The organism is Proteus sp. PR00224, assembly GCF_016238105.1.
Taxonomy (GTDB): Bacteria; Pseudomonadota; Gammaproteobacteria; order Enterobacterales; family Enterobacteriaceae; genus Proteus.
Map to the genome: position 1 here is coordinate 57672 of NZ_JAEHQU010000002.1, position 57671 is coordinate 115342.

The window sequence follows — 57671 nt, forward strand, 5'->3', positions numbered from 1 at the left end:
AAAAATTACTGCCTCATATCGATTTATCTAAGATCCGCCAAATGGCAGTTGAGCACAATGGCTTAATTCAAACGGCTATCAACAACGAAATTTATGAAATAAGAACAAGTAATAATAACAATATTGACAATACCTCATTATTCATATTTCTGAATAAAGATAACGAAGCGCTAATCAATAAAAAATTACAACTTGCACAGCAAGAATATGAGAAAAATACCATCGCACGACGCAAGATCTTATCTAATATGTCATTAGAATTAATGCGTCCTATCAAAGATATAAATGAGATGGTTTATCAATTTAAAGAATTATTACCCGAAGACACTCATCAACAATTGCTTAGCTTATTATTAGAGAAAACAAATTACATTTCTGAATGGATAGAAAACATTACATTAATTAATAAGTTAGAAAACCAAGAATGGAAAATTCATAAGGATGAATTTGAACTATCAACATTAGTTGAATCTATTCTGATAACAGCATCACCTTTTATGATAAGAAAAGGCCTAACACTTTATTTCCACAATAATATAAGACCTGGATTACTTTTAATTAACGATGGTCCCGCTTTAAGTAAGATTATTTTATCATTGATTAATTATGCCATTAGCACGACTAATTATGGAAAGATAACCGTTAATCTGAATTTAGTTAAAAATAAAGATAAAGAAGAAATACTTATAGATATTATTGACAGTGGAAGCGGGCTTACCCCTCAAGATATTGCTAATATAAAATACCCATTCTTAGGACAAGCAATGGGAGACAAATATTATTCTAATTCAGGTATCATTTTTTATTTATGCCATTTGCTATGCAACAAAATACAAGGAGAATTAACGATTAAGAGCCAAGAAAGTATTGGTTCTCATTTCCAAATTGCACTCCCATACCAGCATATAGATACTGAAGAACGAACATTTAACGTATTATTAGAGGGAGTAAACGCAAAACTCGCTATAAAAAATCCTGAAATAGAAAAAATTATCTGTCAACAGCTTGATAAATATGGCGCCACATACTTTGATAAAAATAGAGAGAATCTTTATCCTGAATACGATATCATACTTAAGGATACGCCGAATGATAACCCTGAATCTCCAACAATATTATTAATGAGTTCTATTGTTGGATTTGAAAAAATATCAAAAGATTTAATAAAGTGTAACTATAACTTCGGTGATCCGTTAATAGAGGCTATTACTTATTTAATTGAAGAAAATGAGTCATTTTCCCTAGATACAACTGAAGAGAGTATTTGGGATGAAAATAATAACCTTGATAAATACGAAGTAATTCTTAATAATTATAGGAAGAAGTTGAATGGTAGTGATTATAAGGAACTATTTATCAGTACTGTTCCTATTGATGTTGAAAAACTACACTTAGAAGCAACAAATAAAGACTTTTATTCTCTAGCCCAGACAGCTCACCGTCTAAAAGGGGTTTTTGCCATGTTAGATTTAGAATATCTCAGAGAAAGCTGTGAATATTTAGAGCATGACATAAAAAATCATAATGAATTAGAGATCAAAGAACGTATCACTCAACTGGATAAATGGATTCAACAGTTGCTGCAGCAAGGTAACAATTAAACATGAATAACCTTAATATTATTATTGCCGATGATCACCCAATCGTTTTATTCGGTATTCGTAAATCTTTAGAACAAATTGAATGGGTCAATGTTGTAGGTGAATTTGAAGATTCGACTTCACTTATCAATAACTTACCTAAGTTAAATGTGGATGCTTTAATTACTGACTTGTCTATGCCTGGCGATAAGTATGGTGATGGTATTACACTCATTAAGTACATTAAAAGACATTATCCTAATTTGTCGATTATTGTACTCACAATGAATAACAACCCAGCTATTTTGAGCGCAGTTCTTGATCTTGAAATTGAAGGTATTGTGCTTAAGCAAGGTGCTCCGACTGATCTACCAAAAGCATTGGCTGCACTACAAAAAGGCAAGAAATTTATGCCTGAAAGCGTTGCGAAGCTACTTGAAAAAGTAAATGCAAATGGTTATGGCGATAAACGTTTATCACCAAAAGAAAGTGAAGTGCTGAGATTATTTGCTGAAGGCTTTCTTGTGACTGAAATCGCGAAAAAACTTAATCGTAGTATTAAAACGATTAGTAGTCAGAAAAAATCAGCCATGATGAAATTAGGTGTCGATAACGATATCGCATTACTTAATTACTTGTCATCAGTGACTATTGATAAGGAAATTAACGGCCCAGATTAATTTCACCGTAGTTACCTTAGTCGCACCGATAAAATCAGGAAGCTCATCCCTTTGTGGGAGCTTCTCTGCTTTTTAATTTTTACTCTTTATCTCTCATTCTCTTTGGGTTTGCCTTTCTCTTTTCTTGCAAATATTTCCTGTTCAGAAGCACCTTATAAGCTGCATGGCTTATATCATACCTTTACTAGTTTTTTCGCTTATAGGCTGTTACAGAGACTCCCTCACTCTCCTTTTAATCGGCTTGTCTTATTATGGCTGTACTTTGTTTCATTTTATCTATCAAAATACTTTGTAATTACGTCATTTTTACCTTATTTTGACTTAAAAAAAACCAAGGCTAATAAATTAGCCTTGGTTTTTTTACTCGTTTTATTGTTCACGATCTAGAATTATTCTTTAGGTATATACTTCACCAACACTTCTCTTAAAATAGAAAGCGAAACAGGTTTAGATACACAATCATTCATTCCTGCATCAATACAGCGTTGTTTCTCTTCTGCAATCGCATTCGCCGTCACACCAATCACAGGCATATTACTGCCTATTTCTCTTATATGTGTTGCCAGCTGATAACCATTCATGTTTGGCATATTGACATCCGTCAGAACGATATCAACATGATTTTTAGCTAAATACGTTAATGCGTCACAGCCATCTTCTGCTGTTACTGTATTAAAACCGATTTTTTTCAGTTGATCAGTCAACAATAAGCGGTTTATTGGGTGATCATCGACAATAAGAATCGTTAAGGTTTGTAAGCTACAATCAGTATCTTGCTCCACCATATCCACACAATTTGCTTCCACTTTATTTTGTGGCAATTGCAGGATTATTTTTGTTAACTCGTTTAATTTATAAGTACTGCAGACCCATACGTTTCCAGCTGTTTTCTTCGACGGCTCAAAATAATGCTCGTTGATCCTAATAAATTGGCAGTTATCTTTTCTTGGTATATCGTAATCTGTGATAATAAAATCGGTTGAAGATAACACCACTTCTTCAGTAAGTAATTCGCAACTCAAGCCAAAATAACGAAGGTATCGACCAATAAAGCCTTCTAAATAGAGATTTTTAATATCAATAAAACAGCGAACATTACTTTCTTTATAAATATTCTGTTTAGAAGAAGGCTCAACGCCTTCTAAAGCACCATAAAGAGGTATACGAACTGTAAAGCGGCTACCAATATTTTCTTGGGAAACAACGCTGATATCCCCATCCATTAAGTTAATTAGTTTTTCACAAATAGCTAAACCTAATCCTGTCCCTTCTGATGCACTTTCTGTATTTTGAGACACTTGGAAGAATGGTTCAAAAAGCTCATGCAATGCTTTGTCGCTGATCCCTCGCCCTGTATCGTGAATATCGAAATAGAGATAATAATCATCTTTATAAAGATGCAAGGTAATACACCCTGTCGTAGTGAATTTAATACTGTTATTCAATAAATTAGAGATAACTTGTTGCACACGAACTGGATCACTATTTACAATTTTAGGTACATCAGGTTCGATAAAACAGTAAATAGCTAAGTCTTTTTTCGCAATCAAAGGTAAATAGTTAGAGATAACAAAAGAGAGCACTTGGCGACAATTAAATGGCTTAATATCAATTTTTAACTGTTTAGATTCAATTTTCGAGAAATCGAGGATATCACTAATAATTTTTAGTAATAACGATGAGGAGTTATCCATCGTTTTTAATAATCGAGCAGCATCATCGCTTTGTGTAAGAGATTGTAATAACTCTAAATTACCAATAATGCCATAAAGTGGCGTTCGTAATTCATGGCTGACAGTTGCCAAGAACATCGATTTAGCTTGGTTAGCTTGCTCCGCAGCTGTCGCCATGTTTTGTAATGAGCGCTCCATTTTAACCCGTGCGCTAATATCCACTAAAACACAGATGGCCACATCTTCATTTTGATAACGTGAATTAACAAAGCTAATTTGCAGATGATTACGATTGTTGGTCACTACATCGACCATATTGCTACTTTTCTCAGCAATAATAGAGAGGATATTTTGTTTATCGCTATGGCTAAGTAAACGAAAATAGTTATGAGCGAGTTCGTTACTTAAAATGATCATGCCATCACGTATTCTAAGAATACTAATCCCAACTGGCGCTGATGCTACAATCTTATGGTTAAACTGCTCGTGTTCTTCCAGTCGAGAGGCATTGTTTTCAGCTGGGGAGAATATTTTTCGCTCAAAGATCCATACGAAGATAAAAATCATAATGGCTGAAATAATATTTAAGATCAGCGCATTAAAAATCGTAAATTTAAATTCATTTAAAATTTGTTTGAGTGGTAATGAATACACCACACTAAAAGATGAAGGCAATAATTTACGCTTAGCAACTAAGTCACTAAAGTCTTCATCAAAACCAAAATAAGGGGCACTAACATCAGGAACTTGTTTAACGGCATGATAGTTATTTTCTGCTGGATAGCTTAAAACAGTGGTATTTCTACTATTAAGAAGGTGAATTGAAATCACTCTGTCTTTGGCGGGAGAAAAATATTCAAGGCGAATTGCCCTTTCAATACCGATCAAGCCAATAAATTTACCTGAGGCATAAACTGGCGACATAACATATAAAATGCCGCTATCTCCTTTTGCATCTGGCACTATCCAATATTGGTTAACCTCTTTACCTTGTGCGCGTTGATTGATGTAGTTACGTGTATTTTCGTAAACCATCTTTTTCAACATTTCAGTATCAACAGGGGATGCGCGCAAAGGGAAGTTAATCATACACATGCTATGGGAGCCAACCATAAAGACTTGGTTTATTCCTTGCAGGGCGGGTGTATTATCTTTCCAATAATATAAGATGCTGTTAAATGAGCGAAAATAGCTATTTGTTTGTCCTTTAAACAATTCACAATCCGCAGTGTCATTAAGTTTATGAAGTGAAAAAGGTCCTTCATAAAATAATGAATTTTTCATGCTCGGATTTAAATTGATCTGTTCTTGATGTCGTTCTGCGAGGTATTGTAAATCACGGATGGTGCCAGAAGTTTGCCTAAAGAAGCCAAGGAGATTGGTGTAGTTATTACTATACTCTTGCCGAATATCTGACTTTGTATCATTGAAAATATTGATGAGGTAAAACATGGTTAACAATGCACCCATCGCCCACAACATGATACCTAATACACGAAAAAGGTAGCGGGAAATTTTTAACGATGTTTTAAAGGACGAGAGATATCTCAAACAACCACCCTAATCAATAATGCCTACCGCATAAGAAACTTATTCTATTCTAGCAGAAGTTACTGTATGTCTGAATGATATGATCTTTATCATCAAGATAATTTTTTCTGATGATGAACTGATCCTACCATATAAAAAAAGCAGGCAATTATGCCTGCTTTCTTTTATTTATACATCACAATAATGATAAATATTATTCTTCGTCTGCATCATCCGCTAAATCTGAATCAGGTGCTTCTGATGACTCTTCGTTAATAACTTCATTAACTTCATCGTCATCTAATGCATCATCTTCATCTTCAACACGTTGCAAGCCAACGACCAACTCACCTTCGGTTGTACGAATTAAGGTAACACCTTGTGTATTACGTCCAACAATGCTGACTTCAGAAACTCGTGTACGAACTAATGTACCCGCATTCGTGATCATCATAATCTGGTCAGTTTCTTCAACTTGAATTGCACCAACAACTTTACCGTTACGCTCACTGACTTTAATAGAGATAACGCCTTGTGTTGCACGATTCTTCGTTGGGTATTCGCTTTGAGCAGTACGTTTACCATAACCATTTTCAGTTACGGTTAAGATATCACCTTCACCACGAGGGATGATAAGTGAAACCACTTTATCGTCATCGCTCAGTTTCATACCACGAACACCTGTCGCAGTACGTCCCATTGGGCGAACACAATCTTCTGCAAAGCGAACCACTTTACCATCCGCAGAGAACAACATAACTTCGTTAGTGCTGTCGGTTAAATCAACACCGATTAACTCATCACCTTCATTTAAGTTGACGGCAATAATACCTGCACTACGAGGACGGCTGAAATCTTGCAGAGGTGTTTTCTTCACCGTGCCGCTTGCTGTTGCCATAAAGACAAACTTACCTTCTTCATACTCTCTCACTGGCAAAATAGCCGTAATACGTTCATTTTGCTCAAGAGGTAATAAGTTGATAATTGGGCGACCACGAGCACCGCGACTTGCTTCTGGTAATTGGTAAACTTTCATCCAGTAGAGACGACCACGGCTTGAGAAGCACAGAATGGTGTCATGGGTGTTAGCTACCAACAGACGATCTATAAAATCTTCTTCTTTAATTCTTGCTGCTGATTTACCTTTACCGCCACGACGCTGTGCTTCGTAATCGGTAAGTGGCTGATATTTAACGTAACCTTGATGAGAAAGTGTCACAACAACATTTTCTTCATTGATCAAGTCTTCGATATTAATATCTGCTGTATTTTCAGTGATTTCAGTACGACGAGGATCGTTATATTGATCTTTAATCGCATTTAGCTCTTCACGAATGACTTCCATCAGACGCTCTGGGCTTCTTAAGATATGTAATAGCTCAGCAATTTGGAGCAATAACTCACGATATTCATCTAACAGTTTTTCATGTTCAAGGCCGGTCAGTTTCTGCAAACGCAGATCCAAAATAGCCTGAGCTTGTTGCTCTGTTAGATAGTACTTACCGTCATGCACACCATATTGTGGCTCTAACCATTCAGGACGAGCAACATTGCTGTCACCAGCACGCTCTAACATGGTAGAAACGCTACCTAAATCCCAAGGTTGTGCAATTAACGCCGCTTTTGCTTCTGCTGGATTTGGTGCTTGACGGATCATTTCAATAACTGGGTCAATGTTCGCCAAGGCAACAGCCAGTGCTTCTAAGATATGGGCGCGGTCGCGTGCTTTACGTAATTCGAAAATAGTACGACGAGTAACAACTTCACGACGATGACGAATAAAGGCAGAGATAATTTCTTTTAAATTTAATAATTTTGGCTGGCCTTGGTGAAGCGCAACCATATTAATACCAAAAGAAACCTGCATTTGTGTTTGTGAGAATAAGTGATTTAATACCACTTCACCCACAGCATCACGTTTGATTTCAACGACAATACGCATACCGTCTTTATCAGACTCATCACGTAAGCCGCTAATACCTTCAATACGCTTATCTTTAACAAGCTCTGCAATTTTTTCAATTAAGCGAGCTTTATTCACCTGATAAGGAATTTCTGTCACGATAATAGTTTCGCGACCTGTCTTCTCATCAGTTTCGATATCAGCCTGAGCACGGATATAAATTTTTCCGCGACCAGTACGGTAAGCATCTAAAATTCCTCTGCGACCATTAATAATAGCGGCAGTCGGGAAATCAGGCCCCGTAATATGTTCCATCAACTCTTCAATCGTGATGTCTTCGTTATCAACGTAAGCAAGACAGCCGTCGATAACTTCGCCTAGGTTATGTGGAGGAATGTTTGTTGCCATCCCTACCGCAATCCCTGAAGAACCATTGACTAACAAGTTTGGAATACGGGTTGGCATTACAGCCGGAATATGTTCTGTTCCATCATAGTTAGGAACAAAATCAACCGTTTCTTTTTCCAAATCCGCCAGCAGTTCATGGGCGATTTTCGCCATACGAACTTCGGTATAACGCATCGCAGCCGCCGAGTCACCATCAACTGACCCGAAGTTACCCTGCCCGTCAACCAACATGTAACGCATAGAAAAAGGCTGTGCTAAACGAACAATCGTTTCATAAACAGCACTGTCACCGTGCGGGTGATATTTACCGATAACATCCCCAACAACACGGGCTGATTTTTTATAAGGTTTATTCCAATCGTTTCCTAGTACATTCATCGCGAAAAGCACTCGGCGGTGTACTGGCTTCAGTCCGTCTCGAACATCGGGTAATGCGCGTCCTACAATAACAGACATCGCATAATCCAAATATGAGCTTTTCAGCTCTTCTTCGATATTAACTGGTGTGATTTCTCTGGCAATGTCGCTCATGGAGCCACTGTCCCTCATACTACGGATTCAAAGGTTTAGAACTATACCACAAATCGCCAATTTTTGGAAAAAGGAAACAACTAAATTAATGATCCTTTCGCTATTCTCTTCGATTTCACCGTCTAACGTTGGTAGAATCATGGCAATATGAAAATAGGAGTAATACTTTCTGATGAATGATAAAACAACCTCTTTACATGCTAACGTGGATCAGCATGAAATCGACAAGTTTGAAAGCGTCGCATCACGGTGGTGGGATCTTGAAGGTGAATTTAAGCCATTACACCGCATCAACCCACTAAGACTCAACTATATTCAAGAACGCGCAGACGGCCTATTTGGAAAAAAAGTCCTAGATGTCGGTTGTGGTGGCGGTATTTTGTCTGAAAGTATGGCATGTGCTGGAGCTGAAGTAACTGGACTTGATATGGGTACAGAGCCATTACAAGTTGCACGTTTACACTCACTGGAATCGGGTATACCTGTCACTTACATTCAAGATACCGTTGAAAACCACGCGAATGACAACCCACAAACTTACGACATCGTTACCTGTATGGAGATGTTAGAGCACGTTCCTGATCCATCTTCTGTGGTAAGAGCCTGTGCAAAACTGGTAAAACCTGGTGGAAATGTTTTCTTCTCAACCATCAATCGTAATAAAAAAGCGTGGCTAATGCTGGTCGTAGGTGCGGAGTATATTCTGAATATGGTACCTAAAGGCACACATGATGCTAATAAGTTTATTCGCCCATCAGAATTGCTTAGTTGGGTCGATGAAACCGATTTACGTAGCAAAAATATGATTGGTTTACATTATAACCCAATCACTGACAAATTCCGATTAGCGCCAAATGTCGATGTGAATTATATGGTGCACACACAATCGACACATAACTCGAATTCATGAAACTGAAAGTTTGATTTGGTTTAATAAAACATCAAACGATCACATTTTTTAAAATTGACTTTACATCGTTGTCACTTGAATTTGTGTTTCTTACTGCCTGTATTTATGCAGGGTACAGGCAGTTATTAAAAAATTTATCCCCTATTTATCCACAGAAACAATCAGATTTGTACACTTGATCAATCTCTCAATTACCTTTATCTTGTTATCACCATTTGAACCAACCCCTATATATTGTGTTTCCTTAAATTTCACACCACAAGACTCCTTGACACAAATTGTCATCGGGAGCGTTTTTTTGCGGTATAAAATTTCAGGTAACACTAATGCAAGAAAGGTGCATCGCTCATGAATCACAGCCTGCTAGTCACAAAACGTGATGGTCATAAAGAACGCATTGACTTAGACAAAATTCACCGTGTTATCGCCTGGGCCGCTGAAGGTCTAGAAAATGTCTCTGTATCTCAAGTTGAATTACGTTCTCAGATTCAGTTTTATGATGGTATCAAAACTGCTGATATCCATGAAACACTGGTAAAAGCTGCTGCAGACTTAATCTCTGCTGAAACGCCTGATTATCAGTATCTCGCTGCCCGTCTTGCCGTATTTAATCTACGTAAAAAAGCGTATGGCCAATTTGAGCCACCAGCACTGTATGATCACGTTAAAAAATTAGTCGATTTAGGCAAATACGATCGCCATCTTCTCGAAGATTACACGCAAGAAGAGTTCGAACAGATGAATAACTTTATTGTTCATCAACGTGATATGAATTTCTCCTACGCTGCGGTTAAACAATTAGAAGGCAAATACTTCGTTCAAAACCGTATTACAGGTGAAATTTACGAAAGTGCGCAATTTTTATACGTTCTAGTCGCTGCTTGCTTGTTTTCTCGTTATCCACAAGCAACTCGTATGGACTATATCGAACGCTTCTATAATGCGATTTCAACCTTTAAAATTTCATTACCAACGCCAATCATGGCGGGTGTAAGAACACCAACTCGTCAATTTAGCTCTTGCGTTTTAATTGAGTGCGACGACAGCCTTGATTCTATCAATGCGACATCAAGTGCTATTGTGAAATACGTTTCTCAACGTGCGGGTATTGGTATCAATGCAGGTCGTATTCGTGCATTAGGTAGCGCTATTCGTAATGGTGAAGCATTCCACACAGGCTGTATCCCTTTCTATAAACACTTCCAAACTGCGGTGAAATCTTGCTCGCAAGGTGGTGTTCGTGGTGGTGCGGCAACCTTATTCTACCCATTATGGCATTTAGAAGTTGAAAGCCTGCTGGTACTGAAAAATAACCGTGGTGTTGAAGATAACCGTGTTCGTCATTTAGATTATGGCGTGCAATTAAACAAATTAATGTATGAGCGTTTAATCAAAGGTCAGGATATTACTTTATTCAGCCCTTCTGATGTTCCTGGTTTATACGATGCATTCTTTGCAGACCAAGACGAATTTGAACGCTTATATGTACAATATGAGAAAGACAAAAGTATCCGCCAAAAACAAGTTAAAGCGGTTGAGTTATTCTCATTAATGATGCAAGAACGTGCCTCAACTGGCCGCATTTACATTCAGAACGTTGACCATTGTAATACACATAGCCCATTTGATCCGGCTGTTGCACCAATTCGCCAATCAAACTTATGCTTAGAAATTGCACTGCCAACTAAACCATTAAATGATATTAAAGATCCTAATGGTGAAATTGCACTGTGTACGTTATCTGCATTTAACTTAGGTGCAATTGAAAATCTTGATGATTTAGAAGAACTTGCTCGTTTAGCCGTTCGTTCACTTGACGCCTTGTTAGATTATCAAGACTATCCAATCTTGGCTGCTCAAAAAGGGGCAATGGGTCGTCGTACTTTAGGTATTGGTGTTATTAACTTTGCTTATTATTTAGCAAAACACGGTGTCCGCTACTCTGATGGTAGTGCAAATAACTTAACCCATCGTGCATTTGAAGCTATTCAATACTATTTATTAAAAGCATCTAATGAATTAGCGAAAGAACAAGGCGCATGCCCATGGTTTAATGAAACCACTTACGCTGAAGGTATTTTACCTATTGATACCTATAAAAAATCATTAGATGTACTGACCAATGAACCACTGCATTACGATTGGGAAGGCTTACGCAAAGACATTAAAGAGTACGGTTTACGTAACTCAACACTATCCGCGCTGATGCCATCAGAAACCTCTTCACAGATTTCGAATGCGACAAATGGTATCGAGCCACCGCGTGGTTATATCAGTATTAAAGCCTCTAAAGACGGTATTTTACGTCAAGTGGTTCCTGAGTATGAGCGTTTGAAAGGCGCTTATGAATTACTGTGGCAAATGCCAAGTATTGAAGGTTACTTGCAGTTAGTCGGTATTATGCAAAAATTCGTTGACCAAGCGATTTCTGCAAACACTAACTACGATCCTACTCGTTTCCCTAGCGGTAAGGTTCCAATGAACCAACTGCTGAAAGATTTGCTGCTCGCTTACAAATATGGTGTGAAAACACTTTATTATCACAATACCCGTGACGGTGCAGACGATGTACAGGGTGATCTGGAAGAAGTCGTTGAGACGGAAGATTCAGATTGTGAAGGCGGCGCGTGTAAAATTTAATTGAGGAAGCTATGTCTTATACTACTTTTTCACAAGTTAAAAATGATCAACTTCAGGAGCCCATGTTTTTTGGGCAACCTGTTAACGTAGCGCGTTATGATCAGCAAAAATATCCTATTTTTGAAAAGCTAATTGAAAAACAGCTCTCCTTCTTCTGGCGTCCAGAAGAAGTGGACGTTTCTCGTGATCGTATTGACTATAATGCATTACCTGATCATGAAAAACATATTTTTATTAGTAACTTAAAATATCAAACGTTGTTGGATTCGATTCAAGGAAGAAGCCCTAACGTGGCATTCTTACCTTTAATCTCAATCCCAGAGTTAGAGACGTGGGTTGAAACATGGTCATTCTCTGAAACCATCCACTCACGCTCTTATACTCATATTATTCGTAATATTGTTAACGATCCGTCAGTTGTGTTTGATGATATCGTTGAAAATGAAGAAATTTTAAAACGTGCACGTGATATTTCTTCTTACTACGATGAACTGATCAGACTCACTAATCTTTACCATATGTTTGGTGAAGGTGATCATGAAGTCAAAGGCGAGATGGTACACGTTACACTGCGTAAACTGAAAAAACAGCTTTACCTGTGCTTAATGAGCGTCAATGCATTAGAAGCGATTCGTTTCTACGTTAGCTTTGCCTGTTCATTTGCCTTTGCGGAACGTGAATTAATGGAAGGTAATGCTAAAATCATTCGATTAATTGCCCGTGATGAAGCGTTGCATTTAACAGGAACACAGCACATGCTGAATTTACTGCGTTCAGGTCAAGATGATCCTGAAATGGCAGAAATTGCGGCTGAATGTGAGCAAGAGTGTTATGACCTGTTTGTTGAAGCGGCAGAGCAAGAAAAAGAGTGGGCGGAATACCTGTTCTCTGAAGGCTCTATGATTGGTTTAAATAAAGATATCCTTTGCCAATATGTTGAATATATTACCAATATTCGCATGCAAGCAGTGGGTCTTAAATTACCATTTAAAGCACGTTCTAACCCTATTCCATGGATCAATGCATGGTTAGTGTCTGACAACGTTCAAGTTGCACCTCAAGAAGTTGAAGTCAGTTCTTACCTCGTGGGTCAAATCGATTCACAAGTTGATACTGATGACTTAAGTAACTTTGAACTGTAATACTGAGAAATAACACCGATACGTTATGGCATCTCATAAAGTGACCCTGCATCAGCAGGGTCTTTCAACACCTTTAGAATTTCATACTGACACCCATCCTTCTTTGCTTGATGCATTAGAGCATGGGAAAGTCCAAGTCGAATACCAATGTCGTGAAGGCTATTGTGGCTCTTGTCGTCTACGCTTAGTGAAAGGCAAAGTGTGTTATCGCAATGAGCCTTTAGCGTTTATCCAAGCCGATGAAATACTCCCCTGTAGTTGCCATCCCATTAGTGATATCGAAATAGAAATTTGCTCTGAGTAATTTGAATTATCTTAATTTTGGCTTTTTCCTAACACTCTTGTTCATCTTTGACTAAAGTTACAAATAACATTGATAAAAAAGGAAAAATATTATGAAATTAAGTTCTATTTTCTCCGCTGTTGCTATTTCCACATCAATTCTGCTCGTCGCGGGCTGTTCAAGTCCACAAAAAATAGAAACAGTGAATGGGGAAACAATTTTAACGACAGATAAACCCCAAGAAGATGAAGCAACTGGATTAATTACCTACAAAGATTCAGAAACAGGACAAATTAAACAAATTAATCGTGATCAAATAAGACGAATGGTAGAGCTTGACGATTAACGCTCCTATAAATATCTCTCTTAAAGCGCCAATTCATATTTATAATTGGCGTTTTTTTATTCACAAAATCCTTTTTGTAAACCAATCATTACAGCACACGTAATTAAAATTTGACAGAAATTTACCATTCTTATACCCTGCTTTTTAAATAAATAAAATAGTTTAGAGAACAGAGGATTTTGTGAAGAATCGCACTATAGGCAGTGTTTTTATTGTTGCAGGAACAACAATTGGGGCAGGTATGCTGGCAATGCCACTGGCTGCCGTGGGTATTGGTTTTAGCACCATGATGCTATTGCTTGTTGGCTTATGGTTATTGATGAGCTATACCGCGTTACTGCTGGTGGAAGTTTATCAATACAATGATCCTCATACTGGTCTTGGCTCTATTGCAAAGCGCTATCTTGGTGTTGGTGGTCAAGTGATCACAGGACTTGCACTATTACTATTAATGTATGCGCTAACAACTGCTTATATTAGTGGTGCAGGTGAACTACTCTCATCCACACTCTCGTCTTGGATTGGTCATGAGCTTTCTATCACACAAGGTATCATTATCTTTACAGTGATTGGTGGAGCGGTGGTAGGAATTGGTACAACATCGGTTGATATGATTAACCGCCTATTGTTTACCGCAAAAGTTTTCTTCCTCATATTTATGCTGATTGTTATGTTACCTCACGTTGAATCAGTAAACTTAACCTCAATGCCTGTGGCGTATGGGCTTATTCTTTCTGCTATTCCTGTTATTTTTACCTCATTTGGTTTCCACGGTAGTGTGCCAAGTATTGTAAGTTACATGAACGGCGATATTAAAAAGCTACGTATTATCTTTATTATTGGTAGTGCTATTCCGCTTGTTGCTTATATTTTATGGCAAATTGCGACATTAGGTGCCATCCCAACAAATACTTTTATGGGAATTATGGCGCAACAATCTGGATTAAATGGTCTGCTTACTGCTATCCGTGATGTCGTTGCTACACCTCGCGTGAATATTGCAGTTAACCTATTTGCGGCATTAGCTTTAGCAACCTCATTCCTTGGTGTTGCATTAGGTCTATTTGATTATCTTGCTGACCTATTCAAACGCAGTAATCGTGCAACTGGGCGTATGCAATCAAGCCTATTAACATTTGTGCCTCCTTTACTATGCGCGCTTTATTTCCCTAACTTTGTACAAGCATTAGCCTATGCCGCTATTGCCCTGTCAATCTTAGCGTTGCTTCTACCTGCTTTATTAGTATGGAAAGTTAGACAAGAACAAAACGGTGCAGATAAATACAAAGTTAAAGGCGGGAAAGGTGCATTAGGTATTGTGTTTATTTGTGGTCTGGTGGTTATTGGTATTCAAATCGCTATCACTTTTGGTTTATTACCACAAGTCGGCTAAATACTCACTTATACCAACAACAAAAAAAGCAGGTGCTGATTTTTCAACACCTGCTTTTTATTTGATCTTATCTGCTTTTTCTAAATTAGAAGCTTAAACCAGCTCCAACATAGAAACCATCAGCAATTTTATTATTACTTCTATTATGTGAGTTTTCGATTTCAATCACACGGTAACCTGCATTAACGTGCAGTGGTTTAAATACTGTTAATTGAGCACCCACATCGGCTTCATAATAAGATTTGCTGCCAGAGGTTAATCCTTCAGGAGAAGCATAAGCTTCACCATAAACATTCAATGAAGGGAATACATTCCAGTTTAAACCTACACCACCCGCTAGTGCAGCACCATCATCACCATTTTTTGGTGATAAGTAGAGTGCTTTACCTCCAACACTCGCTGAGAAAGGTCCTAATGGTAATGCGAATTTTGCACCTAGGCTACCCGTCTGACCATCATGATCACTACGTGCCCAGTTACCATTAAAAGATAGCCCTGCGTTAGGATCACCTAAACCCGCTCGAACATCAGTGTAATGCTTGCCCGCTTGAATATTCATTGATACTGCATTTGCATTACCAGCCATAAATAACGCACTTACAGCGCTGACCAATAAATATTTTTTCATTGTTATTACTCCAGCAAATAATTGTCCTAACTTATAATTATACAACAAATTTATTAAACAACTTTAGCTAAAATTGAAAGCTAATCTGTAGAATTTTCAATCTATGTAAATAAGTTACGTCTATCAATGTTATTGGTCTAATTGGTTTTATTAATGAGTTTATTATTGCTAAAGTGGAATTACAGTCAATATTAACCATAATAAGTATAAGGCTGTTCGCTTCGTTTTATTCACACATGCTATTTTTTAGAACGTTCATTATTTCATAAACTGGAGATATGTGATGGAAAAGAAAAAGCTAACAACGGCATCTGGTGCGCCGGTTGTAGACAATAACAACTCGATGACAGCAGGCCCTCGCGGCCCAATGTTACTTCAAGATGTCTGGTTTCTAGAAAAACTTGCTCACTTCGATCGTGAAGTTATTCCTGAAAGACGTATGCACGCAAAAGGCTCTGGTGCTTTTGGTACATTTAAAGTGACTCACGACATTACGAAATATACTCGTGCTAAAATATTCTCTAAAGTGGGCAAAAAAACAGACATGTTTGCTCGCTTTTCTACTGTTGCAGGTGAAAGAGGTGCAGCGGACGCCGAACGTGATATTCGTGGCTTTGCATTAAAATTTTATACCGAAGAAGGTAACTGGGATATGGTGGGTAATAACACGCCCGTTTTCTATCTTCGTGATGCCTTGAAATTCCCTGACTTAAACCACGTTGTAAAACGTGACCCTAAAACTAATCTGCGTAATTTAGCTTACAAATGGGATTTTTTCTCTCATTTACCTGAAGCATTACACCAGTTAACCATTGATATGAGCGACCGCGGTTTACCAAGAAGTTATCGCTTTATTCATGGTTTTGGTAGTCACACTTATAGCTTTATTAATAAAGATAACGAGCGTTTTTGGGTTAAGTTTCATTTCCGTTGCCAACAAGGCATTAAAAATCTGATGGATGATGAAGCGCAAATGCTAGTAGGTCAAGACAGAGAAAGCTCACAACGTGACTTATTTGATGCTATTGAGCGCGGTGATTTCCCACGTTGGAATTTACAAATTCAAGTAATGCCCGAGAAAGAAGCCTCGAAAGTTCCTTATAACCCTTTTGATTTAACTAAAGTTTGGCCTCATGCGGATTATCCATTAATCGATGTGGGTTATTTTGAATTAAACCGTAATCCTGAAAACTATTTCTCTGATGTAGAGCAAGCAGCATTTAGCCCAGCCAACATCGTTCCTGGTATTGGTTTTTCACCAGATAAAATGCTACAAGGTCGCCTATTCTCTTATGGTGATGCACATCGCTATCGTTTAGGTGTTAATCATCATCAGATCCCTGTTAATGCTCCTAAATGCCCATTCCACAATTATCATCGTGATGGTGCAATGCGTGTTGATGGTAATAGTGGCAGCGGTATTACCTATGAGCCAAATAATGGCGGTATGTTCCAAGAACAGCCTAATTTCAAAGAGCCACCATTATCTATCGAAGGCGCGGCGGATCACTGGAACCATCGTGAAGATGAAGATTACTTCAGTCAACCTCGTGCACTGTATGAATTACTGAGTGATGAAGAGCACCAACGTATGTTTGCTCGCATCGCAGGCGAATTAATTCAAGCAAGTAAAGATACACAAAAACGCCAAATTGCCCTATTTAAGAAAGTCCATCCTGAATATGGTGCTGGTGTTGAAAAAGCAATGAAAGCATTAGCAAAAAAAGACGCTAAATAACCCTATAATAAGAAGCCCTGTGAGCAACTCGGCAAAAACAAACCTCCTAGTTATTAATATATTGGTAATTAGGAGGTTTTATTTATCGCTAAACTAATTATTTTCTTGTTAACAAAGAAGCTCATCATAACTAAATTGCCCGGTAACATTAATCACTAAATTCGGCACATTTAGATTTTCCACCGTCATAATCTTAATAATGGTTTTATTGTCTTCATAGTCTAGCGTTAACTCATTTTTATTCCCTGTAAACGACTGAACTAATCTTGGATTAATAATTTGGTCATCTACTTCTGATTTAAATAATAGAACATCATCTTCTTTATTAAAATCAAAAATAACATTATTACCACTTGCCTTTTCTGATAAATTAAAAATAAAGATATCCTTTCCTTGGTTAGCTGAGATAATGTTATTACCATTTTTTATAATAAAGGTATCATTACCATAACCACCATACAAAATATTATTTCCCGCACTTGCTATTAATGTATCATCACCCGACCCTGCATATAATAAATCATCGCCGCTGCCACTAAAAAGAACGTCATTTCCTGCTTCACCGATAAGAATATCGTTTCCATCATCCCCGAAAAGAATATCATTGCCTAACCCACCATATAGCGTATCGTTACCTTCTCGACCTAATAATGTGTCATTTCCTTTATTACCCCATAATTCATTATCCGTACTATTTCCTATAATATAATCATCTCTTAGCCCCCCTTTGGCATTTTCAATAACGACATCGAAAGCAATAGAAACATTACTACGTAATCCACCGACATCAGAAAAAATCCCTTCATTTAAATTAATTTTCTGATTTACGTTATATTGTGAAAAATCTAAAGTACCATTACCACCAGCATCCCAAATACAACTGACCAAAACATCATCTGTCGAATGTAAACTATAAAAATCTCTTTCTGTATTAGAATTAAACCCATAAATTGTATCACCAGTTCGCGTGGTCATATTCTTCCCATACAATTTTTGGATAAGATAAGTATCCAATAATAATGGATTCATTGGGTAATTAACGCCAAAATCTGCGTATTCTTTTTTCGGTTTTTCATAAGCCATAATTGAATATTTTAGGCTATTTTCTTCAATATCAGGTAACTCAGAATCACTCGTAAAAGTATGAGACAGACCAAGAGAATGCCCTATTTCATGTATTATCGTTTTTCTTATTGCAGAACCGAGACCCAATGTTTTTTCTGGATTATTTATATGTCCATTATCATTGTTATTTTTATACAGGAAAACCCAGTCATCTAATCCTTCAAAATAAGTCACAATACCATCGGCATTCTCTTTAAATGAATGTAGTTTCTCTTTTTCTTCTTCTGTATGTAATCTTGTATTAACCACAGAGATAAGCCCAGTTTCAGAAATATTAATCCAAACTTGTCCATCTAAACTGTAATCACTTACTTTATCTATCTTTTTATTTTGATCTAAATGTTCATTGAAATACGAGGCTACACCTAAAGTTGAGTAATCATAATCTTTCGTTAATTCATTTATATTGTTATAAACACCAAATTTTATATGCGTATCATGCTGATTATCTTTTTCTATAAATTCAATATTTGCAATATCACTGTATTGTTGCAGTGATTTTTTTACCGCATTTTTTTGTGTTTCGTTCATTGTTGTTAAGGTTTTATATTCTTGACCTCTTAATTGACTCCAATCAGGAAAACTAAATGTTATTTTAGTGATGCTTTTATCAAGCTCTGAATTTTCCGATCTTAATGTTGGCATCATGGTCTTCATGATATCAATAATAGTATTAAATCCAGGTGTTTTTTCTTTATTATTTACTTTCATAAAAGATAATCTCTATTAATAATTAATTAGAGATGATTATTTTACGTACTCAAAAACAATAATATTTAAAAAAAAACACAAATATAAAGTGTTCAACCGAGCAATATAATAATAATAACAATTTATTAAATTAATAATATTATCTATAAAGTGTTATTTATTAGGGTAACTATTTACCCTAATTGAGTTTTCACCCACTCTTGCACTTGTTTACGGGAAATTTTAATTCCCCCATTTTTAAGGCTTTCAGGGAGTTGTAGGCAAGCAATAGGTCGTTGAAATCCTGCTAATCGGATGTAATACCACTGTGGTAATTGATTGATTATTTCAATTTCTGCATCCACAACCGCGACAGGACGTTGCCCAAATTCAGCATCATCAATAGGGACAACAAAAGACTGACTAACACTTGGATGTGTATTAAGAATTTTTTCTATATCTTCTGGTTGAATACCTTCGCCAGCACTAAAAAAGAGATTGTCCAAGCGTCCTAAAACACACCATTCATCAGCGATAAAGTCACCTTTATCTCGTGTTGAATACCAGCCATCCGCAGTGAGTGATAACGGCTTTAATTTACCATCAAACCAATAACCTAAAGCAACACTGTCTGATTTAATCTGAATTTCATCATCGAGTATTCTTACACCTTTGCCTTTTAATGGTAGCCCTACTCCCGCTTTACCATCAGCGCGTTTGGCGCAAACAGTGGATGCCATTTCGGTCATGCCATAACCACACCAGCATTGAATTCCCCAATGTTCTGCTTCTTGCGTTAATTCAATGGGGATCATCGCACCACCTAATAAAACAGATTTTAAGCTGATCGAGTGTTGCCTATCTTGTTGCGCTTTATTTTGTAAGAAACGCCAAAGCTGTGTAGGGACTAAAGAAGCATGAGTACAACCTTGTAATGCATCAATAAAAGGATGCATTTCACGCACCACCAGCGTTGCGCCACGTAACAACCAACGCCAAAAAATGCCTTGTCCTGATACATGAAACAAAGGTAAAGAGAGCAACCAGCTATCACCTTTCTCAAAGGGCATTAATGATAAAACACCTTCCGCACTGCAAAGATGCGCATCAAAAGTATGAACAGCCGCTTTAGGTAGACCCGATGAGCCCGATGTCAAAATAAGCGTTGCCATACGAGATGGCTCCCACTGCACATCTTCTATTTCATTTTTGTGTTGACGTGGTGTGTTATTAAACTCAACACCATTAAGATCAAGCAAAGTCGCATCCAGATCTAGCGTTGACTCACTCAGATCAGCATAAAAATCAATATTTAAATGAGGCAATAAATCATCAAGTAAAGACTTTGGAAGTTGTGGATTTAAAGGTAAAACCTTAGCTCCACATTGAAAAACAGCGAGTAATGCAAAAACAAGATTGAGATTATTTTTTCCACGCAACAACACTATGCTTTGTGTATCAACACCTTGTTTAGCAAAATTGTTAGCTAAGTGATTAATATGACAACTGAGTTGCTGCCATGTAATAGGTGAAACACCTGAAATGATGGCCGTTTCATTTGGGTAGAGTTGTGCCCATTGATGCCACGGCCATTGTTTAAATGGAACTACTGTTGCCATACTGTCTCTAGTTGTTCAAGAGAGATAAGTGGAATATCCACATTTGGCCAAGGACGAATAAGTTGTTGTTTAATTAAATCAACGGTATCGAGCCCTGGAGTGCTATTAGGCGTTAACCACTGCGCAATTCTTGCCAATTGAGTCAGCCCAAAGCTGCTTTCAATACTTGAACTGATAATGGCATCTAGTCCTAAAGCATGTGCTTGTTCAACAAAAGATTGGCAGCGTTCAATACTTCCCACCAATGTAGGTTTGATAACAATCGTTGTTACACCCGCTTGAGGTTTGATTTCAAAACCTTCATCACGCACAGTTTCATCCCAAGCGATGTTAATCCCTGTAGCCTGTGAAAAAGCGAGTGACTCTTCTGGTGTTTTACATGGCTCTTCTAAGAATGCAATGCGATCTCGCCATGCAGGATTTACATATTTCGCAAATCCTTCGGCTTTTGCTGGCGTCCAACTTCTGTTCGCATCCAATCTTAATTTTAAGTCTGGAATGGCTTCTAATAACAGATTAACGACTATTCCATCACGCACAGCTTCATATAAACCCACTTTGATTTTAGCGACTTTTTCACCTTCCATATCATTAAGGCTTAAAATCAAATCATCAGGATCGCCATTACATAAAGGTGCAGCACGATAATTCGCTTCTTGTGGCAAAGTACCTTCAAGCTCTGCTAATGCACAGCTAATACCAAAAGCGACACTTGGTAGTTCACTATAAACAGGGTTTTCACCTGCACACCAAGCCGTTAACCAAGATTGTGCGGCTTCTTGGGCTTGTTCTAAAGTTTCACGGCTAAACTCAGGAAGAGGTGAAATTTCACCCCATCCTTGTTTGCCATTTTGCTCTAAACAGACAAGAAAACCATCACGCGATTTTAGCCTTTGATAACGCAGCACAACGCCTGCATCAACAGGAAGGCTGAATGAATAGAGTTTGGCGTTTCGCATTATGGGTTACGTTTAAATCGAGAGAAATCAGGTTGACGTTTTTCGTTAAAGGCGTTGCGGCCTTCTTGACCTTCATCAGTCATATAGAACAGCATGGTTGCATTACCTGCTAATTCTTGAAGACCCGCTTGACCATCACAATCTGCATTTAATGCAGCTTTTAAACAACGTAATGCCATTGGGCTATTTTCCAGCATTTCACGACACCAACGCACCGTTTCTTTTTCAAGATCTGCATAAGGAACAACGGTATTCACTAATCCCATTTCTAATGCTTCTTTTGCATCATATTGACGGCATAAGAACCAAATTTCGCGTGCTTTCTTTTGGCCTACAATACGTGCCATATAAGAAGCGCCCCAGCCACCATCGAAAGAACCGACTTTAGGACCAGTTTGACCAAAAATTGCGTTTTCAGCAGCGATGGTTAAGTCACACATCATATGAAGCACATGGCCACCACCGATAGAATAACCCGCGACCATTGCCACAACAGGTTTTGGACACGTACGGATTTGGCGTTGGAAATCCAACACGTTCAGGTGATGTGTACCGCTATCATCACGGTATCCGCCGTAGTCCCCGCGAATTTTTTGGTCACCACCTGCACAGAACGCTTTTTCACCAGCACCCGTTAAAATGATAGTACCAATGGTGTCATCATAACGAGCATCCGCTAATGCTTGGATCATCTCTTTCACTGTCAAAGGACGGAAAGCATTACGCACTTGCGGGCGGTTAATCGTAATTTTTGCAATGCCATCGACTGATTTATGATAGAGGATATCTTCAAAACCTTCAGAACAATCCTGCCATTCAATCGGTGCATATAATTTTTCTTCGCTCGGGTAAAGCATAATTAGGTTCCTTTAACCAAAGAGGGATAAAACATGATTTATCACCGCAGCGTAAGCAACAGGCTGTGCCTGATGGGCATTATGACCAGCTTGCGGGATAGTCGTTAATGGCAGCGAATACTGCTGCGCAATAGATTGAAATTTATTATCTTTTTCACCACAAAGCCAAATAAACGGCAATGTGAGTTGCTGCAACTCTGTGACAAGCCAAGGTTGATTGCCTAAAGAAAGCGTTTCTAAACTTTCTGCAATACAAAAACCAGCGTTACGACAACGTTTTTCAACGAGTAATTGGCGTTTCTCATCACTTAGATCGGCAAATACGGGTTGCTGATACCACTGTATCAATACGTCACTGATAGGTTCATTACGGAAACGCTCAGCCCAGCGTTTATCATGTGCAATGCGATTTTGTCTTTCCGTTGCATAATATAAACCTGGATTTCCACCTTCTACAATCAACCCCATTAATCCCGTAGTATCACCAAAACACGCATGATACATCGAAATCCTGCCACCTAACGAATAACCAATTAGCCAATAGTGGTCAACACCTTGCTCTTTTAGTGTATCTGTCAGCAACGTACTCACTTCAACAAAATTTTTCACACTGATAGAAGCAGAATCACCATGACGAGGCAAATCAATCACAAGTGATGGATATTCATGGCAAGCTTGAATGACAGGCTCCCATTCACAACCCTCACCTAATAGCCCATGCAACCAAACTAACCAAGGCCCTTCATTATGGGTATTATATCGCTGACATGCTAAAGTCATGAGATGTTACCTGTTTTACCAGCTGATTTAATGTTTTTGCACCATCGGTATCATCAACAATTAATTCAATTAATGTCGTTATTGGCGCCCCTACCCAGCATTTCTGAACTGTCGTTAACAGTGCATCCCAACTTGTTGGTGATACATAATGCAAACCAAACATTGCAGCTGCGTGTTTGAAATTTAGTGAATGAGGCATACAGTAAAAGCGTTCTCGCTCTGCCTCTGGCGTTGGTAGCATTGAAAATATTTGCCCACCGTTATTATTCACTACGATAATAACATTAGGCGCATAAACTTGTTGATGCAACGCTAAACTATTTAAATCATACAGTGCAGATAAATCACCCAATATTGTTAATGTTGGCTTTTCTGTTGCACGATGAACACCCGCAGATGTTGAAATTAAGCCATCAATACCACTTGCGCCTCGATTGCTCATCACAGGATAACCTTGTGGTAACTGAGCAAATGCATCGATTAATCGTACTATCAGACTATTGCCAACAAATAATTGTCCATCATTAGGAAGTAATTTATCTAATTGGTGCGCAACCTGTGCTTCACCAAAATAATCGGTTATTTCACTGACTTTTTTATAGGTTTGTTTGGCTATATTAGTTAATACATTAGTCCACGGTGAATTATCAACCGCAGAATGTGCCGTTAACCACTGCATCGGTGATAACGTAAATTTCTCACCTTGATGATGACCAGGGTCTAAGCGCCCCGGAATAGGATCAATGATCCAATACGTTTTTGGAGAGCACCCGACTTGCCATTGTAATAAGCGTTTACCTGTTAAACTTGAACCAAATTGAATAACGATTTCAGCCTTATTTAATTCTGATTTTATCTGTGGATTATTCAACCATAAATCGGCACAAGGTAACGGTTGCCCCGTTTGTGATAAAACATCACCCAATAAAGGCCAACCTAATTGAGATGCCCATTTTGCAACTTCGACACCTTCTTCTGGGCTAATACGTCCTGCGATAACCACTCCTTTTTTCTGACGTATAACATCCCATTGAGGATGCGTCGATACAGAGGTAAAAAGGGATTCTTGTAACCACGGCTTATCACTTTGCCACCAATGGCCTAATGCCTCAGTCCACGGCGTAGATGTTTCAACATCATCACCATATAACGGTTCAGCAAAAGGGCAATTAACGTGTAATGCGCCATGAACCAATGTATTCATCGCATTATCAAGTGTAGAAACTAACCAACTTGCGGGAATATCAGTTGTCGGTCGTGGTAAAGAGAGTGTTTTTGAAGGATGAGTTGCAAAAATACCTTGCTGACGAATTGCTTGATTCGCACCACAATCAATTAATTCTGGCGGTCTATCTGCGGTTAAAAAGATCACTCGTTCACCCGTTAATCCTGCTTCAATTAAAGCGGGATATAGGTTAGCCACCGCGGTACCCGATGTCACAATAACAGCAACCGGTTCTTTCGATGCTTTTGCAAGCCCTAATGCTAAATGCCCCAATCCACGCTCATCAAAATGCGTATGACAGGTTAATTTATGATTTGCAGCTGCGGCAAGTGTTAAAGGTGTCGAACGAGATCCAGGTGCAATACAGATATGGCGTAAACCATGACGAGTCAAAGCTTCGAGTATAACTTTAGCCCATTGGCGATTAAACGAACTATTAGACATTGATCATCCCAACAACGAAAACCTGCAATTGCTATTATAATATCTGTTCCTAAATACTTTTCTTTAGCCTAGTTCAATGAACAGTCGTTTTCGTTAAATAAATCGTTAAAGAAACACTCAAAGAGTGCATTATTTAGGCTAATCATCCACTCTATTTTCAATGAACTCTTTTTATCGTTAAGAATAAGAATAAATAGCACAAGTGGCTTAAAGAATAGCATCAATTAGTTAACAAATCGCAATAGTTAATTGAAAAGTAGCACTAAAAATGCGCTTAAAATAAAACCATCAAATTTTGATGGTTTTAATGATGCTATTTAATAAATTTGAGGTTATCTGTAATAAATTAATTTTCTTTTTCTAGCAATGTACGCAAACCCGCCGCTTTATTCTCAATTTCAGTCCATTCTTGTAACGGATCTGAACCAGCAACAACACCTGCACCTGCATAAAGTGTCAGAGTATCATCATGCAGTTCACCACAACGTAGACTTACTGCAAATTCTGTGTGTGATAATCCTAAATATCCTGCTGAACCCGCATACCAACGGCGCTCAAAAGGTTCATGTTGACGAATAAAAGCGCGAGCAATACTACGAGGTAAACCACATACTGCAGCAGTAGGTTGAAGTCGTTTTAAACAGTCAATATCATCAGAATCAATCAGTTTCCCATGTATATAACGACGAAGATGTTGCACTTTACGGAGTCGGATCACATCCGCTGCTGAAACATCAATACCTTCAACACCTCCTTGTAATCGCTGACAAATATCATCAACCACCACCAGATTTTCATGCTGATTTTTTTTGTCATTCATCAGCCAATCTGCAAATTCTGTCGCTTGCTGTTCATTGTCAGAGCTGGCAGCCGTTCCTGCTAACGCTTCGGTATACAGCATTAACTCATCACGTTTATATAATCGTTCTGGGGTTGACCCCATAAATGCATCAGAAGGCGAAAAAGCCAGCATATAATGATAGCAGTGATGATTCACATCACGACTTGCTTTCATAAATTGAATCGCTTTTAGCGGATTATCCAACGTCAAGCAAGTTGCTCTCGCAGGTACCACTTTTTCAAAATGATTTTGACGTATTTCATCTAATGCAAGAGTGAGATAATCGACCCACTGAGCTTGCGTTAAGGAGTGATTCACCGAAACCACAGAAACAGCAAGCGGCTCAATATCCAGCGCTTGATTTAAGGTTTGCAGAAAATCTAAGGTGCTTTGTTTATCACCTTCATTCAACATATTTAGATGAACGGAAAGCTGTTGCTGGTGGCGTCGAATTTCAATCCGTGGCAGAAAAAGGTAGGCATCATCGCCATTTTTTTCATCAATACGACCAGGAATAATAGTATCCCATGCATTTAAGCCCCAAATACGTACATCATCAATACAGGGATCCGATTGGTGCACAGCTAAAAATTGGTGTGCATCTTGAATATGATTGAAACAGCGTAATTGTCCACAGGCTGCCACTTCTTCATGTTCATCACGATGCTGCCAATAAAATTGAGGATAATACGACTGCGCAGCAAGCCATGAGAGCAATGAAAATGAAACCTCTGCTGGCAAGGTGACTTTCAAATGTAAAAGATTACCTTGTGCTGTCAGATTTATATTTTTAACTTTTTCGTACAGTGTCGAAAACACAGGATTAACCTTTTCCACTCCAAATACCCACAACTAATTAAAAAGGAGATTATACGTCTCTATACGAATTATCAAAGGGCTGATTAATTATAACCTTTGTCATTTATCAAAGTTTTGTATTTTTCATGTTACAAAGTAGAAGCATTAACTCGCACTTCTGAAATAACCAACACATCTTCATTAGATAAAGTGGTAAAGATAAAAATTTTCATACATAAGTGAGGTTATATGGATACAACCATCTATGAACATGTCGATAAAATCATTGAGACCTCCGATATACCCAAAGTTGCACTCGGTTTAATATTAGGAATAGATATCGAAAATGGTCGATTACCGGGTATTGTGACATCTCATGATTTAATAAAAATAAAGTCTTATGTTAATAAAGCACTTTCTCTTCCTTACAAAATAGATGATGTCATCAAATTTATTCATTACAGTAAAATAAATGAATCACAACTCTCTCCTGATAATATTTTGTCTCTGTTCATTCAAATACGGGAGCATGCATTTGAATGGAATCAAATTGAATATGCAATAAAGCAACAAGCAATTGATTTAGAAATAATGGGTAGAGAAATCACTTCTACAGGTGAAAGTGTCATTTTATTTATTAGTCAAATGCCTTTATTAACTAAAATATCTACTATTATTAATGACATTTCTGAGCAAGAGTTAAAAAATATTCGATACACATCTCAAGATAAAGAAGTTTCAACACAATTAATTCATATATTAGAAAGTATGAAAGAGGATATTGAAAATGAACGTGATAAGACCATAAAAATAAAAGACAGCTTATCTACCTTTAGAAGTAAAATAATGGGAGGCAAAGATAGCCAGAATGTTAATCATCATTCTATTTATCACGACATTCTTAACAAGAAAAGATTTATTAATGAGTTTTATACAGATAATAGTCGTTCACTTATTGAAGAACGAGATTTACTCGTTGAAGAAATAGAAATACTCAAAGATGAATATAAACACTATGTTGGTCTTGCATTTACAGGGCTAGCAATAGGTGTTATTGGTGTTATTATCACAGGTGGAATATTCGGGGCAAAAGCCGAAGTCATACGTAAAAAGAAAAATGAACTTATTCAAAAGGTGAAAAAAATCAATGCTGACATCGATATCTATGAAGGTTTATCTTTGCATTTAAATACACTCTATATTGAATTATCTGAAATAGAACTATTTATCGAAGATACAAATATGGCGTTAGAACATATTGAATATGTATGGCAAGCCATCTTAACAGAAATAGAAGCATCAATAACACATTTTAATAAAATTAACAGTGCATTAGAGCTGATTAAATTTAGTATTTACTTAGAAAAGATTATCGCGCCTTGGTATATGGTCATTGGTTACTCAAAGGAGATCTTACTCTCTTTTGATGATGCTCTTTCTACATTTTATTCATCTAAAGATTAACAAAAGGATATTGTTATGAGTCATAATGAAAAACCCGTCAATTTAGAAGAATGTTTTAAACATAATCAATTATTTCATGCGCACAGAAATATTCTCTCTTTAAGTAATAGTAAATGTTATCTAGATAGTACACTTGAGGGAGAAGTCAATAATCTATTAGAAATAAACAATAAAAATATTGAACGCATTATTTATTTTTCACTGAGTTTAAAAAGCAGATTAAGGCAAAGTTTATTTAATGATATTTTTAAAACAATAAATGAAATTGACAATGAGATAAAAACAGGAAATCTTGATAATGAAATAAAAAATAAATTAGAAAAAAAAAGAAAAGAAATAATCAATATATTTTCAAATGAAATAAATGAAATAGAGAAAATGATAAATGAACATACTCATTCACTTTCAATTGAAATCAATAAATTAAAAAATAAATTCCTCACAAATAAAGTAATACCTTTTATCTATAATAAAGAAAATGATGTTAAAATCTGTTCAGAAGAGATTATTATCTTAGAAAGCGCCTCCGAAACAACAAAAAATGAGTTAGATATCATACGTGATAGTGAAGATATCTTACATAAAAGAAATTTTTTCGATCTGTTCAAAAACAAAATTCCTCAGCAACAACAAATTGAAGATCTTAATATTGAAACACAAGAAAAAAATGTTTTATCTTCACTAGTAAAAATACTGAGTAATTTATTTTCTACGTTAGACTCTGGATTTTCTTATAGTAAAGTTGTTGAAACTCGGCATCAACTTACTTCGCTTTATTTATCACAAATAAAGAGCCTTCATCAATTAAAAGCTAAGCAGCAAAAAATATTATTAAATATGAAACATCATTATAATATTATGGATATTGATTACTTTCTTCATATATTGATTAAACAGTTAACATTTCTATCTGAAAGTTGGCGGGAAATAGCCTTAAAAATATCAACATTAGAAAATAACAGCTTATTAAATGAAGAGATTATTATTCCTATCTTCTCATTTTTAGATGATTTCTCTTTATATTATGAGAGCGCAGACAAAATAAATATTTATCAATAATAATTAAAAACGGCTCTATAAAAGAGCCGTTTTATTATTTAACGATACGTTATTACGATTAGTTGATTGCGGGTGCAATAATCGCAAAATTCGTTAATTCAATCAGTGGTTGTGGCCATACACCTAAGGCAATCACAACAACTGCACAGATTAACGCAACAAATGTTGCCATATTTTGTGATGTTGTAGAAATCGCAGGAGTGTTGTCATTGTCTGGTTTGCGTAAAAAGACAATAGCCGCAGCACGTAGGTAGTAGAATAAGCCAATCGCACTACCTAACACAACCATACCTGTTAACCACCATAAGCTTGAGCTAATGCCCGCAATGATGACATACAGTTTACCAATGAAACCTAATGTAATTGGTACACCTGCCAGTGATAGCATCATCAGTGACATCACCACAGCCACAACAGGACGGCGCCAGAATAATCCGCGGTAATCTTCCAGTGAATCCATTTCGCTTTCACGATAAGGACTTGACGCTACTGCAATAGCACCAAACGCCCCGAGACTTGCAAACAAGTAACCAGCTAAATAAATTTCAGCGGTTTCTTGTGCTAATACAGGGCTGTATTGCAGCACAATTAATGCCACGAGTAGATAACCAAGGTGTGATACGGAAGAGTAACCCAATAAGCGTTTTACGCTCTTTTGCGTTAATGCCATGATGTTACCAAACAAGATAGAGGCAATTGCCATGAAACCTAAGATCATTCGTAAGGTTTCACTATCCGCAGCTGGCGCTTCAAGGAATAAACGCATAACAACAGCAAAAATACCAATCTTACTTGCCGTCGCTAAGAACGCGCCCGTTGGTGCTGGCGCACCTTGGTAAACATCGGGTGTCCATAATTGGAATGGGAATAAAGATAATTTAAATCCAATTCCCACTAACATCATACCTAAACCTGCAAGTACTAATGGTTTATGGATATTGCTATCACTTAAACTTTGTCCCATTGCAGCAAAGGAGAGCCCCCCTGCTTCTGCATAAAGAAGTGCCATACCAAATAGTAAGAAAGAAGAGGCTGCCGCAGACAGCAGCATATATTTGATACCTGCTTCCAGTGATGGACGTTGTTGGAATGCGTAACCGATAAGACCAAACAGCGGTAATGTCAGTAATTCAATACCAATAAACATCGATGCGAAGTGATGAGCAGACGAGAGTAAAATCCCTCCGACTACCGCAATCGCAATCAGCAAGTAAAACTCTTCTTTGTTATCTTGATAGCCTTCTAACCAAGGATAAGCAAAAGCAATAGTGCCAATACCAGAAAGGATCACTAGTGCAGTAAAGAAGCTTGAGTATCCATCAACGTGGTAAAGCGTGGTCACGTCCACTACGCCTAATGCATTAACGTAATAGAGCGAGCCCAGCGCAATGATGAAACCCGTAGCTGTCAAAGTGGCAATGGTAAAATGATCGCGTCGCCATGCAATGGACAGCATCACAACCACCACCGTCAATCCGACGATCAATAGCGGTAGCATTGCGATCAATTGTTCAGGAGTTATTGTCATGGCGAATTACGGCCTTACTGTTGAAATAGAAGCGGAATACCAAGTCTGGAGATTTTCCATCGCTGATATTGATGTGTCTAATACAGGTTGTGGGAAGAAGCCCAAAATAACCAGTAAAACAACCAATGTGATCAGGATAAAGAATTCTCTCAGATCTAACCCTTTATAGGTTCTTTCAGCTGTTTTCGGTGAACCATAGTAAGCCTGTTGCATCATCCACAGCGCGTAGACAGAAGCAAAGACTAAACCAAAGACCGAAATAATGGTGATCAGCTTAAAGTTACCATAAGTACCAAACAGGATCATAAACTCACCCACGAAGTTACCTGTTCCTGGCATACCTAAAGAGGCAACCGCAAAGAACAGTGAAAACGCAGGTAAGAAACGGATGCTTTTCCACAATCCACCCATTTGGTTCATATCACGCGTACCTAAACGCTCATACAGCATGCCACACATGATAAATAAACCCGCAGCTGACAAACCGTTGGTGATCATTTGAATAATCGCACCTTGGTAAGCCAATACAGAGCCGGCATAAATCGCAATCACGATAAAGCCCATGTGAGAAATACTACTGTAAGCCGCAAGACGTTTGATATCAGTCTGACGGAAGGCTAACAGTGCTGCATAGAATACGGTAATTAAACCTAACCACATCGCCACAGGTGCCAGCAACGCTGACGCTTCAGGAAAGAGTGGTAAGTTAAAACGTAATAGACCGTAAGCCGCTGTTTTTAGCAAAATACCTGATAAGTCAACAGAGCCTGCTGTTGGTGCTTCTGCGTGAGCATCCGCTAACCAGCCATGTACAGGTACGATAGGCATTTTTACTGCAAATGCCGCGAAGAAACCTAACATCAGAATAAATTGCAGTTCAGAGCCTAATACCGTATGTGCTTGTAATAAGGTGTCATAATTAAACGTCCAAATACCCGTTTCACGGTAGAACGCAACCGCAAGACCGATAATGGCCAGCAACATTAACAGACCACTTGCCTGTGTATAGATAAAGAATTTTGTTGCTGCACTAACGTGTTTTTTATCACTACTTCCTTTGTGTCCCCATAAAGAAATCAGGAAATACATTGGGATCAACATCATTTCCCAGAAGAAGAAGAATAAAAACAGGTCAGTCGCTAAAAATACCCCCATCACACCAGCTAAAATCCACAGCAGGTTAAAATGGAAAGCACCTTGTGATGGCTGATTTTCATTCCACGATGAAAGTACCGCTAAGATACCTAAAATCGCAGTTAATACAGTCATCAGCAATGACATACCATCAAGTGCAAATTGGATATTAATCCCTAAAGCAGGGATCCACGGCACAAAGAAAAACTCTGTCCAACGTGGTGCTCCATCAGCACTAAGTAGTTGATAATCGCCTTGCAACCAAAGTTGCACAGAAATAACGAGTGTTAATCCCATCGTCAGCAACGCAACCCAGCGAGGGACTTGCGAGCCGATTCGTTCAGCCTGCCAACTTAGCAGGCCACCGATGAAGGGAATAAGTATTAGCCAGGGTAATAACATGGCGCAATGTGTCCCTTAATTAAACCAGAAGCAGCAGAGCGATAACCAGCACTGCACCTAAACCGAGAGAAGCCGCATACCAACGTGCCAATCCATTCTCACTGAAACTTAATCCTTTATTGGTGCCTTTAAGCAGGCAACCGAATAGATTAAAGAATTGGTTAACAGGATCATTTTGGATAAGCCACGCCGCCCCTTTATAAGGTTTGACAAACAGCACTTCATACAGTGCATCGAATCCCCAAGCATGGAACCACCATGTTGAGAAGAAACGACCTGTACGAGTATTAGCAACCTTAGAAACACATTGACGCTGTTTCAGGTATAACCATGCTGCAATGGCAACGCCTACTATCGCTACCACACCAGAAAGCGCTTCTAATACATATTTACCCTCATGCGATGCGCTTCCTTCAGGGAAAACAGCACCTAACGGTTGAGTAATTAACGCACCGATAAATGTTGATAACAGTGCTAATACCGCTAATGGGAAAGTATGTGTAAACCCTTTAACTTGGTGTGCTTCGGTTTTGGTTTCACCATGGAATACGATGAAAATCAAACGGAAGGTATAAAGTGACGTAAATAACGCACCAACTAAACCTGCAAGCATTAAGTTAAAATGCCCGTTTGAATACGCACCCCATAAGATTTCATCTTTACTAAAGAACCCTGCTGTTAACAGTGGTAATGCTGCTAATGCGCCACCACCAATTAGGAAACAAGCGTAAACAAATGGGATCTTCTTACGTAATCCGCCCATCTTAAAGATATTCTGCTCGTGGTGGCAGGCAACAATCACAGAGCCTGCAGATAAGAACAGTAATGCTTTAAAGAAAGCGTGAGTCATTAAGTGGAAAATTGCCGCATCCCATGCTTGAGCGCCTAAAGCCAAGAACATATAACCAATTTGGCTCATGGTTGAATAAGCAAGAATACGTTTGATATCGGTTTGTACTAAAGCCGCAAAGCCCGCTAACACTAATGTGACTGCACCAATAATACCGACTAATTCAAGTACTTCAGGTGCCATTAAGAATAGCGCGTTACTACGTGCAACCAAGTATACACCTGCCGTAACCATCGTTGCGGCGTGGATTAATGCAGATACTGGTGTAGGGCCTGCCATCGCATCCGCTAACCATGTTTGTAATGGAAGCTGTGCTGATTTACCGACTGCACCGCCTAATACCATTAACATTGCCCAGTTAATGACGCTTGATCCTACTGCTAATTGCTCAGGAGCAAGTACTGCCATTTCACGGAAGCTCAATGTACCTAATTGGTCAAATAGGATAAACATACCGATAGCTAAGAACACATCACCGATACGCGTTACGATAAACGCTTTCATCGCAGCTGCGCCATTAGCAGGATTGCTATAATAGAAACCAATTAGCAGGTAACTACATAGACCAACCCCTTCCCACCCCATATACATCAGCATCATATTATCAGCCAGTACTAAGACAACCATACTTGCGATAAATAAGTTGGTATAAGCAAAGAAGCGAGAATACCCTTCTTCGCCACGCATATACCAAGATGCATACATATGAATAAGGAAGCCAACACCGGTAATCACACCCAGCATGGTTAATGAAAGACCATCAAGAACCAGTGTAAACGGAATATTGAAATTCCCTGCTGACATCCAGTTCCATAAAGTCAGAACATACGTTTCTTGCCCATTAGCAAAGAAATCCATACCTGCCCAAAGTGCAACAAGGGCAGATAGACCAACAGAACCTGTACCAATCCATGCTGATACGTTTTCAGACCAACGACCACGCGAGAAAGCGAGCAGTAAAAATCCCAGCAGTGGTAGCAGAATGGTTAAATAGAGTATATTCATCCGCGCATCTCACTGACTGTATCAATATTGATGTTTTGGCGATGTCTATGAAGCTGTAACAACAATGCCAGACCAATACTTGCCTCTGCCGCCGCCAAACTGATTGCCATGATATACATTATCTGACCATCTGTTTGACCCCAAAAGCTACCACCGACAACAAATGCCAGTGCAGCTGCATTAATCATAATTTCTAGTCCGATCAACATAAACAACAGGTTGCGGCGAAGTACTAAGCAGGTAAAACCTAACACAAACAGTACCGCAGCCAAGATCAAACCATGTTGAAGAGGTATCATTTTTGCTCCCCTGCGTTTTCGTTTTCGACGAGATCGTCATGGCTCTTATCACGACCAATGTGGTAAGCAACAATCAATCCAGACAATAAGAGAACAGATGCTAACTCAACAGCCAGAATATAAGGCCCAAATAAGCTAATACCGACCTCTTTCGCGCCAATCACTTCTCCAGCAATTTCGCCGTGAGTGACACTACTAATGGCGTAAATTAACACGACTAATAGCGTCAGAGATAAAAGCGCAGGCCCAATCCAAAACTTCGGTTGTAGCCACTTTTTCTCTTGATCAACAACGGATTTACCTAAGTTGAGCATCATCACCACGAAAACGAATAACACCATAATGGCGCCAGCGTAAACAATGATTTCTAATGCACCAGCAAAATAGGCGCCTAACGAGAAGAAAACCACAGAGAGCGCAATCAATGAAATCACTAAGTACAATAAAGCGTGTACAGGATTGGTATGAGTGATCACTCTCAATGTTGCAAGGATGGCAATCAGCCCCGCGATGTAAAATGCAAATTCCATGAATATCGCTCCTTACGGTAACAGGCTTTTGACATCGATAGGTTTAGCTTCATCATCCGCATCACCTTTATCTTTGCCGTTAATCGCCATACCTGTTTTACGGTAAAAGTTATATTCAGGATATTTGCCTGGCCCTGAAATCAACAGATCGTCTTTTTCATAAACCAAATCCTGACGCTTAAACTCACCCATTTCAAAATCAGGCGTTAATTGTAACGCCGTTGTTGGGCAAGCTTCTTCACATAAACCGCAGAAAATACAGCGAGAAAAGTTGATACGGAAAAACTCCGGATACCAACGACCATCTTCATGTTCTGCTTTCTGTAATGAAATACAGCCAACTGGACAGACTGCTGCACACAAGTTACAAGCAACACAGCGTTCTTCACCATCAGGATCACGAGTCAACACAATTCGTCCACGATAACGTGGTGCAACATTGACAGGTTCTTCCGGGTACATCTGTGTTTCACGTTTGGCGAAGGCATGTAAGCCAATCATCCAAATGCTTCGTACCTGGGTGCCGAAACCAGTCAATAACTCTTTTAAAGTCATGGTTCAATCACCCCTTATTGAGCGTTGTAAAGTATCACTGCAGCAGTGACCAGCAGATTGATAAGCGTTAACGGTAAGCAAATTTTCCAACCAAAAGACATCACTTGGTCGTAGCGCGGACGCGGTAACGATGCACGAATAAGGATAAACATCATCATGAAGAACCCTGTTTTCAGTGCAAACCAAATGAATGATGGTAAGAAAGGCCCTTGCCAACCACCAAAGAATAACGTCACGATAAGACCCGATACCGCAACGATACCGATATATTCACCAACAAAGAATAAACCGAATTTCATACCAGAATATTCAATGTGATAACCATCAGCCAGCTCTTGCTCAGCTTCTGGTTGGTCAAATGGATGACGGTGACAAACAGCAACCCCAGCAATCGCAAACGTAATAAAGCCAAAGAATTGTGGGATGACATTCCACATATTTGCTTGTGAGTTTACGATGTCAGTCAGGTTAAAAGAGCCCGCTTGTGCAACAACACCTAAGATTGAAAGTCCTAAGAACACTTCATAACTTACGGTTTGTGCTGATGCACGCATTGCACCTAACAGTGAATATTTGTTATTACTTGACCATCCTGCAAATAACACGGCATACACCGCAATACCTGCAACCATCAAGAAGAACAAAATACCGATGTTCAAGTCAGCAACAACCCATGTTGAGCTAACAGGTACAATCGCAAATGACAGCAGTAAAGATGAAAACGCAATTACTGGTGCAATGGTGAAGATAAAGCGGTCAGCAAATTTCGGGATCCAGTCCTCTTTAAAGAACATTTTGATCATATCCGCAATTAGCTGTGCTGAACCTGCATAACCTACACGGTTAGGCCCATAACGGTTTTGGAATAAACCCAGTAAACGGCGTTCCCCCATACTCATAAAAGCACCACAAGTGACCACAACAAGCAAGATCACAACGGCTTTTAATACGGTGAGTAAAATCTCTGTAACTTCAGGAGATAACCAGCTCATTATGCAATACCCCGCAGTTGACGAACCGATACACCCACCAGCGATGGAGAAATACCTGCCATACCTAACGGCAAGCCAATTTGACCTTGAGTCAGGTGAGCACTGATTTTCACAGGTAAGGTGAATTCACGGCCTTCGTAAGTAAACATAGCTTGCTGACCTTGAGTTAACGCTAATGCTTGGGCATCAGATTCACTCAATGTTAAATAAGCGGTTTCCATACGAGATTGGATAACTTCAGCGCGTTGTGATAACTCTTCACTACCAAATAAACGGTAGCAAGGTGCGACAGTCCATTGATTTTTCTGTGCATTAAATGGCGCAGGAATATCAGTGAAGTAGCCAAGTGTATTATCACCACATTCAATTAAACGCACACCTGGATCGCCAAAGCGTAAGCTGCCACCCACTTCTGCTTGGAATTTATTCCATGCTTGAGGTGAGTTCCAACCCGGCGCCCATGCAAATGGAATTTGCTGACGAGGTGCTGTTGGGCTGTTATTACCTTCCATTGAGAACGCAAATGGGGTGTCGATATCTTTTGGTTGACGCTGTTCATGAACAGACACATTCGCCAGCATAGATGTACGACCACTATAACGATGTGGTTCACGAGCCAGTTTTTGTCCACGAATACGGAATGACGCATTTGGTGCCGCATCAACAATGCCAGCAAACTGAGGAAGACTCGTCGCACAATGTTCAATCACATTGTCTAACTGTGTCCAATCCAGTGTTCTTTCATGCCATTGTGAATCAACCGCACTCAACCAACGCCAGCTTTCATGCATCACCACTTCTTTGTTATAGAAAGAAGGTTCGAAAACTTGGAAATAACGTTGTGCTCTGCCTTCTTGACTCACCATTGTTCCATCACTTTCAGCGAATGAAGAAGCTGGGAGAACAAGATGTGCTTTCGCCATAATGTCAGTTTGCTGGTGGTCGATGACAATTAAGTTATCTACTTTAGCAATCGCATCATCAATCACGTCGGCATCAAAATGACGATATAAATCGTTTTCCATGACAACAACGGTGTTAACTTGACCACTACGCATCATTTTTAATGCGTCATCAAGTGGCTGTGCATTCATCATGGCAAGACCCATGCTGTTTGCATCATCAGCAACGAAAGAAAGCCCTACTTCATTACCTTTTGCTTTTAATGCAAAAGCAATGTTAGCGGCTGCTTTGATAACGTCTTCGCTACCCGCATGGCTACCACTGATAATTAATGGTTTCTTGGCTTGAGAAAGTGCTTGAACAACCATTTCGATGTGTTTATTCAGCGCTTCATCAATACCATCAACAGCTGGTGCATCACCGTTAATGTTATTCGCAATCGCAAAGCCTAAACGCGCTTGATCAACAACGGGTGCGCGATAACTCCACGCAGCAACATCATCGAGGCGAGTTTCATCAACATGAGTGACAAACAGTGGGTATTTTGCACGTTGCCCGATATTCATAATCGCAGCAATTTGCCAGTCAGCCACTTTTTGAGCTGCCGCCATTTCACGCGCTTTACCTTTCACGGCCTGACGTACAGACAATGCCATACGAGCACCAGTTTGTGTTAAATCTTCACCTAACACTAAAACGGCATCGTAATCTTCAATTTCACGCAGAGATGGAGTATGAACGCCACCTTTTTGTAAAATATCTAACATTAAGGTCAGACGTTTTTGCTCTGATGCAGAGATACCGCTATAGAAGTTTTCAGCGCCAACAACTTCACGTAATGCGAAGTTACTTTCAATGCTTGCACGCGGGGAACCAATACCCACGATACGCTGACTTTTCTTCAGCATATCCGCAGCTGCTTGAGTCGCTTGAACAGCGTTAATTTCTAACCAGTTACTGCCTAAACGTTTTTTAGGCTGACGAGGTCTGCTTGCTAAATTCACATAGCCATAGCCAAAACGACCACGGTCACAAAGGAAATAGCGGTTTACAGTCCCGTTATAACGGTTTTCGATACGACGTAATTCACCATAACGTTCACCAGGGCTGATGTTACAACCCATGCTACAACCCTGACAAATGCTTGGTGCAAACTGCATATCCCATTTGCGGTTATAACGAGATGAGTGGGTTTTATCGGTGAAAACACCCGTCGGACAAATTTCAACCAAGTTACCTGAGAATTCGCTCTCTAATGTGCCATCTTCAACGCGTCCAAAAAATACGTTGTTATGTGCACCAAAGACACCAAGATCAGTACCATCAGCATAATCTTTGTAGTAACGAACACAGCGGTAACAAGCAATACAACGGTTCATTTCGTGAGAAATAAACGGTCCCAAGTCTTGGTTTCTATGTGTACGCTTAGTAAAGCGATAGCGACGCATAGTGTGACCTGTCATTACCGTCATATCTTGAAGGTGGCAGTTACCGCCTTCTTCACAAACTGGACAGTCATGAGGATGGTTTGTCATATACCATTCAACAACGCTTTCGCGGAATTTCTTCGCTTCTTCGTCATCGATAGAGATAAACGTGCCATCAGTCGCAGGTGTCATACAAGACATCACTAAACGACCGCGGGTATCCTCAGCATTTTGATACTGCTTAACCGCACACTGGCGGCAAGCGCCAACGCTTCCCAGCGCTGGATGCCAGCAAAAATAAGGAATATCTAAGCCTAAATTAAGACAGGCTTCTAACAGGTTATCAGCCCCGTTAACTTCATATTCTTTGCCGTCTACATGAATCGTAGCCATAGTCAGCATGCTTCCCAAAGGCCTGCACAGCAGGCGTTAAACCTAGAATGTGTCGTGAAAAATTACCAGCGGCTTTTCAGTAAGTTAGGCTGAATACCTCTGATCAAGTTGGCATTGGTATAATCTTCTTGAATAATGCCAGCCTCAAATTCTTCACGGAAATATTTAATGGCGCTTTGTAAAGGTTCTACTGCACCCGGTGCGTGAGCACAGAATGTGTGTCCCGGACTTAAAGAACGACATAAATGTTCAAGGGTTTCGATATCACCAGGGCGACCTTTACCGTTTTCTATCGCACGTAAGATTTCGACACTCCATGGCAAGCCATCACGACAAGGTGTACACCAGCCACAAGATTCACGAGCAAAGAACTCTTCTAAGTTACGGGTTAATGAAACCATATTAATTTCATTATCTACCGCCATTGCAAGTGCTGTACCTAAACGGCTACCTGCTTTTGCAATCGTGCCAAAATCCATTGGAAGATCGAGGTGATCTTCTGTTAAGAAGTCAGTACCTGCACCACCCGGTTGCCATGCTTTTAGCTTAAGACCATCACGCATACCGCCTGCGTAATCTTCAAGGATCTCGCGCGCTGTTGTACCAAATGGTAATTCCCATAAGCCCGGATATTTCACGCGACCTGAGAATCCCATTAATTTAGTACCCGCATCTGGGCTTTTACCTTCACTTAAGCCGATATACCAATCTTTGCCGTGTTCAATAATCGCAGGCACATTACACAGTGTTTCAACGTTATTGACACAAGTTGGTTTACCCCATGCACCTGATGTTGCAGGGAATGGAGGTTTAGAGCGCGGGTTAGCACGACGACCTTCTAATGAGTTGATTAATGCTGTCTCTTCACCACAGATGTAACGACCTGCACCCGTGTGAACAAACAGTTCAAAATCAATGCCTGAACCAAAGATGTTTTTACCCAGAAAGCCTGCTGCTTTTGCTTCTTCAATAGCATGGCGCAGATTCTTAGCCGCTTCAATATATTCGCCACGAAGGAAAATATAGCCACGGTAAGCTTTTAGTGCGTGAGCGCCGATAATCATCCCTTCAATTAACAGATGTGGAAGTTCTTCCATTAAGAGACGGTCTTTATAAGTACCCGGCTCCATTTCATCTGCGTTACAAAGGATGTAACGGATATTCATGCTTTCATCTTTTGGCATCAGGCTCCATTTCAAGCCTGTTGAGAATCCAGCACCACCACGACCTTTTAGGCCAGCATCTTTAACTTGGGTTGTCACCTCTTCTGGTACCATCCCTTTCAATGCTTTTTCTGCCGCTTTATAACCGTTTTTAGCACGGTATTCATCCAGCCATACAGGCTGACGATCATCACGTAAGCGCCACGTTAGCGGGTGCGTTTCTGCGCTACGAATAATCGGTTTTGCTCCTGAAATTGCTGTCATGGATACTGCTCCAGTAACGTTTCAATCTCTTCAGGTTTAACAAAGCTGTGAGTATCGTCATCTACCATCATAGTAGGGCCTTTATCACAATTACCTAAACAACAGGTTGGCAGTAACGTAAAGCGACCATCTGGTGTAGTTTGACCAGGAATGATATTAAGGTGCTTTTCAATCGCTGCTTGAATGCCTTGATAACCTGTAATATGACAAACCACGCTGTCACAAAAACGAATGATGTGACGGCCAACGGGTTGACGGAAAATTTGGCTATAGAACGTCGCAACGCCTTCAACATCGCTTGCAGGGATCCCAAGAACATCCGCAATCGCATAAATTGCGCCGTCTTCAACCCAACCACGGTTCTTTTGCACAATTTTCAGTGCTTCAATAGAGGCTGCTCGCGGATCTTCGTAATGATGTTTTTCTTGCTCAATTTCAGCACGTTCTTCTTCAGTTAAAACAAACGTTGCTTTCTTTGAATGTGTTACATCAACGATTTCGATCTGCACAGCATCATCTTTTTGGTTTAATTCATTTTGCATGATTAACGATCCACATCCGACATTACAAAATCAATACTTCCCAGATACACAATCAAGTCAGAAACCAGACTACCGCGGATAACTGCGGGGATTTGCTGCAAGTGAGCAAAACTTGGCGTACGAATACGGGTACGGTAGCTCATTGTGCTGCCATCACTGGTTAAGTAATAGCTGTTGATCCCTTTCGTGGCTTCAACCATCTGGAATGATTCATTAGCAGGCATAACAGGACCCCATGAAACCTGTAGGAAGTGGTTAATCATGGTTTCGATATGCTGTAATGTACGCTCTTTTGGTGGAGGCGTTGTCAGTGGATGGTCTGCTTTAAATGGCCCTTCTGGCATATTTTTATAGCACTGTTCCAGAATACGTAAGCTTTGGCGTAGTTCTTCTACTTTCAGCATTACGCGGTCATAACAGTCACCATTACTTGCGACAGGGATTTCAAATTCAAAGTTTTCATAACCTGAATATGGACGCCATTTACGCACGTCAAACTCAACCCCGGTTGCACGAAGACCTGCACCTGTGACACCCCAATCTAATGCTTCTTTAGTATTATATGAGGCAACACCAATAGTACGACCTTTTAAGATACTGTTTTGCAGTGCTGCTTTTACGTAAGAATCTAGACGTTTTGGCATCCAATCTAAGAATTCACGTAATAAGCGTTCCCAACCGCGAGGTAAGTCATGAGCAACACCACCGATACGGAACCATGCAGGGTGCATACGGAATCCGGTAATTGCTTCAACGATGTTGTAAACTTTTTGACGGTCAGTAAAGGCAAAGAACACGGGTGTCATCGCACCAACGTCTTGGATAAAGGTACTGATATACAGTAAGTGGCTATTAATACGAAATAGCTCAGACAGCATGACACGAATGACTTTAACGCGTTCAGGCACTTCAATACCGGCAAGTTTTTCCACTGCAAGTACATAAGGCATTTCGTTAACGCATCCGCCGAGGTATTCAATTCGGTCTGTGTATGGGATATAACTGTGCCAAGATTGGCGCTCACCCATTTTTTCAGCACCACGGTGGTGATAACCCACGTCAGGCACACAGTCGACGATCTCCTCGCCATCAAGCTGAAGAATAATACGGAATGCACCATGAGATGATGGATGGTTAGGACCGAGGTTTAAGAACATAAAGTCCTCATTCTCAGTACCGCGTTTCATCCCCCACTCTTCAGGTTTGAATGTCAGCGATTCCATTTCCAGATCCTGTTTCTGCTTTGTCAGCACATAAGGATCGAACTCTGTCGCACGAGCAGGATAATCTTTACGCAGCGGATGACCTTCCCAATCAGGAAGCATCATAATACGGCGTAAATTTGGATGCCCATTAAAGACAATCCCAAACATATCCCAGACTTCACGCTCATACCAATTCGAGTTAGGGAAGATAGATGTGATAGTCGGAACATTAAGATCATTTTCACTTAATGCGACTTTCAGCATGATATCTTTATTACGATCGATTGATATCAGATGATAGAAAACAGAAAAGTCTGCTGCTGGCAAGCCTTGACGATGCGTACGAAGACGCTCATCAAAACCATGCATATCAAACAGCATGACATAAGGTTTTGGTAAAGATTTGAGGTATAGCATTACCTCAATAAGTTGTTCCCGTTTTACCCAAACAACTGGCATGCCAGTACGAGTAGGCTGGAACGTAAACGCATCTGGCCCAAATTTCTGACGCAGTTCATTAACCACCTGATCATCAATATGATCGGTCGTTTCCCACGCTGGCCGAGCGCCTTTTTGCGCTATCTGATCGGTCATTTCTATTCACCACAACTTTGATCAGGGTTACTATGATCGCAACACATTGCTCTGGTTACGTCTTAGGCAAAAGCCTTTAAATTTCGTCAGGAGTACGCAGGTTTTTCACTGCGATACGTTCACCGTGTTTTCTTTCTCGTTCTGATTGCATATTGGCACGGTAAACACCTTGGTCGCCGACAACCCATGATAATGGGCGACGTTCTTTACCAATGGACTCTTGTAATAACATCAGTGCTTGCATGTAAGCTTCAGGGCGTGGTGGACAGCCAGGAATATACACATCAACTGGAATGAACTTATCAACACCTTGCACTACTGAGTAGATGTCGTACATACCACCAGAGTTTGCACATGCCCCCATAGAGATAACCCATTTAGGCTCTAACATCTGATCGTATAAACGTTGAATAACGGGTGCCATTTTAGTAAAGCAAGTACCCGCAACCACCATAAAGTCAGCTTGACGAGGTGATGCACGTAATACTTCTGAACCAAAACGAGCCACGTCATGCACAGCCGTAAATGACGTCACCATTTCAACATAACAACAGGAAAGACCAAAGTTATATGGCCATAAAGAGTTTTTCCGTCCCCAGTTCACAACATCATGCAACGCATGTTCCAGTTTTCCCATATACACGCTGCGATGAACGTGAGCATCTAATGGGTCACTGACAATTTCCTGTGATTGCAGGGGATAACGGTCATTCTCACCGTTCGGATCTATGCGGGTGAGCGTATAATCCATTTCTAATGCCTCGCTTATTACTGCTGCGGATGTTTGCCGCTGGTTAATCGAACATGGCTTTTACTCGCGGTTTCACGACGAGAGCGAACAGGCGTCCAATCTAATGCGCCTATACGAACCAAATAGAATAATCCAGCTAATAAAATAGCGATGAAGACTGACGCTTCAATAAAGCCTAACCAGCCAACTTCACGAACGGAAACAGCCCAGGCATAAAGAAACAGTGCTTCAACATCGAAAATAACGAAAAACATGGCAACTAAATAGAATTTAGCTGACATGCGCAGACGAGCGCTGCCAACAGAATCAAGACCAGATTCATAAGGAACATGCTTTGCCCTTGCCTGTGCGCGTCCGCCTAAATAGCGGGCACCCAACAACATGAGCGAACATAACCCCAATGCGCCTATGAGGAAGACAGCAAATGCCCAATGATGGGCGATAACTTCGGTGGTTGTAGACATACTCATTGCTTACTCATCAAAGGTGGTGTCAATTAACCAACTCTTATCCGGCGGTTTACACCACATTTCTAATTACGAAAAAAAAGGCGAATTAAACAGACTTGCTAATTAAAGAAATAATAACAGTCTATTTATACCTTTATTATTTTTTGGAAAACTTTGCGACAAATCACTCAGTTTTCCATCGCGATTTAACAAATTTAACACTCATTTTTAACACTCAATTACTGGCTAATGCTAAAACGTGTCAGTCAACCGACAAACTTTATGCTAACACGCTTAGTCTAACCGATAATTCGATTTTACTACACCAGTATCTCAGGAAAAACCTGACTCAACACAGGCAAATGTGCCTTATTTTCTTGATCAAACTCACAAAATAGTCGAAAAAATACTTAATCAGTTTAAAATTTATCCAAATTTTAACAAATTAACTTTCTAATATTGTGGAGGAGGTCAAATATCCGATTAGATTTACTTTTTTATTCTCTTAAAACCTAGACAATCTTTTTATTTGTTAACAAATCCTACAACTGATTAACCAAGTGGAAAGGTAAACATTTTTTTAACAAACAGTTAAGGTAGTTTTGGGATGAAATGTCACAAAGATAAATACATAAAACAACATAATTATTAACAAGGTGTTACTATTTCAAAAAATGGCAATAAAAAACGGAAATAAACGCACTTAATTGCATCTATTCCCGTTTATCACTATTCATCACTATCCAGTTTTATTTGACTCTTTTTTAATCTTTAATTTTTGTGTTCTAACGCTAAAAAATTCACACAATTATTAATGTGATTATTCAAGTTCAGTAGAGCTAATATCTTCAGATGCAGTGACGGTATAAGGTGTTTTCTTGTTTTCAATCGCATTGAATACCGTTAACACCGCTTCATTTTGTTCATCAGAGTTACGATACAACCAATACTGTGTTTCAGGTAAACGAGGTAATCCTTCGCTTTCGCCTAAAATACGTAAATCGGCATTTTGCATTTCAAGTGGACGCGCAGTAATACCCACTTCTGCATTAACTGCGGCACGAACAGCGGATAAAGAAGCTGCTTCATAAGCAATACGCCATTGGATCCCAGCATCATCTAACGTGTTTATCGCTAATTGACGGAATGGGTTCGTTTCATCCATTACAACTAAAGGAATAGGCTCATTCATTTGTAATTGGAAATCTGGCGCGCAATGCCATAGCACTGGTGCTGTACGTAACGCTGTACGAGGATGATGACCAATACGTGCTGTTGTTAATGCTAAATCAATTTCATGATTATCTAGCATTGTTTCAATATATTGAGAACGCTTAATGCGAACATCAACAGCTAAACGTGGATACACTGATGCGATACGGTTTAATAAAAACGGTAATAAAGTATCAACAGAGTCATCAGAAGCACCAATACGTAGCTCCCCTTCTGCATCGCTATACGTTAATGATGCCGTTGCATCATCATTTGCACGCAGAATTTGACGAGCATAACCTAACAGTTGTAGGCCATGCTCTGTTAAAAGTTTATTACGACCATGGCGGGCAAAAAGCTCTCTACCGACCAATTGCTCTAAACGTTGCATCTGCTGACTCACAGCAGATTGGGTTCGACATACAGCAGCAGCGGCTGCTGCAAAAGTATTCAAATCTGCTACAGCTACAAACGTTCTAAGCAGATCGAGGTCGAGATTCATTATCGGACGATTTGCATTAATCATTGTTTATTCTTCACTTATTTTTGATTTTTAAATTACATATACCTGGTGTTTTATATCAAAAGTCTAAAAAAGACTTCCGATTCAGACAGTACTCTACTCTGAAAAAGAGAGCAAAGACATACCGAATACTTTACATTTGTTTCTTATCGTTTACACCTCCTAGATGGAAAGGAATTGCATCTTTTTGTAACAAATTAAATTTTATTATCATTTCAAGCATTCACAAGAAAGAACTGTATACCGTCATCACAAGTTAGACTTAGATCATACTATATTGCTTTCTCATTCATAAATTTTAACATTTTGAAAATAATTTAAATTATCTTAACTATGCATTCGAATTTAAGTATCTTCCCCTATAAATTAAATTTAAGATTTAAATTTAATTTATACTTAAACTAATTGATTGCTATAGAATTAAATAGATTTAACCATATTATTTGAAAATTTAATATATTAAGCCAGATAATACAAATCCGATAAAATTATTCAATAATTGATTATGCAACATTTCATCTACCTGTGTATCACATCAACTTATTTCTAATCACCACACTAAAAAGCCCTCTTTCAATAGAATAATAATCCAGATTATTTTTCAAAACTGAAACATAAATCCGCCATAAGCAATACAATTAGTCATCAAAATAACATTCTAAGAATAAACTGACCTTTTACACCAAAAATTACCTAGCATCTTCAAAAGTTTGTAACGTAAGAGTAGAGTGATAGAACAGTTATTTGCTGGGACAGCCTTTTCATTTGTATCTTTCTATATGAATAGCAATCGGTGATAAATATCGCTAAGTCGCCATAATCACAATAAAGATACGAGTCAGACCCTATTAGGTAAACGCGCTATGAATCAGATTAAAAAATCAAACAAACTCGAACATGTCTGTTACGACATTAGAGGTCCGGTTTTGCAAGAAGCAAAACGTCTGGAAGAAGAAGGTAACAAAGTTTTAAAACTCAATATTGGTAACCCAGCACCTTTTGGCTTTGAAGCACCTGATGAAATTTTAGTAGATGTGATCCGCAATCTACCAAGCTCTCAGGGTTATAGTGACTCCAAAGGTCTATTTTCGGCGCGTAAAGCTATCATGCAGCATTATCAAGCTCGTGATATGCGTGATATCACGGTTGAAGACATTTATATTGGTAACGGTGTTTCCGAGTTAATCGTACAAGCAATGCAAGCCTTATTGAATAATGGCGATGAAATGCTAGTACCTGCGCCTGATTATCCTTTATGGACTGCCGCAGTTTCTCTTTCGGGAGGAAATGCCGTTCACTATATGTGTGACGAGCAACAAGGTTGGTTCCCTGATTTAGATGATATCCGCAGTAAAATTACAAAAAATACTCGCGGCATTGTTATTATCAACCCAAATAACCCAACGGGTGCGGTATATAGCAAAGATATTCTGATGGAAATCGTTGAAATAGCACGTCAACATGATCTGATTATCTTCGCTGACGAGATCTACGATAAAATTCTCTATGATGATGCAGAGCATCACTCTATTGCTGCAATGGCACCGGATTTATTGACCGTCACTTTTAATGGTTTATCAAAAACCTATCGTGTTGCTGGTTTTCGTCAAGGTTGGATGGTACTAAACGGCCCTAAAAAACATGCTAAAAGCTATATTGAAGGCTTGAATATGTTAGCGTCTATGCGTTTATGCGCTAACGTTCCGATGCAACACGCCATTCAAACTGCATTAGGCGGCTATCAAAGTATTAGTGAATTTATCCTTCCGGGAGGTCGCTTATACGAACAACGTAATCGAGCTTGGGAGCTGATCAATCAAATTCCTGGTGTTTCTTGCGTTAAGCCAATGGGTGCTCTTTATATGTTCCCTAAAATTGACTTAAATCGCTACAGTATTAAAGACGATCAGAAAATGATCCTCGATTTATTGTTGCAAGAAAAAGTGCTATTAGTACAAGGAACGGCATTTAACTGGCCACACCCAGACCATTTCCGTATCGTTACCCTTCCTCGTGAAGATGATTTAGATATGGCAATTCAAAAATTTGGCCGCTTTATTGTGGGTTATCACCAATAAAACGCATCAAATTAAAATAAAACGCAGTATAACAATCAGTTATATTGCGTTTTTTTATTTTCTTTTTTATTTACGTTTACATCTGTTAATTATCCACTCACAATAATCACTTCAATCACGCAATTGGGAGATATTATGAGTTACTTTTTTGCCCACCTTTCTCGCTTAAAACTCATTACTCGTTGGCCTTTAATGCGTAACATTCGCCAAGAAAATGTGTCTGAGCACAGTTTACAAGTGGCTTTTGTTGCCCATGCCTTAGCGGTGATTAAAAATCGTAAATTTGATGGCAATGTCAATGCCGAACGAATTGCACTACAAGCGATGTATCATGATGCAAGCGAAGTGATCACTGGCGATATGCCAACGCCTATTAAATATCACAATCCTCAAATTGCTCATGAATATAAAAAAATAGAAAAATACGCGCAGCAAAAACTAATTGAAATGTTACCCGAAGAATTACAAGATGACTTTCGCACTCTTATTGATGAGCAATTACATAGCGAGGAAGAAACCTTTATTGTAAAACAAGCCGATAGTCTGTGTGCTTATTTAAAATGCCTTGAAGAGTTAGCAGCCGGTAATAGCGAATTTAATCTGGCTAAAAATCGGTTAGAAAAGACCCTAGCAGAAAGACATAGCCCAGAAATGGACTATTTTATGAAGGTGTTTGTACCAGGGTTTAGTTTATCGCTTGATGAAATTAGTGAGTGATAATAATCACTCACTTTAAAGTTGATACTATAATTTAATGATATAAATCAATCTTCATTTTTTACATCGTTTTTATCAGGATTAATATCCTTATCATTCATACCTTTTATATTTTCCATTTCCTTTATATTTTCTGCTAAAAACTTCAATGTATTGGATTCAAAACTTACGATCAAACCTTCTGTTAATTTATTTAGCCTCTCAATTTTGCTATTATCTTTACCAATAACTAGATTTCTTATTCCTTTCATACCTCTAATAAATACATTACTTCTATTGATACTTTTTGTTTTTCCCATAGCAAGCATTATTATATCATCTTTATTTTCATTAAGTTTTAGTGCTTTCATATAATCTAATGTTTGGTCAATTGCCGAATTAACTGTCTCTAATCGTTTTTCTGAGTTTAATGTTGCAGCAAACTCTAAACCTTTATCTTTGATCATTTTTTCAATAATATTTTCGGCTTGTTCTAAATTAACATGAATATTATTGTCATTAAGATAGTGTTCAGCAATTCCTTGAAAAATATCATGTGTATTTAAATCACTTTTATTTCTAACAATATTTTTATTTTTAAAATCATTAACAAGTTCAAAAAGACCTTCTATTTTTTTATCAAATTTATTTGACTCCATTGTTTTTAATATATTTTTCGCTCTATTAGTGATATTCAACTTATTTTTTCCAGCGTCTATATATCCTTGGTATTTCTCATTTAAATAATCCTTTACATACTCAACAGAATCATTCTTATTATTATTTTCTAATATAGAAAAGATTATTGCCTCATCTGCATTGTTTAATTCTAATGAAATAGAAAAATTAGTCATTGCTTTTGATGCTTTATCATGAAACTCAGGTGCTAATGAAGTAAAATTATTATACTTTGATAATATCTCATTCCCCACACTTTCTTTATTATTCATCAAATTATTCGCGATCAATCCTTTAAAAACAGTACGACGTGTAGAAATAGCCTGTTTTATCTGTTTTAGATCATCGCTAACACTTTGAGTCAAATTTTTATTATGTTCACTAGAAAAAACAATATTTTTATTATTTACTCTTGCTGTTAATTTACCCTGGCTATTTTTTTCTATTATTATCTCTTTTATTTTATTACTTAATACTTTGTTACTTTCTTTTGATGTATGATTATTGCCATTAGTTTTAAACTCTCTACTATTGTTTGATATAGTGCTTATTCTCTTGTCATTTTGAGTATTTTTATCATTCTGAATCAAAATGTTTTTTGGGGTGCTTATTGAATTTATCAACATTATATTTCTCTCTTATTAAATTATTTTCAGATCAATAATATGACTATACTTTTTTTTCTAAGAAAGATTTTCAGAAAACACACATTCATAGATATGTCGCATACATCAAATAAAAAACATCGCCCAATAAATAAAAAACGCTGTTTATTAATTAACAAACAGCGTTTCAGCAAAACAAAAGTATTAATATTTAGAATGGGAATAATAGCGGGATCAGGAAGACACTAATCAACATCACAATAACCGTAAATGGCACACCAATCTTCATAAAGTCGGCAAACTTATAACCACCCGGCTCCAGGATCAGCGTATTAACAGGCGATGAAACTGGCGTCATAAATGCTGCAGATGCTGCAACACCTATCACCATTGCAAATGGTAGTGGAGAAACATTCATTTGGTTAGCCGCAGCTATAGCAATTGGTGCCATTAATACCGCCGTTGCCGTATTGGAAATAAACAACCCAATTGATGCACAAAGTATAAATAAACACACCAACATCACTTGAGGACCAGCACTACCCGCAACATCCATTAAACCATTAACAATAAGCTCTATACCGCCTGTTTTTTGTAATGCGGCTGCAAAAGGCATCATACCGACAATTAAAATAATACTTGGCCAATGAATAGAGCGATAAGCACTTTCCATATCAATACAACGGAATTTACCCATTAACAAACAGGCAATAAGTGCCGCAATAAAATTAGGGACTTCATTCGTCACCATTAACGCCACCATTAGTGCTAACGAAAACAGTGCATGAGGAGCTTGGGATGAAGCAGGGGCAACAGTTTCAATTTCTGCAGCTAAATTTAACACAATAAAATTACGTGGTTTCGTCGAAAGAATACGGATTAATTTCCAATCACCAATCACCAATAACACATCACCAAGGCGTAATGGCTCATCGACAATTTTACCCGGCAAGGCGCTTCCTTCACGACGAATAGCAACCACGTTTAGTCCATAACGGGTACGAAATTTAATTTCTCTTAATGATTTGCCTAATAATTCTGAATCAGGATTCATGGAGACTTCAGCAAGCCCTACATCACGAGATTGTTCAGAAAAATATTCACCCCGCAATACCATTGGTTCTAACATCTGTTCACGGCAAAACTCACGTAAATCGACATCACTGGCTGACATATCAACTAATAAAACATCACGCTCTCTTAATTCAGTGCCACCGGTTGCACTAACCATAACACGCCGAAAGCGCCTCCAGCGTTCAATACCGACAACGTTTGCACCATAACGAGAACGTAAATGTAATTCATCAAGTGAATGACCTACTAGCGGAGAACCTTTACGAATGGCTAAACGACGAGCACGCCCAGCTAACTGATAATCACGAATAAGATCACGGAAAGTACGACGATAAGCTTCTTTTTGCTTACCATTATCGTTATTTCCTAGCCATCGACGTACCACCAGCATATAAAGAATACCTGCAAATAATACAGCAATACCTATTGGCGTAATGGAGAAAAACTGAAAACTCGGTAAACCTTCTCTGACTAATTCACTGTTAACAACCATATTAGGTGGTGTTGCCACTAAGGTCATTAATCCACTAATCAGTCCAGCAAAGCCTAACGGCATCATTAAACGACCTGGCGATGTTTTCATTCGAGCAGCAACACTCAATACAACAGGAATAAAGATGGCAACAACACCTGTTGAACTCATGAAAGCACCTAAACTTGCAACGCATATCATTAATAGCACAAGCATTTTAACTTCACTGCTACCCGCGACACGAACTAGCCAGTCCCCCATTTGATAAGCCACACCTGTTCTCACTAACCCTTCACCAATAACAAAAAGGGCCGCAATAAGTAATACGTTAGGGTCGCTAAACCCTACCGTGGCTTCATTTAATGAGAGAGTACCGCTAAGAACGAATGCGATGATGACAAGTAAAGCGACCACATCCATGCGGATTTTGTTGGTCGTAAAAAGGACAATAGCTATCAATAGCAGGCTTAAAACCCATAATAATTCGCTATTCAAAATGGCCTCGATCAGCAATAAGTGAAAACAGTTTAAGACATCAATTCACTACATTGATAAGTAGACCATTTTTACAACAATAAATCTTCTAATATGATCAAAGAAAAGACTATCTTTTGTGCGTTATTATTACTTTTTCAGCTTGCTTCTCGATTTGAATATCATTTAAAGAATCAATAATTAAATGAATCTCATTACGGCGAGGGAGAGAAAGAGGGGCATGAACGGCAACAACTTGGCATCCCGCATCTAAACCAGAGTAGAGCCCCGCAGCTGCATCTTCAAAAACCACACAATCTTGTGGTAATAATCCCAACTTTTTGGCACCTAAAAGATAAGGCTCGGGATTAGGTTTACCTTTACTAATGCATTCCGCTGTAACCCAATGCTTAGGTTCTGGAATACCCGTAACAGATTGGCGTGTTGTTGCGATCGGAACCGTACCTGATGTGACAATCGCCCACGGAATATTTAAGTCATTAAGGCGATTAATTAACTCAATAGCCCCCGGAAGCGGGGCTAAACCTTCTATTTGTGTTGATTCTAATTTCTCTAACCAACGAAATGTCTCGGTTATCTCTTGTTCGGTGGCATTAGGCATAAAATGGCGAATCGACTCAATAGCAGGCTTTCCGTGGATGTAGTCATTAATCTCTTGTGTTGATACACCGACACGCTCACCAAATAACGCCCAACAATGTTCAACAACTGGTAATGAATCGACTAATGTTCCATCTAAATCAAACAGAAAACCTTTACATGTGATTGCCATATTTTATGCCTACTTTTACCTTATAGTGATGCGTTAACTATTATGTACTGCAATTACGCATTAAGTATTTGCTGGATTTCAACGGCGCTAAGGTGATATTGGCGAGGGCACGCTAACCAAACATTAAGCATTCTTTGGTATTTTTCCCACATTGGTGTTTGAGAGTTAAAACCATGACTGCCACTATCGAAATGCGTGTAACGCCCTTCTGTATTCACCATAAAACGCACATAGCTAAGATAGCGGGATTCTGTCGCCGCATCAAAGCCTATAAATGCGACACGTCGAGCATCTGGCATCTCTTGTTCTTTTAAGTTATCACGAGAAACTTGCAGTGCATGGTACATTTCCATGACGTTAATAATGGTACGGCAAGTCTCTTCTGACATTTCATCGAAGTCACGATCAAGTTCACGTAATTGTAATCCATAACCACGTTCAATAATTGTCTGATAGCGACGATAACGTTCAGCGTTATCAGGATCCATCATAGTCATCATTTTATACTGATTAGAGAGGATCAAGCGTTGTGCGTGTGTCATTTCCATCATTAATTCTCCAAAGAAATCATTGAGGAGAGCATGACATTAATCAAAAGTATTGAGTAGTGCTAACTACGCGTTTTTTGATCTCAACGGGGTAATTCAGATGACAATAATGACAAACGAAGAAGGTAGAACAAATGTTCTACACATCATCAAGAAAAGAACGATCCAGTTGCTTAAAAGCACGTTTTAATAAATGGGCTAAAGAAAGGTAAGTCGGTGTTTGCTCTACAGGGGCTAAAGCGATACCTGCTTCTTCAAATTTCTCACGAATTTCATAAAACCAGCGCAATAACGTAGCAGGAAGAGGCGTTGCTGCACGCTTGCCTAACCACCATAATCCTTGCATTGGCAAGCTACAAGCAAAGAGCGCTGTTGTAATTGCTGGCCCTAAATTGCCGCCTAATGCGATTTGCCATGTCATTGTAAAAATGGCGATAGGTGGCATATAGCGAATACCAAAGCGCGTGGCTTTGACAATACGATTTTCAGGGAAAACAGGCGCTAACTGCTTTTCAACCGGCCAGGTTTTTAAATACTCGTTACCCAAACGAAGCTTCTTAAAAAAGCCGGGGGGAGTCACTGTCGGTTCGCTCATAATGACCTCAATCAATTTCTTTTGTAACTTTTAAAAAATATCTATAAAGAATAAAAATCTTTTAGTAGAATTAAGTATATTTTGTCTTTGTTGCCTTTACTCTGTATCCTGTGCCCATTCTAAAGCTTTGTGGCAATAAAGCGCTATATTTTGTTTGCCGGCGTGATTTTCAACCCTTTTCGCCGATTTTAACGCGAAAAGTTAATGGGTGAATAAAAATCGTCCAATTAATGATTGGCAACTATAATTAGCATCAAGTTTTTTACTTTAAGCATGATGCGCGTCATTAATGTCATCATAGGAATGCGATAGGCTTTTATGATTGACGTTTTATTAACCACCGTCTTTATAATATAAAAGACACTACGACAACAAGATAAATAGGTAATTCCATGTCAAGTAAGCTGGTGCTGGTACTGAACTGCGGTAGTTCTTCTCTTAAATTTGCAATTATCAACCCAGAAAATGGTGATGAATTCCTGTCAGGTTTGGCTGAATGCTTCAACCTTCCTGAAGCCCGCCTGAAATGGAAAATGGATGGCCAGAAACACGAAGCTGCGTTAGGCGCAGGCGCTGCTCATAGCGAAGCATTAAACTTCATCGTAAATACTATTCTGGCTCAAAAACCAGAACTTTCTGCACAAATCGCGTCTATTGGTCACCGTATTGTTCATGGTGGCGAGAAATTCACTAAATCTGTCGTGATCACTGACGACGTTATCAAAGGTATTGAAGCAGCAATCCCATTTGCACCATTGCATAACCCAGCTCACCTTATTGGTATTGAAGAAGCACGTAAGGCATTCCCTCATTTAATTGAAAAAATGGTTGCTGTATTTGACACTGCATTCCATCAAACAATGCCAGAAGAAGCTTATTTGTATGCTCTGCCATACAGCTTATATAAAGATCACAGCATCCGTCGTTATGGTGCTCACGGAACTAGCCATTTCTTCGTTTCTCGTGAAGCCGCTAAAATGTTAAATAAACCTGTTGATGAACTGAACGTAATCACTTGCCATTTAGGTAATGGTGGTTCTGTTTCTGCTATCGTTAATGGTAAATGTGTTGATACTTCTATGGGGCTGACTCCATTAGAAGGTTTAGTCATGGGTACTCGTAGTGGTGATATCGATCCTGCTATCGTGTTCCATTTACATGATGCTTTAGGCATGAGCGTTGAAGACATCAACAAACTGCTGACTAAAGAATCTGGTTTATTAGGTTTAACTGAAGTCACTAGTGACTGCCGTTATGTTGAAGATAACTACGACACTAAAGCAGATGCTAAACGTGCAATGGACGTTTACTGCCATCGTTTAGCGAAATACATCGGTTCTTACTGTGCACTGATGGAAGGTCGTTTAGATGCTATTATCTTTACTGGTGGTATCGGTGAAAACGCAGCAATGGTACGTGAATTATCACTGAAAAAACTGGCTCTGTTAGGTTTTGAAGTTGATCATCAACGTAACTTAGATGCACGTTTCGGTAAATCAGGCACTATCACTACCGATAACAGCCGTCTTGCTGTTGTTATCCCAACTAACGAAGAGTTAGTTATCGCTCAGGACGCAAGTCGCCTGACCGCTTAAGTTCTTTGATGTACTGCCAGTGTAATACTGGCAGTACTGTTTTACATAACGAGCAACCGATATTTAAAGAGGTTTCCGTGTCCCGTACAATTATGCTAGTCCCAACTGATACACGCGTAGGTTTAACCAGCGTCAGCTTGGGTGTTATCCGTTCTATGGAACAAAAAGGCGTTAGCCTGAGCGTGTTCAAACCAATTGCACAACCTCGTGTAAAAGGCGCGTTAGATCAGACAACTGCGATTATCCGCTCTCACTCCACTATTCAATCATCAGAACCTTTAAACATGGATTATGTTGAGTCTCTACTCAGCTCAAACCAAAAAGATGTTTTGATGGAAGAAATTGTTGCTAGATACCATGAAAACACCGCTGATGCAGAAGTTATTCTCATCGAAGGTCTGGTACCTATGCGTAAGCACCCTTTTGCACAATCATTAAACTATGAAATTGCAAAAACATTAGGTGCTGAAATTGTTTTCGTTACTGCATTAGGTAACAACACTGTTGAACAGCTAAAAGAGCGTATCGAATTTGCGCGTGCTGAATTCGGCGGTGTAAAAAACCAAAATATCACAGGCGTTATTGTTAACAAACTAAATGCACCTGTTGATGATCAAGGCCGTACTCGCCCTGACTTATCTGAAATCTTTGATGATTCAAGTAAAGCGATTATCTCTAATGTCGATTTAAAAACCATCGAAAAAAATAGCCCACTGCCTTTACTGGGTTGCATTCCATGGAACTTCGATTTAATCGCCACTCGTGCAACAGATATGGCAAAACACTTAAATGCGACTATCGTCAATAAAGGCGATATTGAAACCCGTCGTATTAAGTCTGTTACTTTCTGTGCACGCAGTATTCCACACATGTTAGAGCATTTCCGTCCTGGTTCACTTTTAGTGACTTCAGCGGATCGCCCTGATGTATTAGTTTCAGCATGCCTTGCAGCAATGAATGGCGTTGAAATTGGTGCAATCCTACTAACAGGTGGTTACCAAATCGATGCACCAATCAAACAACTTTGTGAACGTGCATTTGAAACTGGCTTACCAATCTTTATGGTTAGTGCGAACACTTGGCAGACCTCTTTAAATCTGCAAAGTTTTAGCTTAGAAGTTCCTGCTGATGACCATGAACGTATTGAAAAAATTCAGAACTACGTTGCTCAACATATCAATACACAATGGATTGATTCACTGACAGCTAACTCTGAACGCCCTAACCGCCTATCACCACCAGCATTCCGTTATCAGTTAACAGAACTAGCACGTAAAGCGAAAAAACGTATCGTTTTACCTGAAGGTGATGAGCCACGTACTGTCAAAGCAGCAGCAATTTGTGCTGAACGTGGTATCGCAACTTGCGTACTGTTAGGCGATCCTGAAGAAATTCGTCGTGTAGCAACTGCACAAGGTGTTGAATTAGGTACAGGCATTGAGTTAGTCGATCCTAAAGAAGTCCGTGAAATCTATGTGCCTCGCTTAGTTGAACTGCGTAAAAGCAAAGGTATGACAGAGGTTGTTGCTCGTGAACAGTTAGAAGATAACGTTGTTCTTGGCACATTAATGCTGGAAAAAGGTGAAGTAGATGGCCTAGTTTCTGGTGCTGTTCATACTACCGCTAACACTATTCGCCCACCATTACAGTTAATCAAAACTGCACCAGGTAGCTCATTAGTGTCTTCTGTGTTCTTTATGCTGTTACCTGAACAAGTTTATGTTTATGGTGACTGTGCAATTAACCCAGATCCAACAGCAGAACAACTGGCTGAAATCGCAATTCAATCTGCAGATTCTGCAATTGCATTCGGTATCGACCCACGCGTTGCGATGATCTCTTATTCTACTGGTAACTCTGGTGCAGGTAGCGATGTAGAGAAAGTTCGTGAAGCGACACGTTTAGCACAAGAAAAACGCCCTGATCTGATGATTGATGGTCCTTTACAATACGACGCGGCTGTTATGGCTGACGTTGCTAAATCTAAAGCGCCAAATTCACCTGTTGCAGGTAAAGCGACTGTATTTATCTTCCCTGATCTGAACACCGGTAACACTACTTATAAAGCAGTACAACGTTCAGCTGACTTGGTTTCA

44 protein-coding genes (2 of these 44 cut by a window edge) are annotated in these 57671 nt (G+C 39.0%); 15 read left to right on the forward strand and 29 right to left on the reverse strand.

Going from position 1 to position 57671, the window contains the following annotated elements:
- Together rcsD and rcsB are read left to right on the forward strand one after the other, a co-directional pair.
- Nucleotides 1–1601 carry the 3' portion of a phosphotransferase RcsD gene (rcsD, locus tag JEP71_RS03675; protein ID WP_198619784.1) on the forward strand. The gene continues 1108 nt to the left of window position 1, outside the view, so only the last 1601 of its 2709 coding nucleotides appear in the window; its start codon lies off the left edge, out of view; its stop codon occupies nt 1599–1601.
- Nucleotides 1602–1603: 2 nt separating this feature from the next.
- A complete protein-coding gene (gene rcsB, locus JEP71_RS03680; RefSeq protein ID WP_006533269.1) occupies nt 1604–2260 on the forward strand; it encodes a response regulator transcription factor RcsB in 657 nt (218 codons plus the stop codon).
- A 389-nt stretch (nt 2261–2649) separates the two neighbouring features.
- Here rcsB and rcsC read toward each other — a convergent pair whose 3' ends face one another.
- Nucleotides 2650–5484: a two-component system sensor histidine kinase RcsC gene (gene rcsC, locus JEP71_RS03685; protein ID WP_198625784.1), complete on the reverse strand. Its 2835-nt coding sequence runs from the start codon at nt 5482–5484 to the stop codon at nt 2650–2652.
- A 193-nt stretch (nt 5485–5677) separates the two neighbouring features.
- Nucleotides 5678–8305 (reverse strand): DNA topoisomerase (ATP-hydrolyzing) subunit A, encoded by a 2628-nt coding sequence (gyrA, locus tag JEP71_RS03690; protein ID WP_198619782.1) that lies wholly within the window; start codon nt 8303–8305, stop codon nt 5678–5680.
- A gap of 172 nt (nt 8306–8477) precedes the next feature.
- Here gyrA and ubiG point away from each other — a divergent pair, with 172 nt between their 5' ends.
- The 6 genes from ubiG (at nt 8478) to tyrP (ending at nt 15019) form a co-directional block, all read left to right on the forward strand.
- Complete coding sequence (ubiG, locus tag JEP71_RS03695) at nt 8478–9215, forward strand: bifunctional 2-polyprenyl-6-hydroxyphenol methylase/3-demethylubiquinol 3-O-methyltransferase UbiG (RefSeq protein WP_198625785.1); 738 nt, start codon at nt 8478–8480, stop codon at nt 9213–9215.
- A gap of 348 nt (nt 9216–9563) precedes the next feature.
- Complete coding sequence (nrdA, locus tag JEP71_RS03700; RefSeq protein WP_198619780.1) at nt 9564–11855, forward strand: class 1a ribonucleoside-diphosphate reductase subunit alpha; 2292 nt, start codon at nt 9564–9566, stop codon at nt 11853–11855.
- 11 nt (nt 11856–11866) lie between these two features.
- Entirely contained in the window at nt 11867–12997 is a 1131-nt protein-coding gene (gene nrdB, locus JEP71_RS03705) for a class Ia ribonucleoside-diphosphate reductase subunit beta (protein WP_109374140.1), read from the forward strand.
- Between the two features lie 25 nt (nt 12998–13022).
- Nucleotides 13023–13301, forward strand: a complete 279-nt coding sequence (gene yfaE, locus JEP71_RS03710) for a class I ribonucleotide reductase maintenance protein YfaE (protein ID WP_109374139.1) — start codon at nt 13023–13025, stop codon at nt 13299–13301.
- A 91-nt stretch (nt 13302–13392) separates the two neighbouring features.
- Nucleotides 13393–13626 carry a YgdI/YgdR family lipoprotein gene (locus tag JEP71_RS03715; protein WP_109374138.1) on the forward strand — a complete coding sequence of 78 codons (234 nt, stop codon included), beginning with the start codon at nt 13393–13395 and terminating at the stop codon, nt 13624–13626.
- 241 nt (nt 13627–13867) lie between these two features.
- Nucleotides 13868–15019, forward strand: a complete 1152-nt coding sequence (gene tyrP, locus JEP71_RS03720; RefSeq protein WP_232797505.1) for a tyrosine transporter TyrP — start codon at nt 13868–13870, stop codon at nt 15017–15019.
- An 85-nt stretch (nt 15020–15104) separates the two neighbouring features.
- On the opposite strand, the gene JEP71_RS03725 is transcribed toward tyrP, so the two are convergent.
- Nucleotides 15105–15647, reverse strand: coding sequence for a YfaZ family outer membrane protein (locus JEP71_RS03725; protein ID WP_198625787.1), 543 nt, complete (start codon nt 15645–15647; stop codon nt 15105–15107).
- A gap of 283 nt (nt 15648–15930) precedes the next feature.
- On the opposite strand from JEP71_RS03725, the gene JEP71_RS03730 reads away from it, so the two are divergent.
- Nucleotides 15931–17385 (forward strand): catalase, encoded by a 1455-nt coding sequence (locus JEP71_RS03730; RefSeq protein WP_198619778.1) that lies wholly within the window; start codon nt 15931–15933, stop codon nt 17383–17385.
- A gap of 108 nt (nt 17386–17493) precedes the next feature.
- On the opposite strand, the gene JEP71_RS03735 is transcribed toward JEP71_RS03730, so the two are convergent.
- From JEP71_RS03735 to JEP71_RS03765, 7 genes are all read right to left on the reverse strand, one after another.
- A complete protein-coding gene (locus JEP71_RS03735) occupies nt 17494–19221 on the reverse strand; it encodes a M10 family metallopeptidase C-terminal domain-containing protein (RefSeq protein WP_198625788.1) in 1728 nt (575 codons plus the stop codon).
- Between the two features lie 173 nt (nt 19222–19394).
- A complete protein-coding gene (menE, locus tag JEP71_RS03740; RefSeq protein ID WP_198619776.1) occupies nt 19395–20819 on the reverse strand; it encodes an o-succinylbenzoate--CoA ligase in 1425 nt (474 codons plus the stop codon).
- On the reverse strand, nt 20807–21778 hold the full coding sequence (gene menC / locus JEP71_RS03745) for an o-succinylbenzoate synthase (RefSeq protein ID WP_196533809.1): 972 nt from the start codon (nt 21776–21778) through the stop codon (nt 20807–20809). The genes menE and menC overlap by 13 nt, the downstream gene beginning before the upstream one ends.
- A complete protein-coding gene (gene menB, locus JEP71_RS03750) occupies nt 21778–22635 on the reverse strand; it encodes a 1,4-dihydroxy-2-naphthoyl-CoA synthase (RefSeq protein WP_109374133.1) in 858 nt (285 codons plus the stop codon). Before menB ends, menC begins: the two co-directional genes overlap by 1 nt.
- A 12-nt stretch (nt 22636–22647) precedes the next feature.
- Nucleotides 22648–23415 (reverse strand): 2-succinyl-6-hydroxy-2,4-cyclohexadiene-1-carboxylate synthase, encoded by a 768-nt coding sequence (gene menH, locus JEP71_RS03755; protein ID WP_198625789.1) that lies wholly within the window; start codon nt 23413–23415, stop codon nt 22648–22650.
- A complete protein-coding gene (gene menD / locus JEP71_RS03760; protein ID WP_198619774.1) occupies nt 23390–25084 on the reverse strand; it encodes a 2-succinyl-5-enolpyruvyl-6-hydroxy-3-cyclohexene-1-carboxylic-acid synthase in 1695 nt (564 codons plus the stop codon). The genes menH and menD overlap by 26 nt, the downstream gene beginning before the upstream one ends.
- A gap of 346 nt (nt 25085–25430) precedes the next feature.
- Nucleotides 25431–26762, reverse strand: coding sequence for an isochorismate synthase (locus JEP71_RS03765; protein ID WP_198625790.1), 1332 nt, complete (start codon nt 26760–26762; stop codon nt 25431–25433).
- A 210-nt stretch (nt 26763–26972) separates the two neighbouring features.
- Here JEP71_RS03765 and JEP71_RS03770 point away from each other — a divergent pair, with 210 nt between their 5' ends.
- Both JEP71_RS03770 and JEP71_RS03775 read left to right on the forward strand, forming a co-directional pair.
- Nucleotides 26973–28187 (forward strand): alpha-xenorhabdolysin family binary toxin subunit A, encoded by a 1215-nt coding sequence (locus JEP71_RS03770; RefSeq protein WP_198619773.1) that lies wholly within the window; start codon nt 26973–26975, stop codon nt 28185–28187.
- A gap of 15 nt (nt 28188–28202) precedes the next feature.
- Nucleotides 28203–29246: an alpha-xenorhabdolysin family binary toxin subunit B gene (locus JEP71_RS03775; RefSeq protein ID WP_198625791.1), complete on the forward strand. Its 1044-nt coding sequence runs from the start codon at nt 28203–28205 to the stop codon at nt 29244–29246.
- A gap of 58 nt (nt 29247–29304) precedes the next feature.
- Here the strand turns inward: JEP71_RS03775 and nuoN are convergent, their stop codons facing one another.
- The 14 genes from nuoN to hexA form a co-directional block, all read right to left on the reverse strand.
- Nucleotides 29305–30774: an NADH-quinone oxidoreductase subunit NuoN gene (gene nuoN / locus JEP71_RS03780; protein ID WP_198619771.1), complete on the reverse strand. Its 1470-nt coding sequence runs from the start codon at nt 30772–30774 to the stop codon at nt 29305–29307.
- Nucleotides 30775–30780: 6 nt separating this feature from the next.
- On the reverse strand, nt 30781–32310 hold the full coding sequence (gene nuoM / locus JEP71_RS03785; protein WP_198619770.1) for an NADH-quinone oxidoreductase subunit M: 1530 nt from the start codon (nt 32308–32310) through the stop codon (nt 30781–30783).
- Between the two features lie 19 nt (nt 32311–32329).
- Nucleotides 32330–34165: an NADH-quinone oxidoreductase subunit L gene (nuoL, locus tag JEP71_RS03790; protein WP_196533816.1), complete on the reverse strand. Its 1836-nt coding sequence runs from the start codon at nt 34163–34165 to the stop codon at nt 32330–32332.
- Nucleotides 34162–34464 (reverse strand): NADH-quinone oxidoreductase subunit NuoK, encoded by a 303-nt coding sequence (gene nuoK, locus JEP71_RS03795; protein WP_099073810.1) that lies wholly within the window; start codon nt 34462–34464, stop codon nt 34162–34164. The genes nuoL and nuoK overlap by 4 nt, the downstream gene beginning before the upstream one ends.
- Nucleotides 34461–34994 (reverse strand): NADH-quinone oxidoreductase subunit J, encoded by a 534-nt coding sequence (nuoJ, locus tag JEP71_RS03800; RefSeq protein ID WP_109374124.1) that lies wholly within the window; start codon nt 34992–34994, stop codon nt 34461–34463. The genes nuoK and nuoJ overlap by 4 nt, the downstream gene beginning before the upstream one ends.
- Before the next feature lie 12 nt (nt 34995–35006).
- The gene (nuoI, locus tag JEP71_RS03805) at nt 35007–35549 is read right to left on the reverse strand and encodes an NADH-quinone oxidoreductase subunit NuoI (protein WP_006533299.1); all 543 of its coding nucleotides are present in this window, start codon (nt 35547–35549) and stop codon (nt 35007–35009) included.
- 14 nt (nt 35550–35563) lie between these two features.
- On the reverse strand, nt 35564–36541 hold the full coding sequence (gene nuoH, locus JEP71_RS03810; RefSeq protein ID WP_006533300.1) for an NADH-quinone oxidoreductase subunit NuoH: 978 nt from the start codon (nt 36539–36541) through the stop codon (nt 35564–35566).
- Nucleotides 36541–39273 carry an NADH-quinone oxidoreductase subunit NuoG gene (gene nuoG / locus JEP71_RS03815; RefSeq protein ID WP_198619768.1) on the reverse strand — a complete coding sequence of 911 codons (2733 nt, stop codon included), beginning with the start codon at nt 39271–39273 and terminating at the stop codon, nt 36541–36543. Before nuoG ends, nuoH begins: the two co-directional genes overlap by 1 nt.
- A 53-nt stretch (nt 39274–39326) precedes the next feature.
- Nucleotides 39327–40691, reverse strand: a complete 1365-nt coding sequence (nuoF, locus tag JEP71_RS03820; RefSeq protein WP_198625792.1) for an NADH-quinone oxidoreductase subunit NuoF — start codon at nt 40689–40691, stop codon at nt 39327–39329.
- Complete coding sequence (gene nuoE, locus JEP71_RS03825; protein WP_006533305.1) at nt 40688–41233, reverse strand: NADH-quinone oxidoreductase subunit NuoE; 546 nt, start codon at nt 41231–41233, stop codon at nt 40688–40690. Before nuoE ends, nuoF begins: the two co-directional genes overlap by 4 nt.
- Nucleotides 41234–41235: 2 nt before the next feature.
- Complete coding sequence (gene nuoC / locus JEP71_RS03830; protein ID WP_100158480.1) at nt 41236–43032, reverse strand: NADH-quinone oxidoreductase subunit C/D; 1797 nt, start codon at nt 43030–43032, stop codon at nt 41236–41238.
- 76 nt (nt 43033–43108) lie between these two features.
- Nucleotides 43109–43783 (reverse strand): NuoB/complex I 20 kDa subunit family protein, encoded by a 675-nt coding sequence (locus JEP71_RS03835; RefSeq protein WP_004243697.1) that lies wholly within the window; start codon nt 43781–43783, stop codon nt 43109–43111.
- Nucleotides 43784–43800: 17 nt separating this feature from the next.
- Nucleotides 43801–44253: an NADH-quinone oxidoreductase subunit A gene (locus JEP71_RS03840; RefSeq protein WP_036912633.1), complete on the reverse strand. Its 453-nt coding sequence runs from the start codon at nt 44251–44253 to the stop codon at nt 43801–43803.
- A gap of 799 nt (nt 44254–45052) precedes the next feature.
- On the reverse strand, nt 45053–45970 hold the full coding sequence (hexA, locus tag JEP71_RS03845) for a transcriptional regulator HexA (protein ID WP_109374122.1): 918 nt from the start codon (nt 45968–45970) through the stop codon (nt 45053–45055).
- An 860-nt stretch (nt 45971–46830) separates the two neighbouring features.
- On the opposite strand from hexA, the gene JEP71_RS03850 reads away from it, so the two are divergent.
- Nucleotides 46831–48045: a pyridoxal phosphate-dependent aminotransferase gene (locus JEP71_RS03850; RefSeq protein ID WP_100158515.1), complete on the forward strand. Its 1215-nt coding sequence runs from the start codon at nt 46831–46833 to the stop codon at nt 48043–48045.
- A 135-nt stretch (nt 48046–48180) separates the two neighbouring features.
- The gene (yfbR, locus tag JEP71_RS03855; RefSeq protein ID WP_198625793.1) at nt 48181–48762 is read left to right on the forward strand and encodes a 5'-deoxynucleotidase; all 582 of its coding nucleotides are present in this window, start codon (nt 48181–48183) and stop codon (nt 48760–48762) included.
- Between the two features lie 47 nt (nt 48763–48809).
- On the opposite strand, the gene JEP71_RS03860 is transcribed toward yfbR, so the two are convergent.
- The 5 genes from JEP71_RS03860 to yfbV all read right to left on the reverse strand — a co-directional run bounded on the left by JEP71_RS03860 (nt 48810) and on the right by yfbV (nt 53980).
- On the reverse strand, nt 48810–50045 hold the full coding sequence (locus JEP71_RS03860) for a hypothetical protein (RefSeq protein WP_198625794.1): 1236 nt from the start codon (nt 50043–50045) through the stop codon (nt 48810–48812).
- A gap of 190 nt (nt 50046–50235) precedes the next feature.
- Nucleotides 50236–52065 (reverse strand): SLC13 family permease, encoded by a 1830-nt coding sequence (locus JEP71_RS03865; RefSeq protein ID WP_198625795.1) that lies wholly within the window; start codon nt 52063–52065, stop codon nt 50236–50238.
- 109 nt (nt 52066–52174) lie between these two features.
- Entirely contained in the window at nt 52175–52837 is a 663-nt protein-coding gene (locus tag JEP71_RS03870) for a sugar phosphatase (RefSeq protein ID WP_198619764.1), read from the reverse strand.
- A 53-nt stretch (nt 52838–52890) separates the two neighbouring features.
- Nucleotides 52891–53385 (reverse strand): YfbU family protein, encoded by a 495-nt coding sequence (locus JEP71_RS03875; RefSeq protein WP_088495118.1) that lies wholly within the window; start codon nt 53383–53385, stop codon nt 52891–52893.
- Between the two features lie 139 nt (nt 53386–53524).
- Nucleotides 53525–53980: a terminus macrodomain insulation protein YfbV gene (gene yfbV, locus JEP71_RS03880; RefSeq protein WP_069367978.1), complete on the reverse strand. Its 456-nt coding sequence runs from the start codon at nt 53978–53980 to the stop codon at nt 53525–53527.
- Nucleotides 53981–54372: 392 nt separating this feature from the next.
- On the opposite strand from yfbV, the gene ackA reads away from it, so the two are divergent.
- Both ackA and pta read left to right on the forward strand, forming a co-directional pair.
- Nucleotides 54373–55575 carry an acetate kinase gene (gene ackA / locus JEP71_RS03885; RefSeq protein ID WP_109374116.1) on the forward strand — a complete coding sequence of 401 codons (1203 nt, stop codon included), beginning with the start codon at nt 54373–54375 and terminating at the stop codon, nt 55573–55575.
- 77 nt (nt 55576–55652) lie between these two features.
- Nucleotides 55653–57671 carry the 5' portion of a phosphate acetyltransferase gene (gene pta / locus JEP71_RS03890; RefSeq protein WP_109374115.1) on the forward strand. The gene runs 126 nt beyond the window's last position, so only the first 2019 of its 2145 coding nucleotides appear in the window; it begins with the start codon at nt 55653–55655; its stop codon lies beyond the right edge, outside the window.

Excerpts from the sequence above, each read along its gene's own strand:
- tyrP (WP_232797505.1), top strand. The coding sequence starts at position 13,868 with ATGCTGGCAATGCCACTGGCTGCCGTGGGTATTGGTTTTAGCACCATG.
- nuoG (WP_198619768.1), bottom strand. The coding sequence starts at position 39,273 with ATGCTGACTATGGCTACGATTCATGTAGACGGCAAAGAATATGAAGTT.
- nrdA (WP_198619780.1), top strand. The coding sequence starts at position 9,564 with ATGAATCACAGCCTGCTAGTCACAAAACGTGATGGTCATAAAGAACGC.
- menC (WP_196533809.1), bottom strand. The coding sequence starts at position 21,778 with ATGCGAAACGCCAAACTCTATTCATTCAGCCTTCCTGTTGATGCAGGC.
- JEP71_RS03725 (WP_198625787.1), bottom strand. The coding sequence starts at position 15,647 with ATGAAAAAATATTTATTGGTCAGCGCTGTAAGTGCGTTATTTATGGCT.
- nuoM (WP_198619770.1), bottom strand. The coding sequence starts at position 32,310 with ATGTTATTACCCTGGCTAATACTTATTCCCTTCATCGGTGGCCTGCTA.
- JEP71_RS03775 (WP_198625791.1), top strand. The coding sequence starts at position 28,203 with ATGAGTCATAATGAAAAACCCGTCAATTTAGAAGAATGTTTTAAACAT.
- JEP71_RS03840 (WP_036912633.1), bottom strand. The coding sequence starts at position 44,253 with ATGAGTATGTCTACAACCACCGAAGTTATCGCCCATCATTGGGCATTT.
- JEP71_RS03735 (WP_198625788.1), bottom strand. The coding sequence starts at position 19,221 with ATGAAAGTAAATAATAAAGAAAAAACACCTGGATTTAATACTATTATT.
- menB (WP_109374133.1), bottom strand. The coding sequence starts at position 22,635 with ATGCTTTACCCGAGCGAAGAAAAATTATATGCACCGATTGAATGGCAG.
- JEP71_RS03850 (WP_100158515.1), top strand. The coding sequence starts at position 46,831 with ATGAATCAGATTAAAAAATCAAACAAACTCGAACATGTCTGTTACGAC.
- yfbR (WP_198625793.1), top strand. The coding sequence starts at position 48,181 with ATGAGTTACTTTTTTGCCCACCTTTCTCGCTTAAAACTCATTACTCGT.
- JEP71_RS03715 (WP_109374138.1), top strand. The coding sequence starts at position 13,393 with ATGAAATTAAGTTCTATTTTCTCCGCTGTTGCTATTTCCACATCAATT.
- JEP71_RS03730 (WP_198619778.1), top strand. The coding sequence starts at position 15,931 with ATGGAAAAGAAAAAGCTAACAACGGCATCTGGTGCGCCGGTTGTAGAC.
- JEP71_RS03870 (WP_198619764.1), bottom strand. The coding sequence starts at position 52,837 with ATGGCAATCACATGTAAAGGTTTTCTGTTTGATTTAGATGGAACATTA.
- JEP71_RS03770 (WP_198619773.1), top strand. The coding sequence starts at position 26,973 with ATGGATACAACCATCTATGAACATGTCGATAAAATCATTGAGACCTCC.
- JEP71_RS03835 (WP_004243697.1), bottom strand. The coding sequence starts at position 43,783 with ATGGATTATACGCTCACCCGCATAGATCCGAACGGTGAGAATGACCGT.
- nuoH (WP_006533300.1), bottom strand. The coding sequence starts at position 36,541 with ATGAGCTGGTTATCTCCTGAAGTTACAGAGATTTTACTCACCGTATTA.
- rcsB (WP_006533269.1), top strand. The coding sequence starts at position 1,604 with ATGAATAACCTTAATATTATTATTGCCGATGATCACCCAATCGTTTTA.
- hexA (WP_109374122.1), bottom strand. The coding sequence starts at position 45,970 with ATGATTAATGCAAATCGTCCGATAATGAATCTCGACCTCGATCTGCTT.
- gyrA (WP_198619782.1), bottom strand. The coding sequence starts at position 8,305 with ATGAGCGACATTGCCAGAGAAATCACACCAGTTAATATCGAAGAAGAG.
- ubiG (WP_198625785.1), top strand. The coding sequence starts at position 8,478 with ATGAATGATAAAACAACCTCTTTACATGCTAACGTGGATCAGCATGAA.
- nuoN (WP_198619771.1), bottom strand. The coding sequence starts at position 30,774 with ATGACAATAACTCCTGAACAATTGATCGCAATGCTACCGCTATTGATC.
- nrdB (WP_109374140.1), top strand. The coding sequence starts at position 11,867 with ATGTCTTATACTACTTTTTCACAAGTTAAAAATGATCAACTTCAGGAG.
- menE (WP_198619776.1), bottom strand. The coding sequence starts at position 20,819 with ATGGCAACAGTAGTTCCATTTAAACAATGGCCGTGGCATCAATGGGCA.
- JEP71_RS03860 (WP_198625794.1), bottom strand. The coding sequence starts at position 50,045 with ATGTTGATAAATTCAATAAGCACCCCAAAAAACATTTTGATTCAGAAT.
- nuoI (WP_006533299.1), bottom strand. The coding sequence starts at position 35,549 with ATGACTTTAAAAGAGTTATTGACTGGTTTCGGCACCCAGGTACGAAGC.
- nuoF (WP_198625792.1), bottom strand. The coding sequence starts at position 40,691 with ATGACAGCAATTTCAGGAGCAAAACCGATTATTCGTAGCGCAGAAACG.
- nuoC (WP_100158480.1), bottom strand. The coding sequence starts at position 43,032 with ATGACCGATCAGATAGCGCAAAAAGGCGCTCGGCCAGCGTGGGAAACG.
- yfaE (WP_109374139.1), top strand. The coding sequence starts at position 13,023 with ATGGCATCTCATAAAGTGACCCTGCATCAGCAGGGTCTTTCAACACCT.
- menD (WP_198619774.1), bottom strand. The coding sequence starts at position 25,084 with ATGTCTAATAGTTCGTTTAATCGCCAATGGGCTAAAGTTATACTCGAA.
- JEP71_RS03875 (WP_088495118.1), bottom strand. The coding sequence starts at position 53,385 with ATGGAAATGACACACGCACAACGCTTGATCCTCTCTAATCAGTATAAA.
- menH (WP_198625789.1), bottom strand. The coding sequence starts at position 23,415 with ATGACTTTAGCATGTCAGCGATATAATACCCATAATGAAGGGCCTTGG.
- nuoK (WP_099073810.1), bottom strand. The coding sequence starts at position 34,464 with ATGATACCTCTTCAACATGGTTTGATCTTGGCTGCGGTACTGTTTGTG.
- yfbV (WP_069367978.1), bottom strand. The coding sequence starts at position 53,980 with ATGAGCGAACCGACAGTGACTCCCCCCGGCTTTTTTAAGAAGCTTCGT.
- nuoE (WP_006533305.1), bottom strand. The coding sequence starts at position 41,233 with ATGCAAAATGAATTAAACCAAAAAGATGATGCTGTGCAGATCGAAATC.
- ackA (WP_109374116.1), top strand. The coding sequence starts at position 54,373 with ATGTCAAGTAAGCTGGTGCTGGTACTGAACTGCGGTAGTTCTTCTCTT.
- nuoJ (WP_109374124.1), bottom strand. The coding sequence starts at position 34,994 with ATGGAATTTGCATTTTACATCGCGGGGCTGATTGCCATCCTTGCAACA.
- nuoL (WP_196533816.1), bottom strand. The coding sequence starts at position 34,165 with ATGAATATACTCTATTTAACCATTCTGCTACCACTGCTGGGATTTTTA.